General features: G+C 69.9%; 62 protein-coding genes. 21 read left to right on the forward strand and 41 right to left on the reverse strand.

Features of this window, described 5'->3' with window-relative positions; genetic code table 11:
* A partial coding sequence (locus tag ACFWV8_RS17485) for a hypothetical protein (RefSeq protein ID WP_384202382.1) occupies nt 1-413 on the reverse strand: 413 nt, incomplete at its 3' end.
* 59 nt (nt 414-472) lie between these two features.
* Entirely contained in the window at nt 473-1,882 is a 1,410-nt protein-coding gene (locus ACFWV8_RS17490; protein WP_384202385.1) for a replication-relaxation family protein, read from the reverse strand.
* A 644-nt stretch (nt 1,883-2,526) separates the two neighbouring features.
* Between ACFWV8_RS17490 and ACFWV8_RS17495 the strand changes: the two genes are divergently transcribed.
* From ACFWV8_RS17495 to ACFWV8_RS17510, 4 genes are all read left to right on the forward strand, one after another.
* Complete coding sequence (locus tag ACFWV8_RS17495) at nt 2,527-4,467, forward strand: pentapeptide repeat-containing protein (protein WP_384202388.1); 1,941 nt, start codon at nt 2,527-2,529, stop codon at nt 4,465-4,467.
* Nucleotides 4,468-4,794: 327 nt separating this feature from the next.
* Nucleotides 4,795-5,349: a DUF6233 domain-containing protein gene (locus ACFWV8_RS17500; RefSeq protein WP_384202391.1), complete on the forward strand. Its 555-nt coding sequence runs from the start codon at nt 4,795-4,797 to the stop codon at nt 5,347-5,349.
* Nucleotides 5,350-5,446: 97 nt separating this feature from the next.
* Nucleotides 5,447-5,830, forward strand: a complete 384-nt coding sequence (locus tag ACFWV8_RS17505; RefSeq protein WP_384202394.1) for a hypothetical protein — start codon at nt 5,447-5,449, stop codon at nt 5,828-5,830.
* 117 nt (nt 5,831-5,947) lie between these two features.
* Nucleotides 5,948-6,862, forward strand: coding sequence for a Ku protein (locus ACFWV8_RS17510; protein WP_384202397.1), 915 nt, complete (start codon nt 5,948-5,950; stop codon nt 6,860-6,862).
* A gap of 1,084 nt (nt 6,863-7,946) precedes the next feature.
* Here the strand turns inward: ACFWV8_RS17510 and ACFWV8_RS17515 are convergent.
* Both ACFWV8_RS17515 and mobF read right to left on the reverse strand, forming a co-directional pair.
* Nucleotides 7,947-8,300: a hypothetical protein gene (locus ACFWV8_RS17515; protein ID WP_384202400.1), complete on the reverse strand. Its 354-nt coding sequence runs from the start codon at nt 8,298-8,300 to the stop codon at nt 7,947-7,949.
* On the reverse strand, nt 8,297-10,057 hold the full coding sequence (gene mobF, locus ACFWV8_RS17520; protein ID WP_384202714.1) for a MobF family relaxase: 1,761 nt from the start codon (nt 10,055-10,057) through the stop codon (nt 8,297-8,299). Before mobF ends, ACFWV8_RS17515 begins: the two co-directional genes overlap by 4 nt.
* Nucleotides 10,058-10,274: 217 nt before the next feature.
* Between mobF and ACFWV8_RS17525 the strand changes: the two genes are divergently transcribed.
* The 4 genes from ACFWV8_RS17525 to ACFWV8_RS17540 all read left to right on the forward strand — a co-directional run bounded on the left by ACFWV8_RS17525 (nt 10,275) and on the right by ACFWV8_RS17540 (nt 13,321).
* Nucleotides 10,275-10,472, forward strand: coding sequence for a hypothetical protein (locus ACFWV8_RS17525; RefSeq protein WP_384202403.1), 198 nt, complete (start codon nt 10,275-10,277; stop codon nt 10,470-10,472).
* 219 nt (nt 10,473-10,691) lie between these two features.
* Nucleotides 10,692-10,982 (forward strand): hypothetical protein, encoded by a 291-nt coding sequence (locus ACFWV8_RS17530; protein WP_384202406.1) that lies wholly within the window; start codon nt 10,692-10,694, stop codon nt 10,980-10,982.
* Nucleotides 10,983-11,114: 132 nt separating this feature from the next.
* Entirely contained in the window at nt 11,115-12,263 is a 1,149-nt protein-coding gene (locus ACFWV8_RS17535) for a ParA family protein (protein ID WP_384202409.1), read from the forward strand.
* Nucleotides 12,260-13,321, forward strand: coding sequence for a ParB/RepB/Spo0J family partition protein (locus ACFWV8_RS17540; protein WP_384202412.1), 1,062 nt, complete (start codon nt 12,260-12,262; stop codon nt 13,319-13,321). The genes ACFWV8_RS17535 and ACFWV8_RS17540 overlap by 4 nt, the downstream gene beginning before the upstream one ends.
* Before the next feature lie 333 nt (nt 13,322-13,654).
* Here the strand turns inward: ACFWV8_RS17540 and ACFWV8_RS17545 are convergent, their stop codons facing one another.
* The 35 genes from ACFWV8_RS17545 to ACFWV8_RS17715 all read right to left on the reverse strand — a co-directional run bounded on the left by ACFWV8_RS17545 (nt 13,655) and on the right by ACFWV8_RS17715 (nt 39,181).
* On the reverse strand, nt 13,655-14,662 hold the full coding sequence (locus ACFWV8_RS17545; RefSeq protein WP_384202415.1) for a DUF5131 family protein: 1,008 nt from the start codon (nt 14,660-14,662) through the stop codon (nt 13,655-13,657).
* Nucleotides 14,655-15,026 (reverse strand): hypothetical protein, encoded by a 372-nt coding sequence (locus ACFWV8_RS17550; protein ID WP_384202418.1) that lies wholly within the window; start codon nt 15,024-15,026, stop codon nt 14,655-14,657. The genes ACFWV8_RS17545 and ACFWV8_RS17550 overlap by 8 nt, the downstream gene beginning before the upstream one ends.
* 166 nt (nt 15,027-15,192) lie before the next feature.
* Entirely contained in the window at nt 15,193-15,909 is a 717-nt protein-coding gene (locus tag ACFWV8_RS17555) for a hypothetical protein (RefSeq protein WP_384202421.1), read from the reverse strand.
* 103 nt (nt 15,910-16,012) lie between these two features.
* Entirely contained in the window at nt 16,013-17,137 is a 1,125-nt protein-coding gene (gene dnaN / locus ACFWV8_RS17560) for a DNA polymerase III subunit beta (RefSeq protein ID WP_384202423.1), read from the reverse strand.
* 170 nt (nt 17,138-17,307) lie between these two features.
* A complete protein-coding gene (locus ACFWV8_RS17565; RefSeq protein ID WP_384202426.1) occupies nt 17,308-17,721 on the reverse strand; it encodes a hypothetical protein in 414 nt (137 codons plus the stop codon).
* A gap of 106 nt (nt 17,722-17,827) precedes the next feature.
* Nucleotides 17,828-18,307 (reverse strand): hypothetical protein, encoded by a 480-nt coding sequence (locus tag ACFWV8_RS17570; protein ID WP_384202429.1) that lies wholly within the window; start codon nt 18,305-18,307, stop codon nt 17,828-17,830.
* 5 nt (nt 18,308-18,312) lie between these two features.
* Nucleotides 18,313-18,681: a hypothetical protein gene (locus ACFWV8_RS17575; RefSeq protein ID WP_384202432.1), complete on the reverse strand. Its 369-nt coding sequence runs from the start codon at nt 18,679-18,681 to the stop codon at nt 18,313-18,315.
* A 161-nt stretch (nt 18,682-18,842) separates the two neighbouring features.
* The gene (locus tag ACFWV8_RS17580; RefSeq protein WP_384202435.1) at nt 18,843-19,283 is read right to left on the reverse strand and encodes a hypothetical protein; all 441 of its coding nucleotides are present in this window, start codon (nt 19,281-19,283) and stop codon (nt 18,843-18,845) included.
* Nucleotides 19,280-19,954, reverse strand: a complete 675-nt coding sequence (locus ACFWV8_RS17585) for a GGDEF domain-containing protein (protein WP_384202438.1) — start codon at nt 19,952-19,954, stop codon at nt 19,280-19,282. The genes ACFWV8_RS17580 and ACFWV8_RS17585 overlap by 4 nt, the downstream gene beginning before the upstream one ends.
* An 85-nt stretch (nt 19,955-20,039) precedes the next feature.
* Nucleotides 20,040-20,330: a hypothetical protein gene (locus ACFWV8_RS17590; RefSeq protein ID WP_384202441.1), complete on the reverse strand. Its 291-nt coding sequence runs from the start codon at nt 20,328-20,330 to the stop codon at nt 20,040-20,042.
* A gap of 89 nt (nt 20,331-20,419) precedes the next feature.
* Complete coding sequence (locus ACFWV8_RS17595; protein ID WP_384202444.1) at nt 20,420-22,369, reverse strand: AAA family ATPase; 1,950 nt, start codon at nt 22,367-22,369, stop codon at nt 20,420-20,422.
* Nucleotides 22,366-22,695, reverse strand: coding sequence for a hypothetical protein (locus tag ACFWV8_RS17600; protein WP_384202447.1), 330 nt, complete (start codon nt 22,693-22,695; stop codon nt 22,366-22,368). Before ACFWV8_RS17600 ends, ACFWV8_RS17595 begins: the two co-directional genes overlap by 4 nt.
* 11 nt (nt 22,696-22,706) lie before the next feature.
* Entirely contained in the window at nt 22,707-23,288 is a 582-nt protein-coding gene (locus tag ACFWV8_RS17605; protein WP_384202449.1) for a hypothetical protein, read from the reverse strand.
* Between the two features lie 137 nt (nt 23,289-23,425).
* Complete coding sequence (locus ACFWV8_RS17610) at nt 23,426-23,815, reverse strand: ATPase (protein WP_384202452.1); 390 nt, start codon at nt 23,813-23,815, stop codon at nt 23,426-23,428.
* Nucleotides 23,770-24,318, reverse strand: coding sequence for a hypothetical protein (locus tag ACFWV8_RS17615; RefSeq protein ID WP_384202454.1), 549 nt, complete (start codon nt 24,316-24,318; stop codon nt 23,770-23,772). Before ACFWV8_RS17615 ends, ACFWV8_RS17610 begins: the two co-directional genes overlap by 46 nt.
* Nucleotides 24,319-24,323: 5 nt before the next feature.
* Entirely contained in the window at nt 24,324-24,485 is a 162-nt protein-coding gene (locus tag ACFWV8_RS17620; RefSeq protein WP_384202456.1) for a pRL2-8, read from the reverse strand.
* 163 nt (nt 24,486-24,648) lie between these two features.
* A complete protein-coding gene (locus ACFWV8_RS17625) occupies nt 24,649-24,945 on the reverse strand; it encodes a hypothetical protein (RefSeq protein WP_384202459.1) in 297 nt (98 codons plus the stop codon).
* Entirely contained in the window at nt 24,942-25,364 is a 423-nt protein-coding gene (locus tag ACFWV8_RS17630; RefSeq protein WP_384202461.1) for an NUDIX domain-containing protein, read from the reverse strand. Before ACFWV8_RS17630 ends, ACFWV8_RS17625 begins: the two co-directional genes overlap by 4 nt.
* Nucleotides 25,365-26,117: 753 nt before the next feature.
* On the reverse strand, nt 26,118-26,453 hold the full coding sequence (locus tag ACFWV8_RS17635; protein ID WP_384202464.1) for a hypothetical protein: 336 nt from the start codon (nt 26,451-26,453) through the stop codon (nt 26,118-26,120).
* 131 nt (nt 26,454-26,584) lie between these two features.
* On the reverse strand, nt 26,585-26,794 hold the full coding sequence (locus ACFWV8_RS17640; protein ID WP_384202467.1) for a hypothetical protein: 210 nt from the start codon (nt 26,792-26,794) through the stop codon (nt 26,585-26,587).
* Nucleotides 26,795-26,811: 17 nt separating this feature from the next.
* On the reverse strand, nt 26,812-27,273 hold the full coding sequence (locus tag ACFWV8_RS17645) for a hypothetical protein (RefSeq protein ID WP_384202470.1): 462 nt from the start codon (nt 27,271-27,273) through the stop codon (nt 26,812-26,814).
* On the reverse strand, nt 27,270-29,477 hold the full coding sequence (locus ACFWV8_RS17650) for a hypothetical protein (protein WP_384202473.1): 2,208 nt from the start codon (nt 29,475-29,477) through the stop codon (nt 27,270-27,272). Before ACFWV8_RS17650 ends, ACFWV8_RS17645 begins: the two co-directional genes overlap by 4 nt.
* Nucleotides 29,478-29,492: 15 nt before the next feature.
* Nucleotides 29,493-29,885 carry a hypothetical protein gene (locus ACFWV8_RS17655; protein ID WP_384202476.1) on the reverse strand — a complete coding sequence of 131 codons (393 nt, stop codon included), beginning with the start codon at nt 29,883-29,885 and terminating at the stop codon, nt 29,493-29,495.
* A 17-nt stretch (nt 29,886-29,902) separates the two neighbouring features.
* Nucleotides 29,903-30,373: a hypothetical protein gene (locus ACFWV8_RS17660; protein WP_384202479.1), complete on the reverse strand. Its 471-nt coding sequence runs from the start codon at nt 30,371-30,373 to the stop codon at nt 29,903-29,905.
* 717 nt (nt 30,374-31,090) lie between these two features.
* Nucleotides 31,091-31,309, reverse strand: coding sequence for a hypothetical protein (locus ACFWV8_RS17665; protein ID WP_384202482.1), 219 nt, complete (start codon nt 31,307-31,309; stop codon nt 31,091-31,093).
* A 1-nt stretch (nt 31,310) separates the two neighbouring features.
* The gene (locus ACFWV8_RS17670) at nt 31,311-31,970 is read right to left on the reverse strand and encodes a hypothetical protein (protein WP_384202485.1); all 660 of its coding nucleotides are present in this window, start codon (nt 31,968-31,970) and stop codon (nt 31,311-31,313) included.
* A 193-nt stretch (nt 31,971-32,163) separates the two neighbouring features.
* Nucleotides 32,164-34,722: a hypothetical protein gene (locus ACFWV8_RS17675; RefSeq protein ID WP_384202488.1), complete on the reverse strand. Its 2,559-nt coding sequence runs from the start codon at nt 34,720-34,722 to the stop codon at nt 32,164-32,166.
* Between the two features lie 152 nt (nt 34,723-34,874).
* Nucleotides 34,875-35,459, reverse strand: coding sequence for a hypothetical protein (locus tag ACFWV8_RS17680; RefSeq protein WP_384202491.1), 585 nt, complete (start codon nt 35,457-35,459; stop codon nt 34,875-34,877).
* Nucleotides 35,460-35,563: 104 nt separating this feature from the next.
* Entirely contained in the window at nt 35,564-35,752 is a 189-nt protein-coding gene (locus tag ACFWV8_RS17685; protein WP_384202717.1) for a DUF5999 family protein, read from the reverse strand.
* A 205-nt stretch (nt 35,753-35,957) separates the two neighbouring features.
* Nucleotides 35,958-36,257, reverse strand: coding sequence for a WhiB family transcriptional regulator (locus ACFWV8_RS17690; protein ID WP_384202494.1), 300 nt, complete (start codon nt 36,255-36,257; stop codon nt 35,958-35,960).
* Nucleotides 36,258-36,402: 145 nt separating this feature from the next.
* Nucleotides 36,403-36,591 carry a hypothetical protein gene (locus tag ACFWV8_RS17695; RefSeq protein WP_384202497.1) on the reverse strand — a complete coding sequence of 63 codons (189 nt, stop codon included), beginning with the start codon at nt 36,589-36,591 and terminating at the stop codon, nt 36,403-36,405.
* Between the two features lie 500 nt (nt 36,592-37,091).
* Nucleotides 37,092-37,430, reverse strand: a complete 339-nt coding sequence (locus tag ACFWV8_RS17700) for a hypothetical protein (protein ID WP_384202500.1) — start codon at nt 37,428-37,430, stop codon at nt 37,092-37,094.
* Between the two features lie 168 nt (nt 37,431-37,598).
* Nucleotides 37,599-37,760: a hypothetical protein gene (locus ACFWV8_RS17705; RefSeq protein ID WP_384202503.1), complete on the reverse strand. Its 162-nt coding sequence runs from the start codon at nt 37,758-37,760 to the stop codon at nt 37,599-37,601.
* Between the two features lie 101 nt (nt 37,761-37,861).
* A complete protein-coding gene (locus ACFWV8_RS17710; RefSeq protein ID WP_384202506.1) occupies nt 37,862-38,215 on the reverse strand; it encodes a hypothetical protein in 354 nt (117 codons plus the stop codon).
* Nucleotides 38,216-38,335: 120 nt separating this feature from the next.
* A complete protein-coding gene (locus ACFWV8_RS17715; protein WP_384202509.1) occupies nt 38,336-39,181 on the reverse strand; it encodes a hypothetical protein in 846 nt (281 codons plus the stop codon).
* Nucleotides 39,182-39,683: 502 nt separating this feature from the next.
* On the opposite strand from ACFWV8_RS17715, the gene ACFWV8_RS17720 reads away from it, so the two are divergent.
* The 8 genes from ACFWV8_RS17720 (at nt 39,684) to ACFWV8_RS17755 (ending at nt 47,513) form a co-directional block, all read left to right on the forward strand.
* Nucleotides 39,684-40,472, forward strand: a complete 789-nt coding sequence (locus tag ACFWV8_RS17720; protein WP_384202512.1) for a GntR family transcriptional regulator — start codon at nt 39,684-39,686, stop codon at nt 40,470-40,472.
* A gap of 40 nt (nt 40,473-40,512) precedes the next feature.
* The gene (locus tag ACFWV8_RS17725) at nt 40,513-41,058 is read left to right on the forward strand and encodes a UTRA domain-containing protein (RefSeq protein ID WP_384202514.1); all 546 of its coding nucleotides are present in this window, start codon (nt 40,513-40,515) and stop codon (nt 41,056-41,058) included.
* Between the two features lie 95 nt (nt 41,059-41,153).
* Nucleotides 41,154-41,924: a GntR family transcriptional regulator gene (locus tag ACFWV8_RS17730; protein ID WP_384202516.1), complete on the forward strand. Its 771-nt coding sequence runs from the start codon at nt 41,154-41,156 to the stop codon at nt 41,922-41,924.
* On the forward strand, nt 41,921-42,469 hold the full coding sequence (locus ACFWV8_RS17735; RefSeq protein WP_384202519.1) for a GNAT family N-acetyltransferase: 549 nt from the start codon (nt 41,921-41,923) through the stop codon (nt 42,467-42,469). Before ACFWV8_RS17730 ends, ACFWV8_RS17735 begins: the two co-directional genes overlap by 4 nt.
* A 1,125-nt stretch (nt 42,470-43,594) precedes the next feature.
* Nucleotides 43,595-45,091 carry a transcriptional regulator gene (locus ACFWV8_RS17740; protein ID WP_384202522.1) on the forward strand — a complete coding sequence of 499 codons (1,497 nt, stop codon included), beginning with the start codon at nt 43,595-43,597 and terminating at the stop codon, nt 45,089-45,091.
* A gap of 9 nt (nt 45,092-45,100) precedes the next feature.
* Nucleotides 45,101-46,024: a DciA family protein gene (locus tag ACFWV8_RS17745; RefSeq protein ID WP_384202525.1), complete on the forward strand. Its 924-nt coding sequence runs from the start codon at nt 45,101-45,103 to the stop codon at nt 46,022-46,024.
* 261 nt (nt 46,025-46,285) lie between these two features.
* Nucleotides 46,286-47,044 (forward strand): DUF5131 family protein, encoded by a 759-nt coding sequence (locus ACFWV8_RS17750; RefSeq protein ID WP_384202528.1) that lies wholly within the window; start codon nt 46,286-46,288, stop codon nt 47,042-47,044.
* A complete protein-coding gene (locus tag ACFWV8_RS17755) occupies nt 47,037-47,513 on the forward strand; it encodes a hypothetical protein (RefSeq protein WP_384202530.1) in 477 nt (158 codons plus the stop codon). The genes ACFWV8_RS17750 and ACFWV8_RS17755 overlap by 8 nt, the downstream gene beginning before the upstream one ends.
* 49 nt (nt 47,514-47,562) lie before the next feature.
* Here ACFWV8_RS17755 and tcmP read toward each other — a convergent pair whose 3' ends face one another.
* Entirely contained in the window at nt 47,563-48,741 is a 1,179-nt protein-coding gene (gene tcmP, locus ACFWV8_RS17760) for a three-Cys-motif partner protein TcmP (RefSeq protein ID WP_384202533.1), read from the reverse strand.
* Nucleotides 48,742-49,009: 268 nt separating this feature from the next.
* Between tcmP and ACFWV8_RS17765 the strand changes: the two genes are divergently transcribed.
* The 3 genes from ACFWV8_RS17765 (at nt 49,010) to ACFWV8_RS17775 (ending at nt 51,734) form a co-directional block, all read left to right on the forward strand.
* Nucleotides 49,010-49,636 (forward strand): hypothetical protein, encoded by a 627-nt coding sequence (locus ACFWV8_RS17765; RefSeq protein ID WP_384202536.1) that lies wholly within the window; start codon nt 49,010-49,012, stop codon nt 49,634-49,636.
* A 634-nt stretch (nt 49,637-50,270) separates the two neighbouring features.
* Complete coding sequence (locus ACFWV8_RS17770; RefSeq protein ID WP_384202539.1) at nt 50,271-50,480, forward strand: hypothetical protein; 210 nt, start codon at nt 50,271-50,273, stop codon at nt 50,478-50,480.
* 87 nt (nt 50,481-50,567) lie between these two features.
* On the forward strand, nt 50,568-51,734 hold the full coding sequence (locus ACFWV8_RS17775) for a protein kinase (protein ID WP_384202542.1): 1,167 nt from the start codon (nt 50,568-50,570) through the stop codon (nt 51,732-51,734).
* A gap of 200 nt (nt 51,735-51,934) precedes the next feature.
* Here the strand turns inward: ACFWV8_RS17775 and ACFWV8_RS17780 are convergent, their stop codons facing one another.
* Nucleotides 51,935-52,603, reverse strand: a complete 669-nt coding sequence (locus ACFWV8_RS17780) for an SGNH/GDSL hydrolase family protein (protein ID WP_384202545.1) — start codon at nt 52,601-52,603, stop codon at nt 51,935-51,937.
* A gap of 255 nt (nt 52,604-52,858) precedes the next feature.
* On the opposite strand from ACFWV8_RS17780, the gene ACFWV8_RS17785 reads away from it, so the two are divergent.
* Nucleotides 52,859-53,719, forward strand: a complete 861-nt coding sequence (locus ACFWV8_RS17785) for an alpha/beta fold hydrolase (RefSeq protein ID WP_384202720.1) — start codon at nt 52,859-52,861, stop codon at nt 53,717-53,719.
* Nucleotides 53,720-53,797: 78 nt separating this feature from the next.
* Entirely contained in the window at nt 53,798-54,394 is a 597-nt protein-coding gene (locus tag ACFWV8_RS17790; protein ID WP_384202547.1) for a hypothetical protein, read from the forward strand.
* The last annotated feature ends 86 nt before the right edge of the window (nt 54,395-54,480 follow it).

Genomic DNA, 54,480 nt, shown 5'->3' on the forward strand with positions numbered 1-54,480 from the left:
CCTGAAGCAACGCCGACGACGGACGCAAAGAGGTCCTGCTTGAAGGCGATGACGCCGGGAACCTCAAAGTCGGCCAAGGGACTCCGATACGCACCAGCGGCGCGGAGAACCGACGCGCCTGAAGCAACGCCGACGACGGACGCAAAGAGGTCCTGCTTGAAGGCGATGACGCCGGGAACCTCAAAGTCGGCCAAGGGACTCCGATACGCACCGGCCGCGCGGAGAACCGACGCGCCTGAAGCAACGCCGATTCCAGCGTTGAGCGCCCACACGTTCTGAGACGCCTGTTGACCAAGTGCTCCCGCCCCTATCGCCTTCCGGACGGTGTCCATGATCGATTCTGATACCGGCAGAGTGTTGATGAACGTGACCGGCTTCTTCTTCGCGTTTCCCATCTCCAGAGGGTCGCTCACGGAGTCGAGGTGCGCAGCTAGTTTGATCGCTTGTCATATCGGCCGTATGTCGCGGTGAGTCAGGGGTGAGGGCGCCAGGGGAACGGGAACCGGCGTGCTTTCCGGTGGGCTTCGGCTTCCTGGTCCGCCTGCCGGTGGAGCTCCTCCAGGGCGCGGGCCTCTTCGGAGTCCACTTCCCGGGCCCGCTGCTGTTCGTGTTCAAGTTCGTCGGCCGTGACGGCCTGGCGTTTGCATGCAGCGCACAGGTGCGGATAGTCGTCCTTGCCCCAGCCGGTGAGTTCGCTCTCGTGCCAGCGTTCGTCGGTGAACGCGACCTCGCAGTCGGCGCAGGAGGGCCGTCGTGCCTCGCGCCCAGCTGTCCTCTGCGCTTCTGCCCGTGCTTCGGCCGCGCGGGCGCGGGCCACGGCAGCTTCCCTGCGGGGGTTGCCGATCGCGTCCGTCAGGCTCTGGAAGTCGGGCCGGCCGATCCGCTGGAAGGCGAGTCCGGCCGGGCCGTGCTCGCGCAGCAGGTTCAGTCCGGTGGCGACGATCGGGATGGACCCGTCGTAGGTGTGGTGGCCGGCCCGGTGGGCCTGGCCCTGCCAGATATGGCTGGTGAGTTCGGCGACCTTGCGCATGACGAGGTCGGGGTTGCGTTTGCCGATGCGGTTGAACACCAGCAGGACCGGCGGGTGCGGCTCCTCGTCTCCGTGCCAGTGCTCCGGTGTCCACCAGCGGGTGCGCCACATCGGCCGCTGGTGTCCGTCGGTGTCCTTGACCGTGCGCTGGAAGAACCTTTGGTAGCCGTGGAACTTGGCGGCGATCTTCTGCGGGCTCTCGTGGCAGTTGTCGACCTCGATGAACAGCAGCGGTATCCCGTCCTCCGGGGCGGTGAGCACGATGTCGGCGTGAACTGCGGCCCGCCCTGGGGTGGTCCACGTCCCGGCGAAGGGCAGCACCACCTCGGTCGCGAACGAGTCGATCGTGCCCACACCCGCCGGTGCCTCCACGGCGGCCTGGGCGGCGGCACGCGCTTCGGCCGGCTCATCGGTGAGCAGGGCCAGGTCCGGCTTCGGCCGCAGCAGCGCGATCACCGTCTCATTCACCGACATCGGGTGCGCGGCCCCGGTGGCGCCCGCGCCGCGCGCGGCAGAGCCCATCTCCCGCTCGGGGCGTCCGAGGGCGTAGGCGGCGGCCTCGAGGCCCTTGGCGGTGAGGTTGCGCAGCGTCTCGCCGGTACTGGTTTTCCCGCCGTCCTCCGCCAGGCCGTGCGCGCGCAGATCCGACAGCGCCCCGCCGTGCGACGCGGTACGGGCCGTCTTCCGCTCCGAGGGCGTGTCCTTGTCGGTGTGACGGTAAGTCAGATGCGGCGAGCAGATCCGCTGGATCTGATCCGCAGTGGCGACCTTCAGCACACCGAGCACGCGCAGCACATCACCGCGCAGCTTGTTCGACGATCCGGCCTCATTCTCCTTGCGCCTGCCCGCCATCAGCCCCGCCCCTCTCGCTTACGGCCGCCCAAGCCCGGACAGCCGCGCCCCGCCGGGTCGTTGAACCCGATGTTCTCTTCCGCCACTAACAATCTGCCGCTCACCTTTTCCTCTCCATAGAGGAGATAAGAGAGTTGTGACGGCCCCGACCACGGGCAGAAACAGGCTTTAACCAGGGGTTTTGTCATGCTGGGGCGGCCGGGCACCCAAGTGGGTCCCCAAGGAGCCCCCCAAGCGCCCACAACAGGAACCCAAGCCGGCCCCGTGCGGCCACTGGTGCGGCGGGCGGCAGGACGTGTGGCCGTCATCGTCGTCTCCCTTCGACGGTCCCCGCCCTTGTGGAGGGGAGTGCGAAGAGAAGGCTGGCTGTCGCCCCCTTGGCCGCGATCTGACTGCGCCCCGCATCGGACGCGGTCAAGGAGAAACGTGAGGGCTCGGGCGGCTTCTGGGTGTGACTGAGCGCTCTATCTGGCGGGACTCGCCAATTGGAGCGCTCACTTCGCGGGTGTCGGACCGCACGGAAGATTCAGTGGCGCATGATCCATTGCAGTCGGCACATTCACTGCCGCAGCGAAAATCTCAGGGCGGCTGTCTGGGGAGGCCGGGTCTGCAACCACCCGGCTGTGCTCGATCGTCCTTGGGGTATGCCACCTCCGAGCGCGGAACCGTCCCCGACTCCGCCTGACTGGCCGCACTGTGGGCAGGGCACCGGTGCGGATGACTCCGTCGGCTGCCGTGGCATCCACGTACCCGGCCACACCGCGTGCCTCGCCCATCTGGCCGACATCGATCGCGACGTCCACCTTGCCGGTCTGACCCCCGGCACCGACATCGACCACCGCGGCACTACGTTCACCACGTCCCTTCTCACCGCCCTCTTCAATGCCCTCCGTGAGGGCACCACCGGACACCCCCGCCTAGGAAAGGCCGACTTCCAGTCGGCGACCTTCCAGGGCAACGCCGACTTCAGGGGGGCGACCTTCCAGAGCTACGCCAAGTTCAGGTCGGCGGTCTTCCAAGGCACTGCCGTCTTCGGGTCAGCGATCTTCGAGGGAGACGCCCGGTTCGAGTCGGCGATCTTTCAGCGCGCCGCCGAGTTCAGGGGCGCAACCTTCGTAGGTCCCGCCGGGTTCAGGTCGGCGGCCTTCAGGGGTGACGCTTGGTTCAAGTCAGCGACCTTCGAGAACGCAGCCTGGTTCAGGTCGGCGACCTTCGAGGGAGACGCCAGATTCAGGTCAGCTACTTTCGAGGGAGACGCTTGGTTCAGGTCGGCGATCTTCGAGGGCAAGACAAGGTTTGAGAGCGCGACCTTCCAGGGCCGCACCGGATTCGAAGCAGCGACCTTCGAGGGCGACGCCGAATTCCGGTTAGCTACCTTCGAGCAGCATGCCGGGTTCAGGTCGACAACCTTCCAAAATGTCATCGAGTTCGAGGCGACCAGCTTCCAGGGGGATGCCGGGTTCGAGGAGGCGATCTTCGAACGGTCGGCCCGCCTTGGGCCGTTGGTGTGTTCTGGGCGAGTGGCACTGTCGGGGGCGGTGTTCAGGGGCCCGGTAACCCTCGCGTTCGCTACGCGCCGTTTGGAATGCCGGCGGACCCGCTGGTCTTCAACGGCTGAGCTGCGTCTGCGCTACGCCACAGTTGACCTCGCCCACGCTGTTTTCGAGTACCCCCTCACGGTGGCCGCGGAGGCTGCGCCTTTCGTGCGCTCCAACGGACAGCAGGTGAGCGAGCAGGCTTTGATCGGCGTGGTCGACGCCAGAGTGCGGATCGCCTCGCTGCGTGGGGTGGACGCGGCCCATCTGGTCCTCGCCGACGTCGATCTGTCTGGATGCCTGTTCACCGGGACCGTGCACCTGGACCAGATACGGCTGGAGGGCGCGTGCGTCTTCAACACGGTCCCGCCCGCAATGCATTGGCGGGGCTGGCGCCCGATCCGGTTCACCCAACGCCGCACCCTCGCCGAAGAACACCACTGGCGCGCGAGCCAACCAGGGGCCGTCCCCGGCTGGAACGTGGCCGTGCTCGGCGCCGGGCGCGTCGGGCCGTTGCAACTGGCGCCGGTGTACCGCGCGCTTCGCAAAGCCTTCGAGGACGGCAAGCACGAGCCCGGGGCAGCCGATTTCTACTACGGGGAGATGGAGATGCGCCGCCACGCCGACGACATCCCCCGAAGCGAGCGGAGTCTTCTGACTGCCTACTGGGCGCTTTCCGGCTACGGCATGCGCGCTTCCCGGGCGCTGGCCTGGCTCGCTGCCGCCATGCTCGCCACCATCGTCCTGCTGATGGGCTTCGGACTCCCCCAAAATGCCGCGAAACAGGAAGCTACCCGCACTGTCCCGTCCGGCGGAGGCAAGGTCACCTTCGAGATCGACAAGACCGATCCCCAGAACCCCACGGGGAATAGGTTCACCGGCTTGCGCTTCGAGAAGGCCCTGAACATAACGCTCACCTCGGTGGTGTTCCGCTCCTCCGGCCAGGACCTGACCACCACCGGCACCTACATTGAGATGGTGTCCCGCGTGACCGAGCCCGTCCTCCTGGGCCTGGCGATCCTTGCCGTCCGCAGCCGCGTCAAACGCTGACCCAGCGCGCCTACAGCCAGGGACCGCACAACAACGCCGGAGCCACCGAAAGCTAAAGCGACCGGTGCGCCCGCTGACCACGCCTGGGGAATCCGCCGTCCAGACGCCAGCCGGACGACACACCCTCAGGACCAACCCCCACCGCGAACCCGTCCGAGTAGAGGAGCAACTGCGGGCACCGTTGCCGTTACCCTGCCGCCAACTGCACCACTAGCGCCCGCCAACTAACGCGCTCACCCGCTAAATGGAGCGCTCAGTCTCACTGGGGTGTCACCAGACTCTCGGACACCCTTTGTTTAAATCGAACGCATGTCCGATGATGGAGGGATGGCTCAGTCGTCGCGCGGACAGGACGCGCACCGCGACACTCCCGCCGGCGCTCTGCCGCAGGTGCGGGTGCTGCTTCCGGACGGCCGTGTCACCGGGCGTCTGGTCCGCCGCTGGCAGGCCGGTGACGGCACCTGGGTCTACCGGGTGGCACTCCGCGGCTGGAGCTCTCGTGCCGCCAGCACCGGTCAGGACCTGGGCGAGGATCTCATCGAGATCGAGGTACCCGGCGAGTACGTGCGGCCCGTACCCGGCGCCTCCTACGACGCGGTGCCAGCCCTGCGCGCGACCGGAGCTCCCGCCCCGCAGCCCGACGCCGAGCCTTCCGCCGGCAGCCCGGAAGCGTGGATCGGCGAGCGCCTCCGGGCCGCACCGGGCGACCCGGACGGACGAGGGCCGGGAGTACGTTTCCATGCCCCCGGCTGCTGGGCCATCAAAGGTCCTACGGGCGGCACCCTCACCGCAGCACAGGCACGCCACATGGTCCGAACCGATCCCATCGCCCAAGCCTGCGACGTGTGCGGCGCACACAAGGCGCTGGCCGACGGCGAGTAGCTGCCCGCCCCGCAGGGGCGGGCAGCACCGGCCGTGTGCGCAGCGGCTCCGTGTGTCGCACACCTTCTTTCATTCGAACGCGCATACCATTTCGGTCGTGGCTGCCTACGACTTCCCCGACGACCTCCGTGACGCACAGCTGCGTCTCCACCAGACCCGCGCCGCCTACCGCGCGTTGTGCCAGTCCCTCCCCTGGTCCGTTGACCCGGCGCCCGGCTGGGAGGGAGACAAGCAGCCCTACACCGACTACCGCACCGGAAAGCCCGACAGCCCCGGATACACCGGACAGCAGAAGGCGGACGAGGCCCGGCTACGCGGCGAGGTCCTGGCGCTCTCCACCACCGTCTCCGCACACCCGTACTGGAAGACGCTGGAGACCGGCACCGTCGTCGAGGCCCGGATGGCGCTCAAGCACATCCACGACCCGGGCCCGTCGCTCGCCGATACGGACATGGACGAAGAAGCACTGCGCAGCGCCTGACGACCGGTCCATTTCCGGCTCGTGGTGCGTGGCGAGCGGGACGGGGTGAGGATCGGGGTACGCCCGTCCTGTTCTCCCTTCCGGCGGCCCGGCCGTCGTCCGGTCCTGGAGGTTCGCATGCCGTCTGCCATCTGGTCCGGCGCCATCAGCTTCGGCCTGGTCACCATTTCTGTGCGGCTGGTGGCTGCCTCGGAGGACCGTGACGTGCACTTCCGACGGGTCCATCTTGCGGATATGGGCCTGGTCCGGAACCGGAAGGTGTGCGAGCTGGACGGGCAGGAGGTCACGTCGTCGGAGATCGGCAAGGGCTTCGAACTGGCCAAGGACGACGTCGTGCCGATCACCGACGACGAGCTGGCGGACATGCCGTTGCCCACCGCAAAAGCAATCGACGTGGTTGCGTTCGTGCCGCGCGAGGAGATCGACCCGGTGCGGCTCGGTCAGTCGTACTACCTGGAGGCGGCCGGCGAAGTCGCGGCGAAGCCGTACACGCTTCTGAGAAGAGCGCTGGAGCGCTCGGACAAGGTCGCCATCGCCAAGTACGCGCTCCGGGGGCGGGAGCGGCTCGGGGTCCTGTCGATCCGGGAGCGCGCGCTCACGTTGCACCAAATGCACTGGCCCGATGAGATCCGTGACCCGTCAGAGCTGGTACCCAAGGCGGTCGACCTGGACGAGGACGAAGTCGAACGCGCCCTGCTGCTCATCGAGAGCATGGAACTGGCCGACCTGAACCAGTTCCATGACGAGTACCGGGAAGCGCTCGAAGCCCTGATCGAGGCGAAAGCCGAGGGCAAGACCCCGGCCGTCCCGAAGACCGAGCCGAAGCCAGGCCGCGTGGTGGACCTGATGTCCGCGTTGGAGCAGTCCGTCCAGCAAGCCAGGGAATCCCGCGGCGAGACCGGCGAGGACGCCACCGTCCACGCCATGCCGACCCGCAAGAAGACCACCGCGAAGAAGACGGCGAAGAAGGCCCCTGCCAAGAAGACGTCGGCGAAGAAGTCGTCGTCCGGCCGCAAGCCCCGCACGGCGTAACAACTCGCTGACGACGTTTCAGTCCAGGGCGCCGTCTTCCCTCTGGTCGGTCCGGCGCCGGGCCGATGCGCCCGTAGGGGGGCGATCTCCGCTGACCACCACCACGGCGAACGCGACGTACGCGACTGTGGGACGCCCTGGCAGGCCTCTGTGCGGGGCGTGTCCGGGCTCCGGGCTGGGCAAGCCTGCCGCACGATGAGCTTGCCCAGGGTCCCCTTGGGCTTGCCCGGCACGCGTGACCGGTCACATGTCCGCGGTCGTGACCGGTGACCGGCTGTGGGACCGATCCGGTCGCACCCATCGGCCAAACCGCACGTCCACGGTGTGACCGATCCGTGCAACCCCGGGCGTCCGGATCGGTCGGCCGGTCCGCGGTCGACTCCGCCTGCCAGGCGGAACTCCTGCGCCCCCACCCGCGCAGTGCCCGGGTGCCGGCTACTGGGTGGTGCGGTCGGGATCGGGAAGCTCCGGCGGGAAGTGCCGCTCCAGGATCTCTCCGCCCAACGGTGCAGAACGACGAAGCCGGTGGTGTCGGCCTGCGCCTGGACCAGCTCGCTCAGGGCATCGACGAAGGGCTGGGTCAGCGGCGGGCGTGACGTCCACGGGGCGCTGGCGTGGCGGCGGCTTCCTCCGGACCGGGGCCAGCAGGTGTGCCGCCCTGGGCCTGGTCTCCGGTCCGCGTCTGTCGTCCGGAACCGATGACGCCCCGGGCACGCAGCTGCTGCACCGACTCCATGCCGCCTGGCCGGTAGAACGAGACGGCATCAAGGTCAGCCTCTGTCGCGCTGACCCGCCGCACTGGCTCTCCCTGGGGTTGAGGTTCGGAGGGAGCCTGATTCTGAGGGCCGCGGCCAAGAGGCCGACGCGAGACGGTCATGACCCATGATCGTACGGAATAAGATCTCACGCGAACTCCACGCCCGGCAGCCGGACTTCACCCTCGTGACCGTGCCAGCCGCCCCACCTCTCAGCGCCCAGCACCATCTGCTCGCGATCCGCGTCGTCCGTCCTCGCCGTACCAGGCAGAATGCCACCCCCACCACACTGTCCGCGATTCGCGGACAGTGGACGATCCTCAACGTCGTCACCACAGCCAGGCGTTGGAGTGCCGCACCCGGGACAGGGCGCGGGCATCGCGGCGCGCGGCCGCGCTGCTGATCCGGCTCTGCCGGGAGCGGGGCCGGCGCGACTCCCTGGCCGCGAGGCGGCGCTTGGCGGCGTCCTGGAGCCGCTCCCGCTGATCGCGCAGCTCCTTCTTCTTGTCCGCTTTCGACTTCGGTGTCCGGGGCCGCTTCCAGATCGGCTGCCAGCCCGCGGGCTCATCGGGCTCGGGCTCCTGGTCCTCATCGTGCGCGGCGGCTATCTCCTCACTGGCCGCGCGGGCTCGGGCGAGGGCGTCCTTCAACCCCGGGATCTCGGGATCCTCCGGTGTGGTCATGCGACTCCTCCAGCGGGTGTGGGGTCAGGCGTCTGCTGCACGCCGGGCGGCGGGGTGTGTGACGGTGCGGGTGCCGCCGGGGCGGGCCGCGGCCGGACGACACGGGCTGCGGCGCGCTCCCGGACGCCGTCCTGGAGCCTGACGGCCATCTGGGCCGCGGCCTCGATCGTGACGCGGGTCTGCTCCAGCGCGGCAACATCGGTCCCCTGCTGCTGCTCCTGGGCGCGGCCGGCCTTCCGGTCTGTACGCGAGAGCCGCGGGCCGGACCTCCAGGTGCCGGGCACGGCGACGGTGTGCGGGCGGGCACGGGAGCCCAGGCGCTCCGCACGGCGCGCCGCGTGAACCCGGGCCTTCAACGCGCCGGCGGCGAGCCGTGCCCGCGCGTAGGGAGGAAGCGTCCGGTGGCGGGTCAGCGGGCGCAGCACGGCCTGGTGGTCGGTGTCGCGCGGGTACAGGGCGTGCAGATCGGCGGTCATCTTCCAGCCCCGGCCGACGGGGCGGGTGTAGTCGTCGACGACGGTCTGCACGATCGTCTCGTCCAGGCCCGGCTGGTGGGGTCGGCCGCGCAGGACGTAGGAGAGGTAGCGGCGCGCTTCGGCGAGCAGATGGTGGCGCTTGAACGTCCCGCGCATCACGTACACCACGGCGACGACGTCGACGGCGGCCAGGGCGACGTCGACCACCGGCCGCACTCGCGCCCACACCGCGGCGGCCGCCGCTCGCGCCCGTTGCGCCAGCCGGTCGATGACGTCGGCGCCGACCGAGGCGATGGCCGACTCCCGCCATTGCTCGCGCAGCTTGGACAGCGGCCGCGGCTCCTTGCGCTTGGGCGGGCGCGTGCGGTCGGCGGCCCGGCAGGCCAGCCCGTAGGCGGCCCGCTCTCCCGGCGTGTGCCCGTGCTCTTCCACGTACTCGGCGGTGAGGACGAACAGTGCCTCCTCGATCTGCTGGCGGCGTGTGGACTGCCAGCAGATGAGCCGCTGATCTATGCCCGCGATCTCCATGACGGGGCGGCGGCCGGGTGTCACCTCGCGTGGCTCCCACGCCCACCCGAGCCGGGCGGACACCTCCTCCATGAAGAACAGGAGGTACAGGGTGTCGGCGGCGACGATGTTCTCCAGCATCGAGTCCGCCGACAGGTTCCCCCACTTTCCGTCCGGCCGCCGGGCGCGGATCGACACCATGCCGTGGTCATGGAGCAGGGGCTGTCCGGCTCTCGACTCGTAGTGCCGGAACACCGCGACGATCAGCCCGTCCCGGATCGGCTTGCGGTGCTTGCCGCCGCTTCCCCAGCGGATCTGTGCGACCGAGTCCTCCAGCCACGCCAGCGCCTTGTCCCGGGCGATGTCCTGGCACAGCTCCAGCACCAGGCGGTGCTCGTCATCCATGAGCGCCCACGAGATCTGCGCGGTCGACGGCGCCCGGAACACCAAGTCCAGGGCCAGCCACGGCGAGCGCTCCTTGGCGTCCTCGGTCTCCGGAGACTGGTTGTGCTCGATGGGCCTGCCCAGCACGGTCGCCCGCCGGGCCTTCGCCGGGCTCTTGCCCTGCGCCAGGAGCTCGCTCTCGATCCGGTCGGCGTCCGGGTGCCGGCCTTCTCCCAGGAGCAGCTCAGCCTGCCGCTCGGTCACCACGTCCCCGGCGGCAAGGCCGACCGCGGCAAGTCCCCGCCCCTTCCAGACGCCGGGCGGAACACCGGCCTCGTCCTGGGCGGCGCGCAGCGCCTTGCCCGCAGGGCGGTGGCCGTCGCCGACCATCACGCTGCGGAAGTAGTACCGCCACCCACCCGGGCCGACCTTCTTCGCGCTGAGCATCGGGCCATAGAACACCGCCCATGACCTGCACAGAAGCATGATCCGGGGCGCTTCCCGCCGGGCGGGAGGCCATCACCAGATTCCTTGCCGCAGCGCCCGCCAGGCGGGCCATCACACCAGCCCGAGACGGTAGGCCGCCGGTCTGTGCACAGTCCGCCGCATGTTGAACGAACTGATCTACACAGACCCGTGTCCGCTGTGCTCGCGCCCGATGCGGCCCGAATTCCGCAGCATCGGCCGCTCCGCCCAACAGGACCACCCGGCCCGCACCGACTTCCTCCGGTATCACTGCGACGTCTGCGAGGCCGCCCGCCCCCAGGAGTTCTTCGACGCGATGCGCGCCCTCTACGAGAGCTGACCGTGCCGTGCGAATGCTGCGCGCCAACCACACGAGCACCACCCGCCACGAAAACGTCCGCCAACCGACTCCACCGTCACTGAGCGCACACCAGCGCACCACATCCCCGACCACCCACCACCGCTGAGAGCACCGCGTCACCGACGCCCTTCAACACGACCAGCCATTTCCGCCCCCGGCCACCGGCCGGGGGCGACGTGCGTCCTGGAGGAGTTCGCCGTGCCCACGTATGAGGCTCTGCCCCGCTTCACCACCGACCTGGACCGCCTCACCTCCGAACAGCGCCGCCGCTTCCGCCAGACCGTGGCGGCCTTCGTCGACGACCTGCGCACCGGACGCTTCCGCGCCGGCCTACGCGTGAAAGGCGTCCGGCGCGCGCCCGGCGTCTACGAACTCACCTGGGACGGGAACGGCCGGGCGACTTGGTCCTACGGGCCGGAGATAGTCCGCGGTACGCAGCACATCGTCTGGCGCCGTATCGGTACCCACGACATCCTCACCGGCCCCTGATTCGACCGGTGCGGCGTGCCCCGCTGTACTACGCCCCGTCGCCTCGTGTGTTCTCCCGCTTGATTGCGCGTCAGGCTTTCCCTGCCGCGTGTCGAGTTCCACCCCACAGGCGACCTAGTAATGTTCGGCCGCATGAGCATCCCAAGCCCGCGTGGTGATCGAGAGAAACTAATCACCTCGCTCACACCGAAGTTGCGACGCCATCTGAAGATCCGCGCGTTCGAGCATGGCATGGACATCCAGGACGCGACCGAACGCGCCATCAAGGCCTGGTACTCCGCCTCGGACGTACCGGAGGTGGATACCGACGGGGCGAAGACTTGGGGCACGTTCCTGCCGACTGGAGAACCGGAGGCGTTCAAGGCCGCCTGCGGCGAGCGCGGCGTCACCTACGTACAGGGCCTCGCCCAGGCGTTGACACTCTGGCTCGACAAACACCCCTCCCCCAGCGCCCCGTTGACCGCCCAGCCTGTCCTGCGGGTCATAGTGGCCAATCAGAAGGGCGGGGTCGGCAAGACGTTCATCACCAGCGGCATGGCGCAGGCCCTCGCTGAAAGCGGCCACCGGGTCCTGATCGTGGACTATGACCCGCAGGGCCACCTCACCGCAGAGCTCGGTTTCGAGGACGTCATGTACGAAGAGGACGTCGAGACGCTCCTCATGCACATGGACGGCACCGCCAAGGGCGACATCCACGATCTGCTGGTCGCGCTGGATCAGGAGCGTTTCGGTGAGCGGCTTCATCTGCTGCCGGCGTCGGACGATGCCTTCCTCCGCGATGTCGCCCTGTCGAAGGTGTCGTTCAGCGAGGCCGCCCTCGAGCGGGCCTTGGAGCCGCTGGAGAGCGACTACGACGTCATCCTCATCGACGGCCCTCCCAGCCTCGGCCTGAACATGGACACGGCGCTCTACTACGTACGGCGCCGCGACGGTGAGCTCGCCGACCGCTCGGGTCTCATCACCCCGGTGTGGGCCAACAAGGCGTCTCACCGCGCCTTCCGTCTCCTGAAATCACAGAAAGAAGATCTCTGCGCGAAGGGCCGCATTCAGGTCGACTACCTGGGTCTGGTCGTCAACGCGTACGACAGTCGCCGCGGCAAGCTCGTCAAGGCGAACAAGGACCAGTGGGAGCTCAGCACCTCCCCCGCCGTCCTGGCGGTGATCGGCGACCTGAAGGAAGGCCGCGAGGCCGCAGACGGAGAGATCCCTCTGCTTGAGTACGCACCGGACAGCGAGCACGCGCACGCGATGCGCGACCTGGCGAAGGAACTTGCGGTATGAGCGAGACCAAGAAGCCCCAGCGCGTCACCCGCGGCTTCAACATGAACGACGACGGGCAGAGCGGCGAAAAACCCCAACCGCGCCGTATCCGTACACGACAGCAGATCATCAACGGCGAGGGAAAGCGCCCGCCGGCCGCGGTCGCACTGAAGCACCTGGCGCACAACCCGTTCAACCCCCGCGAGGAACTCACCGATGTGGCGGAGACGGCCACCTCGTTGAAGGAACGCGGGCAGCTCCAGCCCGTCGCCGTTGTGCGCCGCGCAGCCTTCCTGGCCGTGCACCCGAGCCAGGCAGCGGAGATCGGTGAAGCCGAGTACGTCGTCATCGACGGCAACCGGCGCCTGGCTGCCGCCACCGAGGCGGGCCTGGCGGAACTGAGGATCGACGTCAACGACGATCTCGCGGCCAGCGCTGAGGACATGCTGGAATCAGCTCTCATCGCGAACATCCACCGCGTGGACGTCCCCCCGATCGATCAGGCACGGGCGCTCCAGGACCTCGTCGGCGTTCACGGATCACAAGGGAAGGTGGCCAAGCGGCTCGGGAAGACACCGGCCTGGGTTTCGCAGCGGCTCGCGCTCCTGGAGCTCACTCCCGAACTGCAGGAGAAGGTCGAGACGGGCGAGCTGAAAGTGGAGCCGGCCCGCCGTATCGGCCGCATGCCCAAGGCTCAGCAGGCCGCTGAAGCCGAGAAAACCGTTAACGCCGTTAATACCCCCCGCAAGCGGACCGCGCGCGCGCCGCAGCAGACCCCTACCGTTAACGCCGTTAATACCTCCGCTGCACCGGAGGCCTCTCCCGAGCCGATCACTCCGGTTCCCGAACCCCGTACCGAAGCGGGTTCGAACCCCGTGGACAAGATGCCGTGGCACGACGGCGCTGCCGCGATGGACATCGCTTACGCGTATCTGACGAAGCACGAGCAGCGGCACCAGGCCCTGGCCCGGTACATCGCGCTCGCCGGAGGAGCGGAGGGGTTCGCCGCCGATCTTGTGGCGAGCAGCGGCCCTGAGACTCGGGCTCGGCTGATCGATCTGCTCGGCGAGGCCGACTAGTCATCTACTGTGCCGATATCAGGCGGTGCCTGAGTTCCCACAGCCCTGAAACGAAGAAAGGCCCCGTACCTCCCGGATCACGTCCGGGAGGTACGGGGCCTCGTTATGGGGTGTCGTTCTCAGGCTGGCGGGTGAGGCCGCAGAAAGGCCGAACAACGGTGCTGCCGTCGGCGCGGCGTATGGCGACGTTGCGTGGTCCGGCAGACGGGCGACGACCGGGCCACTGGAAGTGGAGCCAGTCGCCGGTGATGTTCGGGGCGTGGCGGGCGCAGAACGGGGTGATCACGGTGACGGGGTGGCCTCGCTCGAGGTACACCCGGCCGGTCATGCCGCTCACCGGACGGGGGGTGGGACGGCGTCGTGGTGCTGGCCGTCCAGGAGCCTGCCGGCGTTCTTCTTGCCGACGCGGCGCATGCGGACCGCATCGCGCGGGGCGAGGGCTTCCCTTCGGTTCCCGCTGTGGCTCTGGGTGTCGATGAGGGCGACGGCGCCGCGGTCGTGTCCGTGGTCTTCGGGTGCGTGCGCTCCCCATTGCTTGAGGAAGAACGGCACTCCTGCCCATTCGCACTGGTCGCGTAAGGATCGCGCCCACTGGGGGTGCATCGGACGGGCCCCGGGGCCGGATTCGCCGCCAACGATGACCCAGTCGATGCCGTGGAAGCGTCGTTCGCAGCAGCGGCCCGCGCGGACGTAGGAGGCGGTCAGGCCGTGGCCGCGCTCGCTGCCCATGGGTATGACGGCCTGCTTGAGGTCGACTCGCCCCAGCAGCGGCTCGCAGGACAGGAAGCGCACGGCGGCCGGCGTCTCCAGGGGCGCGGGGATGCGGAGGTCCGCCCACTTCTGGTCTTCGACCGAGACGCCCAGCCACACGTTGGGAAGTGGCTTCCCGCCCAGCATCGCGCCGACGGCCAGCCAGTCCTCCTGGCAGCCGATGAAGTGCTCCCTGCCTTGATCAGCAACCAGGTGCCAGAAGGACGGGCGCGACAGCAGCGCCTTCATACGCCCGTGCCTCTTGGTGAGGACCTGGTACGTGTGCTGCGGGGTGAGCGCCATGACGGCGAACACCTGGGCGATGTAGTCGTCGGGGATGTCCGTGTGGAACAGGTCGGACATGCTGTCGAGGAAGATGCGGCGCGGCGTGCGCCAGGTCATCGGCAGCCGCAGGCGCTCCGGCCGGAGGGTGATGTCGAAGCCGTTCTCGAAGTGGTGGCCTGCGGTGCCGCGCCACCGTTCGGCGAAGGTTGCGGCGTAGCAGTTGTCGCAGCCGGGGCTGAGCTTGGTGCAGCCGGTGACCGGGTTCCAGGTGCTGTCGGTCCACTCGATGGTGGTGCTGTCAGCCACGGGCGTCCTCGCCTGCTTGTGCGGGGTGGGTGTAGCGGATGGGCTTGCCGAGACTGCGGGCGTAGTCGATCTCGCTGCGGGTGCTGTCTCCGATGTAGCCGCCGGGGTTGACGATGAGGACCTCGTCGGCCAGGTCGATCTTTCGGCGGTGCAGTTCGTCCAGTTGCTGCTTGAGCCGGTCGGCCCGGTCCGGGTCCTGCCACAGCGGGTGCGGCTGCTTCATGTTGCAGCCGGGGGCGAGGACGATGCGGCCGGCGGCGGTCTCGTAGAGGTTGGCTTCGTCGAGGGCGTCCCAGTGCCGGGTCGACCCGCACAACACGACGATCGGCGGGCGGCTGACGGTGGTGACGGTCTGGCGGGACACAGTGGTCCTTCCGTAGGTGAGTGGCGGGGCGGCCGGGCTCGCAGGCCTGCGGCCGCCCCGGCTTTCCGGGCTTGCCGGGCTTGCCGGGCTTGCCGGGCCTGAGCCTCCTGGGTATTAACGGCGTTAACGGTCGGCGGTGCGGGGGAGCCTGCCGGTGCCTCCTTCGCTAGGTGGTGGGTGTGCTCGCGTCGGAGGCCGCCGACTGGGCAGCCTTCGCCTCGAGTTCGGTGTGGCGTTGCTGGAGCTGGTCGATGGCCGCGTGATCGGTCAGGGCCGTGGTGATCAGGTCGCGCTGGAACTCCATGCCGGCGAAGACGCCGCGGTGGTAGCGGCACTGGTCCTGTGCTTCGCTGCAGGCCGGGCAGTCCTCCCAGTCCAGCGGGTCGTACGGGGCGGTCTCCGGTCCGGGGAGCTCCGAGGCCGTCCGGCGGGCGGCGGGGGAGTGCGGGCTGGTGGTGAACAGGTCCTCGCGCCAGGTGGGCGGCAGCTCGCGGAGGAAGGCGGCCAGGGCGGCCGCGATCTGCGGGTAGTTGTCGTAGAGCGACGCCCAGACCCGCCCGGCCTCGGTTGCCGGGTCGGACTTCGGGGACAGCTCGTAGGCGTCGCGGGCGTAGGTCCGGATCTTCTCGCGGCGCTCCTCCCAGCTGCTGGTGTCGATGCCGGCTTCCACGGCCGCGCCCAGGATCTGGGTGTCGTGGAGGGGTTCCACGCGCATGAGTGACGCGGCGAGGGCTTCGGCTGCGGTGGAGTCGCGGCGGGCGAGCGCGGCCACGGCCTGGTCGGTGACGAAGGCGGTGCGCTGGACCCAGAAGTCGGTGTTGCTGTACGCGGCAGCCAGCATCCGTGTGCGCAGACGGGTGAGTTGGGTAGTGCCGTTCGTCATGAAGAGGTTCTCCCTGTGGGGTGACGGCTTCGGCGGGGCCGGTGGTGGTGCGGAGCGGCCGGAGTCGTGTCACGGCCGCCCCGCAGGCGTGGGGTTGGGTGGTTCAGCCGGTGAGGCGGATCGGCATGAGCAGGTAGCGCAGCGCCTGGTCGTCGTTGCCGTGGCCGCGCAGGACGGCGGGCTTCGTGCTGGTGGTGAAGTGGAAGTCGACGGATTCGGCCGTGAGAGCGTTCAGGCCGTCGAGGAGGAAGGCGGGGTTGAAGGCCACGGTTAGTTCGTCGCCGTCGAGGTTGGTGTCGACGTTGTCGACGGCCTGGGCTTCGTCGCTGGTGCCGGCCTCCAGAACGAGCGTGCCGTCGGCGTCGAAGGTGAGCCTGAGCGGGGAATCCTTGGTGGTGACCAGGGCGACGCGCTGGACGGCGTCCTTGAGCGCGGCGATCTCCACGGTGGCGGTGTGGTTGAACTCGGTGGGGAAAAGGCCCTGGTACTTGGGCAGGTCGCCTTCCAGGCCGCGCAGCGTGGTGGTGCTGTTGTCGGTGCGCAGGGTGAACAGGCCGTTGGATCCGGAGGCGTCGGGGAGGGCGAGGTCGACGGTGGTGTCGTCGGCGACGGCCTTCGCGGCGTCGAGGAACGCCTTGCCGGGGGCGAGCGCGGTGCAGTCGGCCGTGAGGTCGCAGTTCTTCCAGGGCAGAGTGCGCACGGCAAACCGGTATCGGTCGGTGGCGGCCAGGGTGAGCGTGTCGGTCTCCCGGTCGTGGCGCAGTTGAATGCCGGTGAGGACGGGCAGGGAGTCGTCCTTGCCGATCGCGCAGGCGACCTGGGCGACGGCTTCGGCGAAGGCCGGGCCGGGCAGCGTGCCCGAGGTGGGGCCGGCCTCGGGCAGCACTGGGTACTCCTCCAGGGGCAGGGTGGGCAGGGTGAAGCGGGCGGACCCGGCGCGCAACACCAGGCGGGGTCCGGTCAGTTCGAGGTCAACGTCGCTGCGGACGCGGGCGACGATGTCGGCCATCAGCCGGCCGGACACGAGGGCGCGCCCGTTCTCGGCGACGGTGGCGGGGGCAGTGGTGTCGGCCGAGATCTCGTAGTCGAAGCTGCTGACCCGCAGGGTGCCGTCGCCTGCGTCCAGGAGGAGCCCGGCGAGGACGGGGGCGGGCGGTCGGGCGGGGAGGCTGCGGGCGGCGTAGGAGACGGCGGCGGCCAGGTCCTGGTGGTCGATGCGGAGTTTCACGGGGTGTCCTCGTCTGCCGCTGGGCGGCGTCGATGGCGTGACGTCGGTGTGGCTTGGGCGGGTGGCAGCCGGGGCGGCCGGGCTCGTGGCCAGGCGGCCGCCCCGGGCCGGACCGGGATGTAGCGGCCCGCCGAGTGGGGTGGGCCGCTACATGGAGAAGGCTCGGTGGTTCAGGTGGTGGGCTTCATGCGGAGTTCGGCCAGTGCGATGCCGACCGTGGCGCAGGAGCCGGAGCAGAACGTGCGGGGCGGGACGGTGGAGCCCTGGACGTGGATGCGGACCCAGCCGAGGCGCTGGACGGTACGTCCGGCGCATTCCTGTCCGCACCCGTCGGTCGGGCAGTCGCCCGGCGGGAGGATCGGGCGGCCGGGCTGCGATCCGGTGCCGCTGTGCACGAACTGGCCGCCGTGCCACTGCTTCTGCTTCTCGCTGCGCTTGGTGACCGGCTTGCTCTTGCGCTGGTGCTCCCGCACCGCAGCGAGGCAGCCGCATTCCTCGGTCGCCTGGATTTTGCGGTAGGTGTGCTGCCGGTAGCCGCGCATCGAGCCGTGCTCGATTCCGGCTTCCTGTCCGATGACGCTCACCGCGTCCTGCCTTTCGTGGTGGTGATGCGGGGGTGGGTGATGGTGCTCGTGGTGTTGGTCACGAGGTGCGCTCGGCGAGCACACGGGCCCGGTGCCACTGCCGGTGTCATGTCTCGCCAGCGGCCTGGCGCTGCTCGAACGCTTCGAAGAGCTCGCCCAGTTCGCTGGGGTCGGTCGCGATGCCCACCCAGGCGCCGTTCTCGGTCCACACCGGCACGGCCGTGGTGTCGGCGTCGTGCCAGCAGATGTACGGCCCGTACCGCTCCATGACGGCGGTGCCAACGGTCTCCGGGGCGCCCATGAACGGGGCGCTCGCGAGGACTTCGACGGCGGTGACGACCAGCCACATCGGCTCGTCAGGCCTGCGGGGCAGCCGCAAGTGGCCGGTGACGCGCAGATGGTCGCCAGGGACCAGGTCGAGTACGGCGTGTGCCATGACCGGGTCGGTGACACTGCACGGCAAGATCATCTCGTCAGCCATCTCGTCCGTGGGGGAGACGATGACGCGGAAACGGCCCGCGGCCCCGTGCAGGCCGGGCACGGTCTCGTCGTCCAGGTAGCCGTCCAGGACTATCGGATCGGTCATGGCGGTCACCTCCGGCCGGGGGCGTCGGGGCGGGCCCAGCACCACTGGTCCAGCGCGTAGGCGTTCAGGGCGTACAGCGGGATCGTGTGCCGCTGCCCGTGCTCGTCCTCCACGCGCAGCCGGTCGCTGTCCCGCCGGATGATGAGGAGCAGTCCGGGGGCAGGGTCGGTGCTCTCGGGGCGCAGGGCCCATGCCTGGCCGGGCTCGGCGAGCAGGAACGGATCGCCCGCCAGGACGCCCTCACAGACGAGCCGGTACGCGACAGATTCCGGGAGCAGGTCCTGGACCATGAGGTCGCGGACCAGGCTGTTGATGAACTGGGCGGCGTGCTCGGGGCCTATGAGGCGGTCCAGGGGGACTACGGAGGGCTGCATGGTGAAGGGCTCCTTGAACATGCGAAAGTGAGAGAGCCCCGGGGGTGTCCGGCTGGCGACATGGCCAGTGACGGAGCGGACTGCCCCGGGGCGTTGCCGTGCCCGGTGCCGCCCCGGTCGTAGGGCGGTCGTCCCGAAGGCACGTGGGAGTCAGGTGCGGGTCACGGCCGGAGGCCGGGCAGCTGCTGGAGGACCTGGTCCACGAGATGCTGCGACGGCTTCCAGGCCGACAGGGCGCCGATCGCGGGGACGGGCAGAGGCAGTTCGCGGACGTCGTCGAGGACCAGGTGGTGGACCTCGCGCTGCGCCCACGGGCTGGTGCACTGCTCGGGCCCGCGGTCCGGGTGGCAGTCGACCAGGCGGGCGACGCCGATGACCGCTCCGAGGTGGAGATCGCGGCCTCGGAGCGCGGTTGCGACCAGAGGGTCGCGCAGCGCCAGCCGGTCCAGCTGCTTGCCGCTGTGCAGGAGGACCCAGCCGCGCCAGGGCCAGGCGACGGGCCTGTTCTCCACGCGTTTGTCGGCGAGGATGCAGGTGGCCCAGGGCTGGCGGATGGTGATGCCACGGATCCAGTCGCCCTCGGGCAGCGTCACGGCGCTCATGCGGCCCGCCCCCACACCGCCGTGCCCGGCCTGCCCTCCCGGCGGCCGTTGACGGACGGCACCGTGCGGTGCTGCGCCGTCGCGAGGACCGCACGGCCCGTGTGCTTGCCGTCGTACAGGGCGGCGTCGGCGGCCCTCTGCAACGCGGTCAGGTCGCGGGTGGCGAGGACGCCGGTGGCCGCGGCGCCGACCGAGGCGGCGACGTCGACGGTGCGGCCGTCCTCGAGGACGACGGGGGTGTGCAGCATCCGGACCAGCTGCGCGAGGCGCTGCTCCAGGCGCGCGGCGGTCACCTGGACGACGACGGCGAACTCATCGCCTCCGAGGCGGCCGACGGACGCCCGCGGGCCCGCCCACGCGGTGAGCCTCGCGCCGAACGCGGCGAGGACCGCGTCCCCAGCCGCATGACCGAACCGGTCGTTGATCTCCTTGAACCTGTCGGCGTCGACCATGACCACGGCCAGGTCGTCGCGGCGGGCCAGGAGCCGGCGGGCGCGGGCGGTGTAGGCGTCGCGGAGCAACAGCCCGGTCAGCGGGTCCTTCTCCTTGGCGGCGATCTGCTTGTACAGGGTGACGGCGTGGACCGCCCAGCCGGTCAGCGGAACGGCTGCGGCGGTGATCAGGAGGGTGCGCGGGCCAAACCGGCCCGTTGTGTGCAGGACGGAGTCCATACTGAGGATCTCCCTCTCGTCTTGTACGGGATGGATGGACCCGGGGCGGCCGTCGGCCGGCAAGCAGGGCGGCTGCCCCGGGGCGTCACTTCTTCGTCTGGGCGAGCGAGTCGCTGACGTTGTCGTACTCGCCGCTTCCCGGCTCGTGCAGAATGCGGCCACCAGTACCGGGCAGGCGCGTCAGCGGGTGCGGGCGCAGGTCGTTTCCGAACCGGTCCGTCATCAGGTTCTGGAGCTGGTCCAGTTGGCCAGCGAACTCGGCACGCTCATTCGGCGGCATTTCGGAGACGATGCGTTCGGCCTCCTCCTGGTCATCGTTGAGAATCGCGTACAGGGCAGCGGTCTCCGCGAAGGCGGTGACTGCGGGTCCACGCATGAGGTTTCTCCAGTGGGTTGGTGTCTGACGGGACACCGCGACCGCCCCGGCCTCCGTCGTGCGGGAGACCGGGGCGGCACGGAGAGGCGTCAGGCGAGAGCCGGAGCAGGGGTGTCGAGTCGGGAACCGAGCAGCAGCGCCCGGACCGACTTCTCGTAGTCGCCGTTGCGGACCCGGTCGTGCATGAGCTGACCGGCGGCCAGGCAGCGGGCCCGCAGACGGATCGCGGCCAAGGCCTCGGTGTCGGCGCCTGCGCTGGTCGCCGCCTGCGTGGCGGCAGTGTCGGCGAGCTGGTTGGCCGCCTGGAGGGCGGCCTCGCGCCGGGAGTACTGCGCCCGGTAGTACGCCCACCAGTCCAGAGCGTGGGTGTTGTTCACCCGCTTCTCCCACGCCGTGTACGTGCGGCGGGTGCCCTCGGGGTCGGCGGCCCACTGCGCGGCCCACTGCCGGGCGAGGTCAGGCAGCTGGGCGAGGACCGCCAGGACCTGCACGCCGCGGTGCCCGAACGCACGCCACGCCTCGGTCTCCTCCACGACGCGGATCTGCTGGGACATCAGCCAGTACGGGTAGTTGTCGCCACCCCAGTTGCCGGTCTCCCCGAGCGGCTCCACGATCCACAGCCGCACCGGCCAGCCCTCCTCGATGCGCTCCAGGATCTCGCCGGGCCGGGTGTACATGTGGAAGTACGAGAACGGCTTGTCGGTGTACCACTTCTGGCCTGGGCTGGGGTGGTCGACGACCTGGCCGACGCGGTCGGCGAGGTTGACGGTCGGGACGGTCTCGCCGTGCTCGCGGGCGTACCGGGCGAGGTACTCGTCGGTGGGCGGGACGGTGCCGTCGGGCCGGGTCGCCATGTAGTGGACGGTGGGCCGGGCGCTGCGTGCCATGAGGAACTTCCTTTTCAGTAGTCGAGCCGGATGGTGATCGGGGTGCGCGGGTCGCCCGCGCGGGTGTGGACGGTGCGGCGGTGCGTGGCGAGGTCGGCGGCACCGCCCTGGATCGGGTGGGGCCCGTCGGCGGCGCGGCTCACTCGCGGACCGCGTCCGCGTACTGCTCTTCCAGGGGGGGGGGCGACCCTCGGGGTCGTCGTCCTCATCGTCGTACTGGATGTCGGCGGCCTCCTGGTCGACGTCGTCGAGGCCACCGTGGACGGTGCAGACCGCGTCCGGGTGCGACCCGGTGGTGCTGGTGTGCGTGTTCAGCAGGTCGGTGACCGAGAAGACCGGCTGCCACGCGGGGGCATCGCAGTCGTCGTCGTACGGGCAGGCAACCAGCAGGTCGAACCCGAGGTCGCCTTCGCCGTCGACGTCGGTGCGCAGGGCGAGGACCATGCGGTCGGGCCCGAGGCGGATGTCACCGACGCGGTCGCCGCCGGCGAGCGGGGAGTTGTCGCGCCACTGCCACAGCGGCATCATGTCCGCGCCGAAGAAGCGGCGGACCAGGAGCAGGTCGCCCAGGCCGTCGCCGCCGTCCCAGCCGAGATCCGCGCGGCGGTTGTCGCTGGCGCGCTGGAGCAGCGGCTGAAGGCGGTGGATGTTGTCGGCGAAGACGACGTGGTCGAAGCCTTCGCCACGCAGGCCGGGGAAGGCGGCGACGGCTTCGGCGTGCTGGCGGCGTACGACGCTCTCGGGCACGGCGCGTCCCGGGCCCCGGTCGGCCTGGCGGTCGACGCACACCTCGGCCGGGGTGGAGACCAGCAACGCGACGGTGGGCACGCCGTAGGAGCGGGCGACCTGCAGAAGGCCGGCCCTCACACGTGCCTCGGTGGAAGTGGCGTCGATGACGGTCGTCAACTTCCGGGCGAGGCGGGCCTCCAGCACGGTGTGCAGAACGTTGACCGCTGACAGGGTGGCCGACTGGTCCCCGGCACAGTCGGAGACCATCGCCCTGAACCGGTCGAGCTCCAGAACCTGCGTGGTGGGCCAGGTGCTCGCCCAGGTCGACTTGCCACTCCCCGCCGCCCCGATCAGGACGATCAGCGCCGGGTCGGGGATGGTCGTGTCGAGGGGCTGCATGGTGCCTTCGAAGGTGGTCTTCACGGGCGTTCTCCTTGCGGGTGGAGGGTGCAGGTGGCCAGGTGCAGACGCATCCCGGCGGAGTCGGCGACGAAGGCCGCGGCCTCTTCGATCGCGCAGGCGGCGAACTCGGCGTCCTCGCCGTCCAGCGGCGTGAGCGCGGCGGCGCGCGAAGCCTTGGTGAGCAGTTGGTTGAGCGAGCCGAGGATTCCGCCCTCGGGGTCGGCCTCGTCGAACAGCTCGCGCAGCGTCTCGGCGAGGAACTCGGCGTCGAGGGGACCGCCGAGTTCGTCCTCGATCTGCTGGAGGGCGTGCTTGGCGGTGCCGGCGGAGGTCCGGACGCGGTCCATGCAGGTGCGGGTCACCGGCGGGCGCCGGGGCGGGTGGTGAGCCAGACGGTGACGGCGGCGGCGCCGACGCCGATCGCGCGGTGCAGTGCCGCGTCCAGCTCCATCCACGCACTGCCCGGCCCGGTGAGCTCGGAGGTGGCCTTGCCGTCGTCGTCGACGCGGGTGGCCTTGCAGTGCTCGATGTAGCCAGTCTTCTTGGTCTTCTTCGCCAGCCACAGCAGAGCGGCGCCGCGGTCGATCGCGGCGTGTGTCCCGGCGTTGATGGCCGCGCCGGCGAGCAGCGCGGCCGGTGTGACGCGGTAGCCGAACGCGCGGGTGATCGCGACGGTCGCCCCAAGCTGCACGGCGGTGTACGAGGCAACGTGGCAGGCCACGGCACGCCTGCCGAGCGTGGTGGTGGCCATGGTCGGGCGGGTGGAGTCCGGGGCGGCGGGGGAGCCGTCGGCGTGGACCAGGTCCTCGCCGTACAGCCGCTTCCGCGAGGCCGTCTTGCTGCCCTGAACCCAGTGATCACAAGCAGGGTGGAGCTCACCGAAGGTGGCCAGCAGGGTGCCGAACAGGGCGAGACGCTCGGTGGTGAGGTGACGGGGCATGCTGAAGGTCTCCTGATCTCGATTCGGGTGAAGGGAGCGGGGCGGTCGGCCTCATGTGCCGATGCTGCGGCCGCGCCTGGATATGTCGTCGGCCCCGGCCATCTGGCCGGGGCCGCGCTGTGTGGCAGATGTTTTCGTCAGCGGTCGACGACGGGGCGGTGCAGGTCGCGGTGGGTGACGGTGCTGCTGACGCCGTGCTCGCGCAGCGCGTCGGCGAGGTCGAGAGCGACGCTGCCCGCGCGGTGCCGGCCTCCGGCGCATCCCGTGGCGACCGTGACCGGGTGCCGGTGGGCGCTAGGGCCGGACCGGTAGGCGAGGACGGCGCCGGTGAGCATCGCGACCAGGTCGGTGATGCCCGGGGTGTTGCGCACTGCCGTACGGACGGCGTGCCGGTGGTGGCCTTTCGTTGTGTGTCGGAACGGCGGTTTGCCGTGGGCCTCCTGCTCCGGGAAGGCCGACGGGAGGAAACGCGGCCCGCACGTCAGCTCCCGTCGGTGCTGTTCGTCCAGCCGTGCCCGTTCGTGCACGTGAAGGTGTGGTTGGACAGCAGTTGGAAGTCGCCGCGGTCCTCCCAGGCGTGCGTGCCCTCCACCGGGGGCTCACCGCACCGCCAGCACGCCTCCCGGCCCGCCAGCTCGTACGACGCCAGTGGCCGAGGCTCGGTCGACCGCGACACCCGCGGCGGCACCGAGCGAGTCGGTTTCCGGGCCAGGAGCGCGGCCACGTGATCCACCGGGGCCGGAGGCGAGTACACCGTGTCCGGTGCGGCCCATCTCCTGATCCGGCCCGACCAGCGCCACATCCATCCGCCGCACAGCGGAGCTGAGGCGGCACAGACTCCGAGGCCGACCACCAGTGCCATGGCGGCGGCCATCCACAGCGGCAGATCCATCGCGCCGTACGCGACGATGCTGAACACCACCGCGCACACCCACGCGATCACCACGTCGGCGTTGAACACGACGATCGCCAGGGCTAACGCGACCGCCCGCTGGGCCTCGCCCAGCAACCGTCCCTTCTCTCGCGTCACCCCGCTCACCTGACGATCATGTTGCCGTGGCCGTTGACCATGTGGTCCACGCACGGCTTGCAGTCCTGACGGGGACCAAGGCCCTTGTGCACCGAGCGGTCGTAGGCGTGGCGCCAGCACTGCTGGCACTGACCCCTGGGCGGATTGTTCGCGCGGTCTCTTGCCATGACGGCTCCTTCCTTCACGAGCCCGGGACGGTCCCGAACCCTCTTGCCGGCGCCCACATCGAGGCGGCGTGTACGTGTTCGGGGTGGGTGGTTCTTCGCGGTTGCTGGGGGCGCCCCGTGGTGCCTTCGCCCCCGGCCGGTCTTCGGCCGGGGGCGGCGGTGTTCAGAACGGCGGCTCGTCGTAGATACGGGTCTGGATCGGCAGGAGCTGGACGCGTAGCTCGCGCCGGTCGGACCAGCAGCCGCACGCCTCCATCTCCGGGAAGGCGCCGCCGGTCCACCAGCTGCCCGCGCCCCGGCAGTCGGGGCAGGAGCGGCGGGCGACCGGCGAGAGGTTGATGCGGTGGCGGTCGGCGTAGAGCTTGAGGTGGCTGGCCTTGAGCACGGCGGCGGCCGTCGCTGCGGCGAGTGGGACGGCGGCGGCGAGTAGCAGGGCAGCACGCAGGTGGCGGGCGGTCACGTCAGCAGGCCTGGGCGGCCGCAAGGATCTGAGCGTGGGTCGAACGCGAGGTCGGGGAGTGCGCTCAAGGGCCACCAGCGGGCGGCGGTGGCATCGTCCCCTGCCGTCGGCGGGACGGGCGCGGGCAGGGTGGCCGTGTAGGCGACGCTGACGTACCGGCCGCGCGGGTCACGGCCGGGGGCGTCGAAGGCACCCACCTGCCGCAGGGCGGCGACCGGGATGGCAATGCCGGCCTCCTCCTCCAACTCGCGCGCGGCGGCGGCCAGGCTGGTCTCCCCGCCGTCAACGTGACCTCCCGGCAAAGCCCAGGAGTTCTTGTAAGGGGCCCAGCCCCGCTCGATCAGCAGGACGCGGCCAGCAGCGAGCAGGACGACGTCCGCGGTGTAGCGAATCGTCTCGTCGGTGGTGGTGTTGGTCATGGACTGGTTTCCTCTTCGTGTCAGGCGGCCAGCAGGTGCTTGGCCAGGGGAGTGATGTAGGTGGCGGGGTCGGCGGGCGTGCCGTCGAAGCACTCCACGCAGCTTCTTGGAGAGGCAGAAAAAGAACCGCCTTCGCAGTCCCCGCAGGTCTGGCGAGCTGCCATGGCCCGGTCCAGGGCCCATTCCTGGGCGCGTCGGGACGCGCTTGGGCTTCGCCAGGTCGACCCGGAGCAGGAAGCCACGGGTGGGGTGGTTGCACGACCACTGCGGCCGGTACGAGCACCACTTGCAGCGCAGGATGGCGACCGGACCGTCGTTGCCGCCGGGGCTGAGGCCCATGTCCCTCAGCTGGCGTCGCGTGACGAGTCCTTCGGGGACTGCGCCGCGATCGAACTCCGGCAGGAACGCCTCCGAGCGGGGCACGCGCTTGATCTCGCGGCGCCGCTTCCTGCGCCTCCTGGGCATCAGCGGCTCCAGGCACCGGGCAGACGGTCGGGGCGGTGCGGGTAGCGGGGGCCGGGGCGCTGCGGGCGGGGCCGGCCGATGCGGCGGCGCGGGCGAGGGGTGAGCACGAGTTGTCCTCCAGCAGGTGTGATGGCGGGCAGTGCTGCGCCCCGTCGACGGACGGTTCCGTCTACGGGGCGTGAGGTGAAGGTGGTGGCCGGTCGGCCTGTCCGGTCACCGGGACCGGCCGCCTCCGAAGTACGGGGGCGGTCCGGTGCCGGTGGCCAGGCGGGGCGGTCGGTGCCGTAGTCAGAGGGCGGCGGTGACGAGAAGGAGGGCGAGGGCGGCCGTCCCTCCGAGCAGGAGGGTGGCGCCGGCGCTGGCCCACCAGTAGTGGCCCATGGTCTTGATGTCGCGGAGGTCGCTGAGCGCGTCCGCGATGCGGGCGTGGAGCGCGGCCAGTGGGGGCAGGGCGGCGTACCAGCGGCCCAGGCGGTCTATCTGGCCGGCCATTTCGTCGTCGGGGAAGTGCCCGCCGTGGAGGGTCTGGCGGTGGGCCTCGCCCACGGCGGCCACGGCCTCGATCGCGTGGACGACGGGGCTGGAGGTGCGGCAGACGGTGCAGCGGTAGCGGTATCGGCGCACGGTGGTCGGTCTCCCGAGGGGTGGGTGGTGTTCGGGCAGGGAACAGCGACGCCCCGCCCGGAAGGGGTCCGGGCGGGGCGCGATGTCGAGCTGGCTGGGTCGGTTCTCCGCATTGTGGGCGGAGGAGGCGGTCAGGTGTTGATCTGCCTGCGGACGTCTGCGACACGGCGGAGGATCTCGTGGGCCATGTCGGTGATCGTCTGGAGCTGCCTGTCGATGTCGGCCGGGTCCGACCCGGTGAACGAGAACGAGCGGCCGTCGTCGCGGTCCGGCTGCGTGCCGGTGAAGGCGAACGACCGGTCGTCACGGTCCGGCTCGGGGTTGGTGAACGAGAACGACACGGGCAGCTCCAACCGGGTCAGATGTTCATGTGGTGGGCGCGCCGGATGGCGGCCTCCCACACGCTACGCACCTGCGCTCCGGTGTGGGAGTCGTTCCAGGAGGGGATCGACTCCCACTTCTTGCCGTGCTGACGACGGGCCTCGTCCAGGAGGAGATTCCCAGCCTCGCAGTAGGCAGCGTTGCGGGCGCCGGCCGCGGCGCGCAGCGCGCCGATGGAGCAGCGGGCGCCCTCGTGGTGGATGAGGGTGCGCCTGGCCCAGCCGTGGGTGTCGAGGAAGGCGAGCGCGTCGGTGAGGGTCTTCTCCACCGGGCCGGTCAGGCGCACCGGCGGGGCGGCGGCGAGGTTGGAGGGAACGGGAGCAGGAGCCGCGGGAGCCGCGGGGGCGGCGGGTTCCGGGGTCGGGTCGAGGAGCTGGAATGCCTTCGCGTACAAGTCGGCGTCGATAGGAGTGAAGTCGGCTTCGGTACGGGTGTTCATGCTGCCCTCCACAGGCCGTTCTCGTTGGTGACCTCGTCCCGCTTCTTCAGCTCGGACAGGCGCGGCTTGATGTTCTTGGCGGATGTGCCCAGCTTTCGGGCGATGGTTTCGGCGGTCATCGGAATGGACTGCTCCCGCAGGAGCTCGAGGATGCGCGGCTTGATCAGCTCCTGTCCGTCAGTCGCCCCTGCGGCTACGCCAGGACCGCCGGGCCTGCTGGGGCCGGCGGTCGTGTGGGGCCCGCCGGCGTTGTGGTGGGGCGCCTCCTGCGACGCACCCTCGGCTGCGGCAAGGAGGTCGGCAAGGCTGCCGATCAGGTTCTTGCCGCGCTTGTCGACCATGAGGGTCTGGGAGATCGCGTCGCGCTCCCGCCAGGCGTCGCAGTCCTCGATCCCGACCGGCGGCCCGCCTCCGGCGAGGGAGACGGGCGGCACGTCCAGGTGCAGGGAGCGGAACTGGACGGCCTGGGAGCCGGGGGTGAGGAGGTAGCCCAGGCCGAAGGTGCCGTCCTCGGGGGCGGCAGCGGCCTCGGTGGCCAGGCCGCTCATGTCCCGGTCGGCGACCTTGGCGTACTGGCCCGGCCACTGCGAGGGGATCATCGACAGGTCGAGGCCCTCCGCGCCCTCCACCGCGTTCGCGCCGACCAGGGAACCCTGGCCACGCGCGCAGCGCAGGAACACCGCGCCGCCGCCGATCAGGAGCTGGGAGCGGATGACGGTGGAGTTGCCGAGGTCTTCGGCCAGCGGGGTCTGGGTGGCCAGGACCACGCCGATGCCCCGCTTGAGGGAGCGGCGGGTCAGCTGCTCTACGATCGCCTTCGCCTCCAGGTGGTACGGGGAGGAGGCCGACAGCAGCATGTGGGCCTCGTCGATGACGACCAGGACCAGCGGGTCGGTGAAGGGGAAGGCGGGGGAGCGGTAGCGGGCCTCGCGGTCGAGCATCATCGCGTAGGCCAGGCGCAGCGCGCCCATCGCCTCGTCCAGGCCGTCCCCGAGGTATGCGGACAGCGGGGCCCCGGCGATGGTCCCGGCCTGCGGGGAGGCGAGGATCACCGCGATGCCGGAGCGGTGGGCGGAGAGCAGGATCTGCTCCAGCAGTCCGGACTTGCCCGACCGCGACCCGCCGACGAGGTAGAGGTGGCGGGCGCCGGAGCCGGGCTGCGCCAGTGGCAGAAGGGCGGCCCGGCCGTCGACGTAGGTGCCGGCGCGGACGTAGCCGCGGGAGTCCATCGACAACTCGCCCACGACCGAGGAGAGCATCGTGCCGTGCATCAGGGCGTGTTCCCTCATCACCCGGATACCCATCTGCGAGGGCTTGTCGCCGGGGGCGAGGGCGATCTGGATCGTCTCCAGGTCCAAATTGCCTGCGAGGTCCTGGAGGTTGACGGTCCCGATCGCCCTGCGGTCGCGGGTGGCGATCCCCTCCCAGTCCAGCGGCCCGTCGTAGCGGGTGAGGGTCAGGGTGGTGCCGGGCATCGCACCTTCCGGCACACCGACGTACGCGGCCCACATCTCCTCGGGAGCCGTCGGGGTGCCGGCCACGATCTGCGGCTGCGCCGTCGGCACCTTCAGGTGGACGGTGACGGGCAGGGCGTTGGGCGCGTAGTGCTTGGGGTCTCCCAGCTCGATCTGGGAGACGGGGATCTGGTAGACGGCGGCGATGTCGGCGGCCTTCACCCGCACCTGCTGCCCCTGGGGAAGGGTGATGATCCCGGTGAACGCGACGTGGTCGTCGTCGGCCTCGAGGGCGAGGTGCTCCAGGTTGGCCCCGGCCTGGATGAGCTTGCGGTCCTCGGTCTGGGTGGGGCCGGAGATGAACTCCTTCCACCAGGCGGTGATGAGCTGTGCCTGCGACGTCAGCCCGGCCGCCGCAGCCGTGCCCGTGGTCGCGGGTGTGAGGGCGGGGGTGTGGCCGGCGATGTTGCGGTGGTGGGCCAGGGCGGCGGCCCCGGCCGGAGCCGCGAGCCCGAGGGCGAACAGCGGGTTCCCGCCCGCGGCGAGGACCTCGTGCGCGGCGATGCCGCACCCGGTGGCCGTGAACCCGCACGCGATCAGAGACCGCAGAACGGGGGCGGAGGTGTTGATGGCCCACGCCCCTGCTCCGGCCGCCGCGGCGGCGAGGGCGGACCAGGGGCCGGCCACGAGAGGCACCACCGCGAGCGCGGCGGGTGCGTACTGGATGAACTGTGCTCGGGTCGGCCCCACGGTCCTGATCTCCTGTCAGCTCTGGGTGTAGAAGGCGGCTTCGGCCATGTCGACGGGGGAGGTATCGACCGCGTCGGCGATCCCTCCGTGGTCGTTCTCGGTGGTGCTCTTCGCGTCGTCGGCGGCTGCGGAGGCGCTGTCGGCGGCGGAGGTGTAGGCGCCGGCCGCGTCCTTGACGCCGGTCATGGTCAGCGCGGCGTCGGCGAACTCGGCGGTGGTCGCGTCGTCGACGGCCAGCGCCTTCATCGTTTCGGAGGCGTCCAGCATCTGCTCGGCGGCGTCGTCGACATCGGAGGCGAGCGTGGTGACGGTCTGGGCGTGCGCGTGGACCTTGTGCGTGAGCCAGGCCAGCTTGGTGCGCAGGGCCGCGTAGGTCGCGGCGTCCTTCAGGCTCTCGGTGACGCTCATGTAGGGCCTCTCCTCTTCTATCGGGCGTTGTAGAAGTCGCGCTCGGCGGGCTTGGTCAGGGGGGAGTCGGCGACAGCCCGAAAGATCGGCCCGTGGCGGAGCTCCGCGTTCGCGGACGCGGTGCGGCAGGCTTCCTCGCCGCCCTGGATTTTGTCGTGGAGCTCCTTGGCGGCGGCAGCCTGGAGGTCGAGCTGCTCCTTGAGCACCTCGCACTTGCCGATCAGGTTCGCGCCGACGCCCTTCGCGGTGATCTCGGCGATGAGCGTGTCGCAGTCCGAGGCCAGCTCCGTGGCCTCGTCGGTGAGGTCCAGGCAGGTCTCGGTGCTGGACTGGCACAGGGTGGCCGAGCCCTCGGCGAGGTCGATGACCTGGGTGAGGTTCATGACCTCACCGCCGCTGTAGGTGCGGGACTTACCTGCGGCGGTCGTGACGTGGATGCCCTTGTCGTCGACGGTCGCGGAGTGCGGTACGGGCGGGTTGGGCTGCATCGCGGGGTCCTTCCGGATGTGGTCGGGCAGCGGGACGGTGCGGGGCGGCGGGACGGTGCCCGCCGGGGGAACTGCAGACCCCGGCGGCGCTCCCGCTGTCGGCGGCGGTGGGGCCGTCGGCGGGGGTGGGGCCGTCGGCGGCGGGGTCGTCGTCGGCGGGGGTGCGGACGGGGGTGGGGGAGCCGTCGGCGGGGCCGGGGGGGTGCTGGGCTTGGGCGGCGCGGTGGCCGCAGAAGGCCCCGGAGTGGGCCCGGCGGAGGTCGAACCGGAGGGCCCTGGAGTGGGCCCGGCTGAGGTGGAACCGGAAGGCTTACCGCTCGGCTTTTTGAGGTAGGCCGAACGCCAGCCGTCCCGCAGGCCACCGGCCCAATGAGCACCCGCCAGCAGCCCGTAATGAGTTTTTGCCGCCACGTTGTACGGGGCGTTTCTGAATGTGTCCGGAGCCCGGGTCGGCTCCCATTTCTCTTTCGGCTTGGCGGGGGGTTTCTTGATTCCCGCCTGCTCGTATTTCCCGTGTGTTTTTTCCACGCCGAACAGGTAGCTGATGGCGAGGAGTACGAGAAGTTCCACGACCCTCCCTTCTGTGACTCTTTGTGGTCTCGGGTGGTTACGGGTTACCGGTTACAGGCCCGTGGGACACCGGTTCGCGCCGCCTGGCGGGCGGTTCTGGGGGTCTCCTGGGGCTGTAACCGGTAACCCGTAACCGCTGACGTGTACTCAGCGTGACGATGAGCTGATGTTGTTCACGGTCGTGTTCGCCGTGTTGAACACCGACTCCAGCGTGGTCCGGATCTGCTCACTGAACGGCGTGTACGGCAGGAAGATCCCGGAGACGATCAGCATCACGCAGATCACCATCTGCTTTCCCTTCGTCTTCTTGAAGGTGAAGAACAGGGCCCAGCAGAACAGGGCCAGGGCGAAAAACTGGAGCGTCATTTCATGCACCCTTCTCGAAGGTAAATCCCTTGTTGTTCACAGTGGCGACCGCACCCGAACCGGAGGGCACGGAAAGCTTCTTGTAGGCGATGAATCCGCCGCCCCCGATGAGCGCCACCCACAGCCACGGGCTGGAGGTGATGCCGCCGGCGCCGGAGCCGGAATCGGCGGATTCCTGGGACTTGGAAGCCGCACCGCCGAGGGTCGGGGCGTCGCAGGTGGGGATCCTCGCGACGTCGTACGAGGCCGCCTTGGCGACCGCCGCCGCGCGGAGCTTCATGCACTCGCGGTAGACGGTCATCTCCCGCTCGTACGTGACCTTGGCCGTGGCCTCCTCGGTCTGCGCCCGCTGCTTGTCGGCCTCCGCTTCGACCAGGGCGTTCGCGGCCTTCTCCTGGGCACGCGCACGCTCCTGGGCGGCCTGCTCGGCCTGCAAGCTGGTGATGGCGACGGCCGTTCCGCACACGGCGACGACGGCGATCGTGCCGCACACGGCGAGCGCCGCGGTGTTGCGGCGCATCCCGCCGACCGCGGCGGACAACCGTGAGGTCGCGGGCTTCTCCGGCTTCTCCGGCGCCTGGGGGGCCTGGTTGGCCTGGGGTGTCTGGGGTGTCTGGGGGTCCATGCGGCTGAACTCCTTGTCCCAGTCGATTCCGGACATAGGGGCTGTCTCCTCCTCGAGGCTGTGATCGCGGCCGCTCAAGCCCGCGCCTGGCAGGCCAGGGACGAGGTTCAGCGCGCGGGATGTGGGGGTGAGCGGCCTGCCGGCCGTGGCCGTCACCGGACCGCGCTCGGTGGGCGAGCGCGGTCCGGTGGCGACTATGAGCGGCAGGACGGTTGTGCGGGCGGTCCGGTCAGCGGACCGTGTGCTGCTTGAGAGCGACCGCGATCTGTCCGGCGCGGTCCGTGGCGATGGAGCCGCCCTCGGTCCGGACCGCCTTGGCGATGTTGGTCCGGTTCAGCGGCTCGTTCGCGGTCCGGAGCCGGTCCAGCGCGGTCCGCTCCAGGTCCGTGAGCGTGATGACCGTGAGGTCCGGACCGCCGTCCTCGCCACGGTCCGGACCGGAGACACCTTTCGGGGCTTCCTGGTCGGCCGGTCCGGTGCGGTCCGGCTCCTGCGGTCCCGGAGCGGCGTCGGCGGTCCGGACCGTCACTCCGCGCGCAGCTGCCGCGCTCTGGGTGGCGGGCACGGTCCGAGGTCCACGGTCCGGACCGGGTCCGGTCAGCAGGTCAGCGCCCTGCGGTCCGGCCGGACCGGCCTCCAGGGCGCGCGCCGGTCCGCCGGTCCGGTCCGTAGCCCCGGCGGTCCGGACCGGACCGTGGACCGCGTTCCGGTCGCCCGGACCGGACCGGACCGGATACCCACCGTGCTGGACCGGGCGGACCGGAACCAGGCTGTCCAGCGGTCCGGGCCGGTCCGTGCGGGTCAGGGTGAGGATGGTGGGAATGGCTGCCGGTCCGTGGTCGTCGACCGCGAGGCGGGGAACGACGACCCGGTGCCGGGCCAGACCGGTCCGGGCCGCCTTGCGGTCCGCGAGTTCCGCGCCCGCTGCGGTCCAGGCCCGGTCCAGCGTGGTCAGGCGCGGGTCCGTGATCGCGAGCGACCATGCGGTGAAGGAGTGGACCGGGTAACGGAACCAGCGGACCGCCCCGATCGACGGGCGGGCCTTGGCGACCTTGCCGTCCTCACGGAGCTTGCGGCGGTGGATCAGTGAGGCGTACAGCTCCCACAGCACCATCCCCACGATGCTCATGGCGGCGAAAGCCACCGCCTTCGGGGTGAAGTGCCAGTAGGTGATCTGCTCCGTCCAGATCTCCTTCTTCGCGTCCCAGACCCGGCTGCCGGCCACAGGCTGCCCGGAGGCGTGCCAGAAGTTCATGACCGCCGCCCCGAGGGCGAAGATCCAAGTGCTGACGCGGTAGAGGGTTCCGGCGTCGCCGCCCTGGCGGGCCTGGTGGTACATCCAGCCCACGAACGCCGTGCTGAGTTCCCACGCGGCGGCGAACAGGATCGTGAAGGGGACGACCCAGCCGAGGATGTCCTCAGCGAACCCGGCCTGGCCCGTCCACGCGACGGCCATCGGGGCGGTGATCGGACCGATCACCATCAACCGCTCCGCGTTGACCTTCACGAGCTGCTTCACGCGGTCGGACACGGCCGGCTTCCCGGCGCGGTCCGCGGCCCGCAGCTCCCGGGCCTTCGCCTTGCGGGCCTCCTTCGCGTCCCGGCGCTCCCCTTTGGCCTGGAGCTTGAGGCGCTTGCGTTCCAGGGCCCGCTCGGTGCGGTCGGTGGCGCGCTTCATCCGGGCGGCGGCTTCGGCCACCATGTCGTCGGCGGCCTTCAGCGTGACGTCCGCGTCCGCTTCCCTCAGCCGGGCCTGCGCCAGAGCCTGCTCGGCTTCCTTCAGTTCCGCGTCCCGCTTGGTGCGGGCGGCGGCCAGGATCCGGTCGGCCTCCTCGCGGGCGGTGCGGGTCAGGCGGTCTGCGTCCTCGGTCGCCGTCGCCCGCAGCCGGCCGATGTCCTCCTTGGCCAGCGTGCGCGTACGGGCCGCATCCGCACGGGACGCCTCCCGCTCGCGGGCGGCATCCTCACGCAGCTCGGCAGCCGCCTTCTCCGCCCCGGCCCGCACCTGCACGGCCTGGCCGTCCGCGCTCTCGCGCAGCCGGTCTGCCTCGCCCCGCGCCCGCTCCAGCACCTGTTCGGCGTCGCTGGTCGCGCGGGTGCGGGTCTCCGCCGCGGTGCGCTCCGCAGCCGCGAGCAGCTCGGTGCGCGCACTCTCCGCGTCGGCGAGGGCCTGCGCGGCCTCGGTGCGGACCTGCTCCGCCTGGACGGCCGCCGTGGTGGTGACCTCCTGCGCCTGGCGGCGCGCGTCGGCGAGCAGCTGCTCCGCCGTCACGTCGGCGTCGGCGAGGACCTGGTCGGCCTCGCCGTTCGCCGTCGCCGTGACGGTGTCGGCCTGGCGGCGCGCGTCGGCGAGCAGCTGCTCCGCCGTCACGTCGGCGTCGGCGAGGACCTGATCGGCGTCGGCGGCCGCCGTGGTGGCCTCCGTACGGACCCGGTCGGCGTCCGCCGTGGCGACGGCCAGGAGGCGGGACTGCTCCGCAGTGGCGGCCTCGGTGATCGAGGCCGCCTCGGTGCGGGCACCGTCCAGCAGCTCGGTGGCACGCGTCTCGCCGTCGGCGAGGATCCGCGCGACGTCGTCGACGGCCAGGTCCCGGAGGTCGGCGGCGCGGTCGGCGGCGTCGGCCACGACCGGGTCAGCCTCCAGGTGCACCAGCGGCACGGTGGTCTCGGGGGCGGCCTGGGTGGGAATGGAGGCCGGCGCAGCGGGCGCCTTGGCGCGCCCGGCGTTACGGGGTTTCGTGGTCTGCGCGGGCTGGCGCCTGCGGCGGGTGGCGGGTTTGGTGGCCACGGGGTGTCCTCTCTTCCGGGCGCCTCCGTACAGAAGGGGCACCGTGGATCTGCGGCGGTGGGTAGGGTCGTGACCCGGCCCTCTGGGGCCCCGGCAGCGTGAATGCCGGGGACCCGGAGGGCCGTTGTGCTGGGTGGTCAGCGCCGGGCGGGTCAGGCAGCCGCCGATTCCTGGCCGCCGGCGGGCCCGTGGATGCGGGCGAACCGGGCGCTCGCGGTCAGCAGGGCGGTGACGTCCGCGTGGGTGCGGTGCTTCCGCTCCGACCACGGCGTGGCACGGGCCGAATCCGATCCGGTGTGAGCCTGGATCACGGAGTTCATGACCTCGGAAGCGACGCAGACGGTGTCGGGGTCGCCGTGTTCGCCGCCCGCACCGACGTGGCCCAGGGCGGTGGTCAGGGTCCGCTGCGGGCCGGTGCCGCTCTCCTCGCGGACGAAACGCAGAAGGGAGCGGACCATCTCCTTGACCGTCATGGAGTCGTCGTCGGCGGCGAGGTTCGCGCCGGCCGACCAGTCCTTGCTGTAGTCGTAGGCGCGGACCCAGCCGTCCTTGTCGAGCAGGGCGATGGTGGCCTCCAGGTGGCGGGCCACGGACTCGCCGGAGGACTCCTCGCCGGACGGGCCGATCCACACCGGCCGGTAGGCGTCGGCGGCGAGTTCGGCCGCCTTGGTCAGCGTCTCGTCGCTGAAGACCGCAGTAATGGCGGGCGTGGTGGGGGAGGTCGTGTTCTCGGGCATCTGTCACTCCTGGTGGATCACTCGGTCCGGACTTTCCGGCTCCCAGTCACCGCCCGACCCGGCCACCAGTGTTCGGCGGTCGGTGCGGGCGGATCAGGCAGCCGTCAGACCGTGGCGAGGGGCCGGTGCGGGGCGATGATCCGGCCGTCGGGCAGGAGCTCCCCGGTGTCCTCAAACACCAGTACGGCGTTGCAGAGCAAGTTCCAGCCCTGCTCCGGGTGAGCGGCCACGACCTGCGCCGCCTCCGCGTCGGAGCTGTCGGCCGCCGGGCACGTCGGCGTGTGCGTGCACAGCGAGCCCGGCAGCGGGGAGGCGCCGGTGTGGGTCGTCGCGATGTCGAGCTGGTGGCTGCTTTCCATGGGGCTCTCCTGCGGGGGAGGAAGGCGATCCCGGGATTGTCCCGGGCTGGAGACGTGCGAAAAGGAAGGCCGCCCGTCGTACGGACAGCCGCTATCCGGCGGTACTGCGGGGCGGGCCGGAAGTTGCCCGCCGCTCCCGTCAGGCGGTGCGCCGGCGGGCGGCGCGGCGCTTGAGGGAGCGGCGCTCCTTCTCGGACAGCCCGCCGAACACGCCGTAGTTCTCGCCGCGCTCCAGGGCGCCCTGGAGGCAGGACTCCATCACCGGGCAGCGGCGGCAGACAGCCTTGGCCTCCTCCTCCTGGAGGAGCGACGGACCGGCGTCGCCGATCGGGAAGAACAGCTCGGGGTCCTCGTCGGCGCAGAGCGCGCGGGGGCTCTCGATGATCTCCGTGGTGTCGGCGCCGTAGTAGGGGGTGCGTACGATGGAGCCACGGTTCATCAGGGCCAGTGCAAAAGACAGCCCCGGGGCGGCCACCCTGGGGCTGTTGCGTTTCTACGGCGGCCGGACGGCCGGAGCGTGGTATTTCCCGGCGCTCTCCGCCGGCCCCGCCCGGAGAGGCACGGGGACGACGGGCAGTGCCGGGTCAGCGCTGCTGTTTCAACTGGCGGGCCCGGTAGGCGTCCTGGAGTCGGACGAAGCGCTCGTGGATCGGCGCTCCCTCCTCGCACGGCTGGAGGGTCTGGCAGGCCGTGCAGCCGTCGGCGTGCTCGGTCGACGCGGTGAACGCCTTCATGTAGCGGACGTACAGGTCGTCCGTCTTGCGGGCGCTCACCGGCGGTTGAACTTGTTGAGGATGTTGGTGACGTCGCGTCGCCGTACCGACGGCGTCGGGGTGGGCTTGGGCGCGGGCTTCGGCTCACTCATCGGAGAACCTCCGGGGCGTTGCGGGGCGATGGATGTCGTGGACGCGGTGCCCGGCCTGGTACGCCATGGCGGCCGCCGTGGCAGCGGCGGCCAGGAGTACGCGAGTGTCGGGATGGCGCAGTCCGCGAGCACGGGCCGCCCGCGCCGCGTGGTGCTGTGCGGCGCAGGCGGCCCGTATGAGAGACGGAATGTCGGGCACGGTCACCTGGCGGTCAGCAATATCCGCAGGAGACGTGGCCGTCCGGGTTGAGGCAGCCGCAGTTGGGACACGCCCACGTGGCCAGCGCCTGCAACCGACGAAGCAGATGGTTCATCGGCGGTTGTTCTCCGATCGCTCGTTCTGCTCCTTGTTCTTCCGCGAGAGCTCCTCGCGCTCCGCCTCGGTCAGGCGGCTGGTGACGACGGCCTTCACTTGCCGCCTCCCGTCCGGACGCGGCGCAGCGCCTCGTCCATGTCCGGGTCGGAGTCGGTCCCGAGCGCTGCGAAGACCTCGTCGACCGCGTCCTTGAGCGTCTTGCCCGGGTCCCGCTTCGGCAGCGGCGGCAGGTCCGGAGCGGGCTCCGGGTCGGCCACCGCGACCAGGCGGTTGTCCGTCTCGCCCCGCTCGAACCACCCAGCCCGGACCTGGCGGGGACGAGCCGGGGCGGGCGGGGCTTCGGCGGGCCGGTCGTGCCGGGGCTCCGGCTCACCGGACGCACCAGGGGTGATGACGGCCCGAATCGGCCGTGCGATCATCAGGCTTCGCACAGGGTGTTCCTTTCAGGGTTCCTGTGTCGCGCCGCCCGGGTCTTGCCACCCGGGCGGCGCATTCGCGTGTGGAGCAGGGCTTCCCGCCGCCCACGGACACCGGACCGGCCCGTGAGAAGGGACGGTTCGGCGTGCCGTGCGGCAGCGGGGCGAGGTCGTACGGTCGGGCTAGGCATCAGCCGTCAGCCGGAGCAGCCGGGCGAGCCGGATGCCGATCCGGCGGCCGGACGGGCAACGCGGCGGGCGGCGCGGGGGATCGGCAGCCGGGACAGCCGGCCCGGTGTACTGCGGAGCGACGGCGACCAGGCCGGGCTCGCATGTGCACGTCATCAGAGAACCTCCTTCCAGGAATCGAGCGGGGCGGGCTTCCTGTCAGCCCTCCGCCGCCGCCGGACCAATGGCCGGCGGCGACGGAGTACACAGGACGCCGGTCAGGCCGCCACGATCATCGGCTCGACGTCAGCGAAGACGACGACGCGAGGCATCGGGGCCGGGGGCAGGAGCCGTACGGCGGGCAGGCCCATGCCGGACGGGACCTCACGACGGCGGTGCTCAACCTGCTCGCGCTGCTGGACCGCCCGGTCGGCGAGCCGCTGAAGGGCCGGCCACGCCTGGTCCTTCGCGGGAAGGACGTCCAACTCGGCTACCGAGAGCCAGACTTCCTGGGTGACGTCGTCGACGTCGGCGATCGGATCACCGGCCCCGAGGGCATCCAGGCGTGCCGCGACACGAGCGGCGAGCCGTGCGGAGTGGCGGGTGTAGAGGTCGGCCAGCGTGGTGCGCATGAGGAGTCCTTCCGGGGGCGGGAGTTGGTGGTGGGCGTGGCTGCGTACGAGCAGGCCACGGCCCCGGCCGCCCCCTCTTGAAGCGGGGCAGCCGGGGCCGTGGTCGTTCGTCGTGCAGTCCTACCGGGTGAGCTGTTCTTCCTGCGTCGCCAGGAGAGTGATCGCGCTCATCAGGTCGGCGCGCTCCCAGTCGGTGAGCTGCGGGGCGTCGGGCTTGCGCGGGTTGAGCGTCTGGATCAGCGCGGCCAGGGTGTTGCGGACGCGCCGGAGGTCGGCGTCGGCGACCGTCTCCGAGGCGTTCTGCCACTGCTGCTCGTGCAGCAGGCGCAGGCCCCACACGCGGCGGTCGTTCCAGTCCTCGCGGTCTATCTGCGCCTTGCGGCGGGCGGGGGCGAGGCGCTTGGTGTGTGCGGCGAGCTGGGCGAGGCGGCGGCCGTCCGTGCACCGGGAGGTGAGGTCGGCGGCGCGCAGGATGTTGCCCTTGTCGTCCTTGATGGAGCAGGTGGAGCAGCCGCGGACGTGGGCTTCGTCCAGCTTGCGGGCCGTCTTGTCGTCGACGGTGCCGCCGACGATCTGCATGACGGCGGGGGTCGAACCGGTCTTCGGCTTGCGGATCACGCGGGTGGAGCGTCGTCCGTCGGTCTGGGTCAGGCCCTCTTCCAGTCGCTGGAACCACTGGTCGACGGTGAGGTTGACGGTGACCAGGCGGTGGCTGCCGGGGCAGCGGATCGGGTCTTCGGTGCCGGCCTTCTCCGTGTGGTGGGGGACCAGCTTGGGCCGCGCACTGTGCGGCGTGCTGATCGGCACCCAGGTGCGGCAGGTGGGGCAGACCAGCGTGGAGTAGGCAAGGTCGACCTCGTGCGGCTTGAGGCTGGAGACGACCAGCGGGGGGAGGGGGCTGAGGGCGCGGGACCGGGCCCGGCGCGGACGCTTCTGAGCGGTGAGGTCACGGGTTCGCGTAAGCATGAGGGCTCCTTCGTACGGAGGGGCAGGGGTGCGTCGCAGGTGCTCTCTCCGCCCTTCAGGCCGCACGGCGAGCCGGCGTCCTGAAGGACAGACAACGCATCAGCGCTGCGGGGTGGTACTCGCCGCAGATCATGGGCGGAGGAGTTAGAGGTGCCTCGGGCTCCGGCCACCGAGGTGGCTAGGGCTTTGGACTCCGGCCACCGAGGTGGCGATCTGCTGCGTGGTGCGGGAGGGGCCCTAGAGCCCCGCAGCAACCGGGCTTGTTCTCCCGGCCGTTGCAACTTCCTATCGGAAGCTGATGCAGACGTTAGCCCCGTACAGGCTCCGCCGTCAACAGCTTCCGATAGGAAGTTCGCCAGACTTCGCGGTGACCCTGCGTGCGCGGGCCACCACATCCGACCCGTTGAATAATCCCGGTTTTTTCCTGCAGGTCAAGCGGTCCCGTGCGTTAATACCGGGATTAAGGTTGGATGGGCCGTCAGACCGTAGGAAGGGAGGCGCCATGGCATCGCCACGGTGGAAGAAGCTCGCGGATGAGATCGCGAACGAGATCGCGGAGGGCGTGTACCCGCCCGGCGCGAAGCTGCCGAGGATCGCCGACCTCGTCGCTGCCGGTCGCGGCTCACGGACCACGGTCCAGCGGGCGTACAGCGAACTGACCGAGCAGGGCTTGACCATCGGCGTCCAGAAGTTGGGCACGATCGTGTCGCCGATTCTGGGAAAGATCCATCGGGATGGAACCGGTCGCTACATGCGTGTCGCCCGGGAGCAGAGCGGTGCCCGCGGCGCCTTCGCAGCCGAGATCGAGCGCCTGGGAATGGCCCCGGTCAGCAAGACCGACATCAGCCGCGGCAGCCCGCCGGCCCGCATTGCCGAGCTGCTCGATGTCGATCCCTCAGCCCTGGACACCGTGCTGATCCGGGCGCGAGTCATGTCCGCCAGCGAGATCGTTGTCCAGCTGGCCACGAGTTTCTTCCCGGGCAGCATCGCGTTCGGAACCCAGCTGGAACAGCAGGACACCGGCGCGGGAGGCTCGAAGTCCCGGCTGGAGGAGCTGGGCCACGGTCAGCGGACGATCACGGAGACCATCAACGTCCGCTCGCCCAGTCCGGCGGAGGCCAGCGCGCTGGCCATCCCCATGGAGCGCCAGGTGTACGAGATCACGCACGTGGCCCGCAGCGCGGAGGGGCGGGCCGTCGAGGTTTGCGTGCACGTGGTATCGACGACGCTATGGACGCTGAGCTACACCTGGCCGATCGACCCGCCGGAAGCACCTGTCGATCCGGCGTAACACCCACCCCAATCACCAGACAAAGAACGGATTCATCAACGTGAGCGACAAGATCGTGCGCGACTCCTCGACTCGTTACCTGCGCGCCCGCCGGGAGGAGGGAGCCTCGCGCGGAGCTTTCGACACCGAGATCAGGAAGCTGGGTGGCGTCCCGCGCGTCGAGACGACCGTGGAGCGCGACGCGACCCCGGAGGCCGTCGCCGCGGTCCTCGGTGTGGAGGCCGGCACCGAGGCAGCAACTCGCAAGCGCCGGATGTTCAGCGATGACCGCCTGGTGCAGCTGGCGGACTCCTACATCCCGCTCGATGTCGCCGAAGCCGCCGGGATCGAGCAGCCCGACCCGGGCAAGGGCGGGATCATCTCGCGCATGGCGGAGTCCGGCTTCGAGCAGACCGAAGTCACCGAGGAGATTCAGCAGCACCCGGCGACCGAGGCTGAGGCGACCGCGCTCGGCATCGAGGCTGGCACTCTCCTGCTCCGCATCATCCATGTCGGCCGCACCAGTGAAGGCCGCGCTGTCGAGGTGACCGTGCACACGCTGGCTCCGGACGCCTGGGTGCTGCGCTACAGCGTGCCGACCAGCTGATCGACTGTGCCATTCGGGGCCGTTCGGTCGGTCGCTGATCGATTGGACGGCCCCACCCATTACTTCCTATCGGAAGTTGCGCTAAGGTTCCCGCCATGACTAAGAAGCCGGCTACGGCCAGATCGATCGCGGAAACCTTCCGCGTCCGGATCGCCTCCGGCGCCCTGCAGCCGGGCGACAAGTTGCCCAGCACGAAGCAGATCGCGGCGGAGTTCGGCGCCAGCGAGCTCCTCGTGTACCGGGCCATCACCCAGCTCAAGGAATCGGGCCACGTCGTTGCCCGCCAGGGCGCGGGCGCGTTCGTGCGGGTCTACAACCCGCTGCTCTGGAATCCCGGCGAGTACGAACGCGGGGAGAGAAGCGACGACCCGGTGACCAACACCGACGACTGGAAGGCGCAGGTCCGAGCCCAGGGTAGAGAGCCTGAGCAAGGCACTCCGCAGGTTTCGAGCGAACCGGCGTCGAGGGACATCGCGAACTGGCTCGACTTGGAGCCGGGCTCACCCGTCGTTGCTCGCCGGCGGGTTCGTCTCGTCGACGGCGAACCGTGCCAACTCGCCGATTCATGGTTCCCCGTCGAGATCGCTGAAGGCACTCCCCTCATGGAGGAGCGCGACGTGACCATGAAGGGAGGCATTCTCGCCGCCACAGGGAACCCGCAACACCGCATCCGCGACGAGCTCGACATCAGGATGCCCACGAGTACTGAGATCGAGCGCCTTAATCTGCAAAACCTGCCGGGCACCCCCGTATGTCAGCACGTCCGAATTGGCTATGGAGCCAACGGCATTCCGGTCCGCGTGATGGTCACGATCGCCCCGGGCGACCGCAATCGGATCATCTACGAACTGGAGATCAACCGGTGATTCTGCGCCTCGCCACTACGGCAGACGTCGATGCCTTGATGTCGCTGCGCCTCGAGGCGGAGGGATGGCTCGCTGCTGCCGGGATTGACCAGTGGAGGAACCCCCAGACGCGCGGTCCGGCCTTGGCGAAATGGATGGCCGATATCGAGGCAGGCCGCACCTGGGTCGTCGACGAGAAGGGCGTTCTTGCCACAGTGACACTCGCCCCGGCTGACATGGATTTCTGGCGACCGAGTGACTCTCCCGAAAGCGCCGTCTACGTAGCGAAACTCATCACCGCGCGGGCCGCAAAGGGAAGCAATCTTGGTGGTCGCCTTTTGGATTGGGCTGGCAGCCAGGCACGCGCGCAGGGAAAACCGTGGGTACGCCTGGACTGCTGGCGCGACAACCTGGTGCTGCAACGGTTCTACCTGCGCGAGGGTTTTGAGCACGTCCGCACCGAAGCCCCCGCCCATCGCCTGTCCGGATGGATGGGTCAACGGTCGGCTTCAGTCGTACGTCACGCGAACGCGCTGCTGACCAGCTCATCAGAATTCGCAGGCTGATCCCACCGCAAAGCCACGAGGGCCTGACGCCACCTCAGGAAGGAGCGACCGATGCTCATCCCGTCTGACGAGCAATTCAGTTCGCGCGTCCCGTCTGGCGGGCGCGGCATCCCGGTCCTCTCGGAGTCTGCGCGAATTCGCCCCACAGTTCTATCCGGTTGTGCGGCTAGGCTGTGCGCAGAAGTGATCGACAATGGCGAAAGCCCCCGGGACCGGGCCTGGTCCACTGGGGGCTCTCGAACGGGGCGAAGCTCCGTTTGGGCGAGCACCTTGATGGGAGGTGATCGCGGGGTGAAGGCTACCCGCCAGCGCGGAACTTCACGCGCAGCTGCGCCGTTTCACCATCGCGGTCACGCCTTCGGGTGCGCTTTCCGGCATGCCGACTCCACCTTCGGTTTCGAGGGGGTCGGGATGACCTAGGTCATCGGCCGCGCGCGCCATTCTGCGGACTGACATCCGCTTCGGCCTCGCGCGGCCCTTCGCTCCGACCGGGCTTGACACGCCAGGTCGGCCGCTCAGTCCCGGTTCACACCCGGTTCCGAGCTTCGGCTCATTGAGCCACTTTTTCCCATGCACTACCCCGCCTTGACAAGCGGGCCGGCCCCTTTGACAAGGGCCACGCAACACCTGAGCAAGACCCCGGCCAATGACACGGCCGACGCACTACCCGAGCAACACCCCGGCCGCTGTGACAACGGCCGACGCACTGCCCACCGAACCGCGGGGCCCTGTGACAGGGGCTCTGCGGTTCACCAGAACCGAGACGAGAGGAGAAATCTCTCCCCAGGCCCCAGGTGTGCCCGCTCCTCACGGAGGGGGCGTTGGTGTCTCCCAGTTCGCTCGTCGGCCGTCCCGCGTTGCGGGGTGGTCCGGCGCGCATATGGAAGTTGGTGTCCCCGCCATAGTGCACGACCTCGTGTCCCCTTGTCAGCTCGACCGTGCCCGGTTCGCACCGGTTCGAGCCAGCCTTGCTTCCCGCGTGACGGGATTCGCACACCCTGTTTGCGCAGTTCACGGTATTAGTCACAAAGATTCTCGCGGTTGGGGTGTCACACGGCCCCCGGTCCCCGGCGCCTGTTCCAACAGGGGGATCCGTGTCCTCCTGGCGGTCTCCGGGGGTGCCTGGTGAGCGCGGTGACGGCGCTGGCCGCCGTGATGGTCCCCGCCCCGCGCCCGCCGGTCGACGACGGCGCGGTCGGCGTGCTGCCCCAGCTGTTCGTGCCAGAAGCGTGCCAGTGGCTGTCGACGACGGCGGGCCGGGTGGCGACGGACGGCTACTCCTGGATGCAGGCGGTTCACTGGGTGGCCGGGTCGGGGCTGTACCAGCCGCGGCGTCACCGCTCCACCGGGATCCGGGCGTTCAACGCGACGACGCTGCACATCGCGCAGCTGCTCGCGGAGCTGTCGCCGTGCTTTCCGGGCGTGATCTATCTCCAGCGTCGTACGGGCCTGTGTGAGCGGACGGTGGAGTACCACCTGGCGGCGCTGCGGGAGACAGGTCTGCTCGTCTACATCTCCAAGGGCACGCGGGCGCGGGGCAAGTCGGCGACGGCCAGCGAGTTCGCGCGGATGATCCCGCCGGAGTTCGACCAGGCGCTGGGGATCCGGACGAAGCTGCGTGACGACGCCGCGCCCGCGTACACGCGGGTGATGACGGGGGTCGCGGATGCGGGCCGGGAGCTGATGGCGAAGCTGGGCAAGAAGGCGTCGCGGAAGAAGCGGCGGCCCCGGAAGGCGTCCTCGAAGGCCCCGGTGAAGGGTGTCCGGAAGGCGGCTTCTGGGGCGTCTGGGACGGCTGTTTCAGGTGGGTCGCGTTGCACCCCAATGCAGGTGGGTACATCAAGTTCTACAACTGCGGGTGCTACTACCTCACCCCCTGAGAACAAGCTCGCAAGCGGGGAAGCCACATCCCCCACCCCGAAAAAGCCCAACACGCCGACCGGTGGCCCCCGAAAACTGAACACGATCGGGCGCCGCTACCAGCTGGGCCGTGAACTCACCCAGGAACTGGACTGGCTGCGCGGCTGCTCGGTGCCCCGGATCGCCTGGGTGGCCCGCGATGTGGCCGATGCCGGATGGACCGTTGCGGACGTACGCGGGTGGCTGCACATGCGCGGCGAAGCGGGCCGGGTCCGCCGCGGCTCAGGTCTGCTCGCCGTGCTCCTGGCCGGTGCGGAGAAGATCCTCGACACCCCCGAGAAGCGGGCCTCCGCGATCGAGCAGTGGCGCGGTGCCCAGGAAGCCTCCCGCCGTCACCGCATCCACCAGGTCCGCGCCCGCAACGAGCGCTTCGAGGGCGACTGGACCGCCCCCGCCAGCCACACCGTCCGGCGGCAGGTGGAAGCCGCGTTCGACCAGGTCAGGGAAACGGCCACCGGCGGCCGCCACCAGCACCAGGACCACGTTGCCGACGACCCGGCCGCGGAGCTGGAGCTGAGCGAGCAGGCACTGGCGGACCTGCGCGCCACCGCCGCGGGCGAGCTGATGGGCGGCGAGACGACGCTGATCACCTCGCTGGAGCCGGACATGGCGGTGCGGATCTTCGGCGCCGACCTGGTGCGCCGCGCCAAGCGGCTGGCCAGCGGCGCCCGCAGCACGAACATGACGTACGGACGCCGGTAGGAGGCCCCGATGACCGAGACGAGCGAAACGACCACCCCCACCCAGCAGCCCGACGACGGCAGCCCGGAGATGTCCGGCGTCAACCTCGCACGGGTCGCGCTCCACCAGGCCCTCCAGGACGCCAAGAAGCGCGGCCACAGCGAGGCCCGAGCCCCGCGCCGCAAGCGCAAGGTGAAGCGGGACGGGCGCGAGCCGAACGGGTTCGCCGCCGTGCTCGCCGGGCTGATGGCCAACCGCGCCTGGGAGCTCCCGGCCGCCGGCGGAACCGTACTGGACCGCTGGCCCGACATCGCCGCCACCGTCGCACCGCGACTGCCCGACCACGTCCAGGCCGTCGCCTTCCACCCGGACACCGGCCAGCTGGACCTACGACCCGACTCACCCGCCTACGGCACCCAACTGCGCCTGATCGGCGCGCGGATCGTCATTGCGGCGAACGAGACAACCGGTGCCAGCGCCGTACGCAGCGTCCGGGTCCTGCCCGTTGGCGCCGCGCCCGCGCCGGCCGCGAAGCCCGCTCCCGAAGCTCCGACCGCACCGGGCGATCCTCAGGCGCCGGTGAAGACCCGCGAGACGGCGTCGCCTGGCTTCCACCAGGCGCTCGCCGCCCACCAGTCTGTCGTCCCCGCACAGCGGCTGGACCCGGGGATCGCAGAGGCTGTCGAGCGGCAGACCAGGGCGATGCGCGAGCTCAGCCGCCGCGCCTTCCCCAAGACCGCCGTCGCCGTGGATGATGCGCCGGCCCCGATCGAGGCCACCCGCGCACAGCGCCGCCGCGATGCAGCTGCCACCGAGGCCGCCGCCCTTCGGCGGGCCCGAGCCGAACGCGCCCAGCGCGCCGCAGGAACGGCGGCCTCTACCGCCGCAGCGCAACCCCGTACCCACCTGCCGCAGTCCGCCGCTCAGTTGCCGAACGAGGGCATCGCCTCGTGAATACCGGCGGGATGGGTGCGCGCAGTCCGCCCGGGGCCGGTCCCGACGGGGCGGTCGCGGTGCGTACCGACCCGGGCCCTGACAGCCTCACCGGCTAAGTTTCCAAACGGAGGTTCGAATCATGATGTTACGAAGCGCGATCGAATACGCATGGATACCGGCAACCGGACCCCGGTGTCCCGGCAGTGGCGGCATCGTTAGGCAGCACAGCGCGACCGCTCCGGGCGGCGCAGCCGCGTGCGTGAGTGCAGGAGGAGACCGGTGAGCGACCGCAGCGCTATCGAGTGGACCGAGGCGACGTGGAATCCGACCACCGGCTGCGACCGGGTTTCGGCCGGATGCGACAACTGCTACGCGCTGACTCTCGCGAAGCGGCTGAAGGCCATGGGCGCGGCGAAGTACCAGAACGACGGTGATTCCCGCACTTCCGGGCCGGGTTTCGACGTCACGCTTCACCCGGACGCTCTGGATGTCCCGTACGGGTGGAAGAGCCCGCGCACCGTGTTCGTGAACTCGATGTCCGACCTCTTCCACGCCCGGGTACCGCTCGACTTCGTCCGCCAAGTCTTCGCGGTCATGGCCGACACTCCGCAGCACACCTACCAGATCCTCACCAAGCGAGCGCGACGCCTGCGGCAGATCGCCGACCGGCTGGACTGGCCGCCCAACGTTTGGATGGGCGTCTCGGTGGAGAGCGAGAAGGAACTGCCCCGCGTGGACGACCTGCTCCAAGTACCGGCCGCCGTACGGTTCCTGTCGTGCGAACCGCTGATCGGACCGCTGCCCGGCCTCGATGTCAGCGGCATCGACTGGGTTATCGTCGGGGGCGAGTCCGGCCCGGGCGCCCGCACGATGGACATCGCATGGGCCAGTGAGGTGGTGCACCTCTCCCGCCGGGCCGGCTGTGCCCCCTTCGTCAAGCAGCTCGGCTCCCGCTGGGGCAGGGCACACAAGGACCTCGCTCAGTTCCCGGCGACACTTCAGGTGCGTGAGTACCCGAAGGAGCCCGTCCGTGTCTGATCTCGACCTTGCCTATCTCGCCGGCGTTATCGACAGCGACGGGTACATCACCGTGCACCGTTCGGTGCGGAACGGTAAGGCGTACCACGCCGCGCGCATCGGGATCGCCGGCACCCGGCGTCAGCCACATGACCTCGCGGCTTCGCTGTGGGGTGGAAAAGTCAGCCGCTACGAACCGAAAGATCCACGCCACCGCGTTCAATACCAATGGAGCCGCACGGGTGACAAGGCCGCCGTTGCGATCACGAAGATCCAGCCCTATCTGCGTGTGAAACAGGAACAGGCCCACATTGCGCTCGAGGTGCAGGAGCACGTAATTTTCGGCCGCGGTCCGAACCCCTACCCCTGGATGCCTGCGGACTACGATCCGGAGCCCTTGTTCATCAACCTGCGCGACCAGGTGGTCCGCGTTCTCAACCAGGACCGCCGGGCCGCGTGGGACCAGATGCCGGTCCCCTCAGCCGTCTGATCCACCGTCACCGTGGCGGCGGACGGCTCGCCGCCCCCAGCCGCCACGGTCAGGCAGCGAGTCCCCTGGGGTACACGGTTATCTCGCGGGTTCGCTTCACGCCGACGCCGTCGCTGGGCGTCTTGCCCTGCCTGTGCAGCAGCCGTACGGCCTCGCGCGCTGCCGGCTCGGTCACCTGCCCGTAGAAGTCTCCAAAGATCTCCAGCGTGTGGTCGACCAGCTTGACGGGGCGCCGGGTGCGCAGCAGCAGCTTCTCCAGGTTGTCCGCGATCATCGGCACTGCCCGCGCTTTCACTTCGTTCGGATCGGGGCGTATGGGGAACAGGGTCAGTTTTCCCTCGCTCTCCTCGTTCGTCTCCAACATCTCCCACCACTTGTCCCTCGCCCGGGCGACGGCGTCGCCGAACACCCACAGCCCGTACTGGCTGCGGGTGGCGAACACCAGCCGGTAGACGGGCCGTTTACGCGGTGAGTGCGACACTGGCACCGACTGCACGAGCATGCCCGTACGCGACTGAAGACGGCGGGCGTACTCGGCCGCCACCGCCTCGATCGCGTCCTCCGCCGCGCCTTCCCTGGCGGCTGAGGCGGAAGCGTCGGCGAAGTACTCGCGCCACCAGGTGCCGCCGCACACGTCGTCGAAGCGCTGCAGCGACTTCTCGTTCCCCTTCGGCGAGCGCACGTGACCGCCCAGCCGCCACACAGCCATCATGCTGAAGTTCATCAGCAGCTCGGTCGGCGGCTTCTTCTGCCGACGCTTGTGCGCCAGCACCTCCGTCAGCCGCTCCTGAGGCAGGACCAGCCCGCACGGATCCAGGAAAAGGAAAAGCGGCACCCGTGCCGCGCGTTCGACCACGCTGTCGAGAACACCGTCGACCTCGCCGCGATGGGCACGCGCCAGCACACCATCAGCCGCGTAGTGTTGAATGACCGCACCGAGCCGCTCGAACGACTTGGCCTGCGCCTCCGCGAAGAAGCACTCCAGTGTGAGCCCAGGACCGGACCGGAGGTCAGAAGCGATCTGCAGTGCGATCTCCGCCGACGCCGGATCACCGTTCTCGTAGCGGCCCTCACCCGCGTACCCGTCCAGATACACCACGCGCTTGCCGTGCGCATGAGTACCCGTCATCCCGCCGAACTGCGGCAGGTAGCGCCTGAGTAACTCGTGCTTGAACACACTGGGCAGCGCCTTGTCCCCCCAGTAGCCCCCGCCCGTTCCCGACGACATGACCCACCCCCGGCTCTGGAGTATCCGTCTGATTACAGATGGTGAACCACCGGGCATGGGTGGGCAAGACCGCCGGAACAGCACGCGCCGGGCATCTCGGCGGAATGGTCCTACGCCGACAACACAGGGCGGACCCGGAATGGGCACGAGGGTTTCGACGCCGTCCAGTTCAAGGCCAGGGTCGACTGAACGTATTGCGTGCCAGCTGCCCTCGGTCAGCTGGCTGCCGTTACGGTGACACCCAATATCACATGAGCGAGGAGAGTGCGTGGACGCAGGAGGCGCAACCGCATTTGCCGGTGCCGTCATCAGCGCGGGAGCGGCTGGGATCGCGGTATGGCAGGCCCGGATCGCAAAGCGGCAAGCGCAGTTCGCCGAGGATTCCGCTGCCTCGGCGCAGCGCCAGGCAGCTGCGGCCGAGGAGCAGGTGAAACTTATGGGGATGCAGCTGGCCGGAGAGGAAGCCGACCGCGTCGAGGCACGCCGCCCGCACTTCAAGGTCGAGTCTGGGCACGTGAGCTGGGAAGACGTGAATTTTCCTCAGGGTGAGCTGGTCATCAAACAGGACGGTGGCGTCGCGCTAAGCAGCGTCATGGTCACCCCGTCCGGCAACTACGTTCTCGGGCTGCGAGGTGAGCGCACCTACGGCGAGGGATACGCCCGAGTGCAGAGCCTCGATCTCGGCAGCATGTCGGACGGCGCGGACGCCGAGCTCTACATCAACCTGGAGTACCAGCACATCACACCCCTACGGATTGAACTGGAGCTGAAGTGCTTGGCACGCGAAGGTGGGCACAGATGGACGGAGCACCTCTTCGCGACTCTCGAAGAGCTCCCTGCACCTCCGCGCCCGCTCGACCCGCATGGGCGACGGAGGTTCGGACTCGGCGGCTGAGCCCAATCACAGTGCCAGAGACTGTTCCACTGTTCGCGACAGCCAAGGTCGGGGTGGGTGGAGGGTAGCGAGCTATGAGCGAGCAGCCGGTCTGAGATGAGTGGGCACAGCAGACCTGTAGCCGGGCGCGACCATCGGCCCGCCACCCCATTCGAACGGGCGAACGAAAACGCCGCAGCCTCGCTGACTGCCCTGGAAGATGTGACCAAGCGTCATACCCGGTGTCCGCGGAGGCGCCCTGTCCGCTGTAGCTGTCGAGCTTCCAGGTGACGGGCGCCCAGCACTTCAGGCCGGCTTCGCTGTGGGTGGCCAGGATCAGGTGGTAGCGGGCGCTCTGGCTGCTGACCTTAACTTGCCGCATAGCCCCTCCCCTGACCCCACACCAGTGGACACCCAGCGTCACCGTTGGGGGACTCGTTGTCTATAGCGCCAAGTCGGCCATCTTGATCAAGCATGACCGGACCACTCGGCACACGACGATGGCTGCCCGGTGAACCGATCTGGCCAGCAGGTGACTTTGCGTCAACTCTCCGTAACTCATAGGTATCTCTGGGTGGTTCGGGATACACAAGGGAGCTGAGACGTCCGCCTGCTGGCGGACAAGCTGCTGGCGGCTGTTCTGAGGAGGCGGAGGGTGCTCACGATCAACGTAGCGGTACTCCTCGCCGTGATCGTGATTCTGCGGTTGAGGCGTCGGACCGAAGCCAGAAGCCGGTCCGACGAGAAAATGACCGTGCTGATCGTCCTGATGCTGGGCCTGCTCCTCGCGCCGACACCGTTCGGCCAGGGGCTCCTGGACATCCTGACCCAGCTCGTGAACGGTCTGTCGCAGTCCGGTCAGTGACGCCCGATCACGTTCACCTGCGGCGTAGCGTGACGGTACACGCCTGGTGGACACCGTGCGTCGCGGGTCGCCGCCGGAGGGGGAGTTGTGCAGGCAGGAACCGTGCTGGACGGGCGCTACCGGCTGATCGAGCCCATCGGCGCGGGTGGCTTCGGGCAGGTCTGGAAGGCGCACGATCCCAGGGTCGACCGGCTGGTGGCGGTCAAGGTCCTCACCGGCGGAGGCAGCACGGACGGTGACCGACAGGTGGCCCGGTTCGCCCGCGAGGCCGCGGTCGCCGGCGGCCTTTCCCATCCGCGGATCGTCACCGTGCACGACTTCGGCTCCGCGATGCACAACGGGCGGCTGTACGCGTACCTGGTGATGCAGCTGCTCCCCGGCACGTCCCTCAGCGCCGTCCTGGAAGCCGGACGGCTGCCTCTGCCGAAGGCCCTGTACATGGCGGCCTGCGTCGCCGACGCCTTGGGCGCCGCGCACGAGGCCGGCCTCACCCACCGGGACATCAAGCCGTCCAACATCATGGTCCGGGACAACGGCGAGGCGACGGTCGTCGACTTCGGCATCTCCAAGGGAAGCGACGCCCGGCACGACATCACCACCACCGGCGTCCTGATCGGCACCCCGGCCTACACGGCACCCGAAGCGCTGTCCGGCATCTTCGACTACCGCTCCGACTTGTACTCGCTCGGCTGTGTGCTCTTCGAGACGGTCAGCGGCCGTCGGCCCTTCACCGGCACGTCCTGGCACCTGATCAACCAGCACCTCCACGAACAGCCCGCCCCCCTGCGCACCCTGCGCCCGGACGCCCCTGTGGAATTGGATCGGCTGGTCGACCGGCTCCTGGCCAAGGACCCCGCGCAGCGGCCGGACAGCGCCGATGAGGTCTATGACCTCATCGAAGAGATCAACGACCGCTACTTCGGTGACACCCCGCCGCCCAGCCGCGGGGCCGACGTCACTTCTGAGGTCTCGCTCACCCCGAGCGAAGCCACCGACGGCGCGGTCGTCCCCATGCGTATGACCGCCCACGAGAACTGCCCTGCCTGCGCCACTACCGGCGACGAAACGAGGGTGCTGGACTGCGCCGTCTGCAGAGGGGAGGGCAGGGTCGCCAGCAAGCGGCGCACCTTCTCGGTCCGCATTCCCGCTGGTGTCCGGAACGGGCAGAAGATCCGGCTCAGGGAATTTGGCGCACCGGGGAAGCACGGCGGTGCGCCGGGGGACCTGTACGTCACCGTGCACGTCGACAGCTGAGTTACCCAGCTACCCGCCAACGGTGCCAGTCGTCTCCCCTTGTTCGTTCTTTGCGCGCCGGCGCGTATGAGGAGCCGGGGCTCCCGGCCACCGGGGTGTTGCTTCATTCCTCAGTAAAATCGCGAGTGCCCAGGAGCGGAGCTCCGCATCTGAGGGACCACCCGCTAGCCAGCCCCCGCCTGGGCCCTGCGGCCGATCTGTCATGCGACCAGGCGCAGCCAGGCCGCCGCGAGTGCGGCATGACCGGCCGGCGTCGGGTGCACGCCGTCCGCGCTCCAGTGCTCCGGCCCGGTCGCCGCGGTGAGCTCGGCGAACATGTCGTCGGCGGCGAGCAGATGCGCGCCGTACGTGCGGGCGAGCTTGCGCACGACCTGGATCTTCGGATCCAGGTCGGTGCGCCATTCCTTTCGCTCGTCGTCTCCGATGAGCGCGTAACCGGCCCCAGCCTCGATGACGCCGTGGATCGGCAGAAGGAACGGCTCGATGAGGAGCAGTTCGGTGCCCGCCTCGGCGAGCGGCGCGAGCAGGCGGTCATAGCCCGCTGCGAACTCCTCCGCGGTGATCACGCGCCCCTCCGGGTCCAGCGTGTGCCAGCCCATGTCGTTGACTCCGACGAGGATCGACACCACGTCCGGGCGGGCGTCGAGCACGTCCGTCTGCCAGCGTGCTTCGAGGTCGCTCACCTTGTGGCCGCCTGTCCCTGTGTTCAGCCAGGTCACGGGCCGGTCCGGGTGCCTAAGCCCCCACTCGCCCGCGATGCGTAGCGGGTAGCCGAACCCGAGGCCGTCCTCGCTCTCCAGTCGTTGGCAGTCGGTGATCGAATCGCCAGTGAACATCACGGTGTCGCCCGGTCGGACAGTGATCGTCATGTGCGCTCCTTGAACTCGGCTGAGGAGAGAACCTCCTGAAAGGTGCCAGACCCCACCGACATCGGACCGACAGTCCCCCGATATGCCGCCGACACCACGGCACCCCCGTGTTGCGACCCGCGGCACCCGGCTCCACCAACCGGTACACGAGTCACGGAACGTCACAGATCACCGGTTCTGACACAGCTTCTAAGCTTGTTCTTCAACCTTTGGCGGAGCCTCAGCGACACCGGTAGGTTCTCCGCGGTGACCTTGATGGAGACGCAGGGCCTTGTGTCGATGAGCGACGGGGCGCAGTTACGTTGGATGGCGCTGGGGGACACGACTCGGCAGCCGCCCGTGGTCATGCTCCATGGCGGTCCGGGGCTGCCGGATTACCTGTGCGATGTCGCGCCCATGGTCGCGGACCTCGCGCCCGTGTACCGGTACGACCAGCGTGGCACCGGCCAATCCCCGTGGGAGGGCCGCCATTCCCTCGCCCGGCATGTCGACGACCTCGCCGAGCTGCTCGACGTATGGGAGGTGTCCAGGGCCGTGCTGGTCGGGCACTCCTATGGCACCGACCTGGCGAGCCGGTTCTGCCTGGCGCACTCTGACCGGATTGCCGGAATGCTGCTGATGTGCGGGCCATTCGTCGGTGACTGGCGCACCGGGGACCGAGCGGAGCGTGACCGCCGTATGTCCGCCGCGCAGCAGGAGCGGCTCCGCGCATTGGAGGAGTTGCCGCGCCGTACGGAGGAGGAGGAAGTCGAGCTGCTCACGCTGGCCTGGTTCACCGACCATGCCGATCCCGAACGTGGGTGGCGCTGGGCCGCGCAGGGTGCCCGGCAGCGGCGCCCCATCAACTGGGCTATGAACAGGGAACTTGGCAAGGAAGGACGCGCGGACCCGCTCGATGAGCACCTTGCCGAACTGAGTGCGCGCCTGCCCGCGCGAGCGGAGCTCCTCGGTGGGGTCGCCGATCCCCGACCTCTGTCGGCTCTCGAATCACTCGCGTTCCGGCTCGATCTTCCGCTGACGCGAATCGAGGGCGCTGGACACGAGCCCTGGCTGGAGCAGCCCGACGCCGTGCGTACACACCTTCGGAGATTCGTGCAAGGCGCGGTGGGCACATAGGGCTTCGACCGGTCCACCGGTTGGCCTCATCCCCGGCTGCCAACACCGAGAGCGCCGCGGTTCGGCGATACTCACCACATGGGATACGACGCCTATGGAGCTGTGGTCGCGTGGGATCCGTTGATCGCCCTCACCCGTGAACCCGAGTGGGGGCAGGTGTGGCTGTGGGACGAGACGTACGAGCCGATGGCTCCGTTCCTGTCCGTGGAGGACATGCCCGGCACCAAAGGCCATTGGAACAGCCTCTGGTACTACGGCGACTGCCTGCGCCCACAGCTCACCCCAGAGGCCCGCACACTCACCGATACCGTGCTCGGCACGCTGAACACCGGCTATGTCTTCGACGAAGAGTGGCAACCGAAGCGCCGCGATGACCTGGCGTCAGACGCGGGACCTCACGCTCAGCCGGAGCCGGAGGACTGGCGATACCTGCTGAACTACACCTTGCGCCCCGCCGGTGTGCGCGAGTTGCTCGACGCGGCCCACCGGCTGCCATGGGATCTCCTGGCCCGTCTCGGTGAGGAATGCGACGCGATACCCCTGGAGCAGCGCGAACCACCGCACGGAGCGGTGCTGTGGTTCCACGACTTCCACCAATTCACGCTCTCGCACACCACACTGCTCGAACGGGCCGCCGCCGGCGGCCACGGCGTCGTCACCATAGGCGGCTGGTGACCGAAGACGGCATGCCCATGGCTGATTCCGCACCGACGAAACGCCTGGGTGGCGCCGCCGCAGTGGGCGGAGCGTCTGGCCGGCCT

Origin of the sequence: Streptomyces sp. NPDC058665 (assembly GCF_042714995.1) — a bacterium.
GTDB lineage: Bacteria > Actinomycetota > Actinomycetes > Streptomycetales > Streptomycetaceae > Streptomyces.

What these genes read in the sequence shown, in the direction of transcription:
- mobF (WP_384202714.1), bottom strand. Translation starts at nt 10,057, where the DNA reads ATGGTCGGCGACGGCCACCGCCCTGCGGGCAAGGCGCTGCGCGCCGCC.
- ACFWV8_RS17710 (WP_384202506.1), bottom strand. Translation starts at nt 38,215, where the DNA reads ATGCGCACCACGCTGGCCGACCTCTACACCCGCCACTCCGCACGGCTC.
- ACFWV8_RS17680 (WP_384202491.1), bottom strand. Translation starts at nt 35,459, where the DNA reads ATGCCCGAGAACACGACCTCCCCCACCACGCCCGCCATTACTGCGGTC.
- ACFWV8_RS17620 (WP_384202456.1), bottom strand. Translation starts at nt 24,485, where the DNA reads ATGGCAAGAGACCGCGCGAACAATCCGCCCAGGGGTCAGTGCCAGCAG.
- ACFWV8_RS17500 (WP_384202391.1), top strand. Translation starts at nt 4,795, where the DNA reads ATGGCTCAGTCGTCGCGCGGACAGGACGCGCACCGCGACACTCCCGCC.
- ACFWV8_RS17660 (WP_384202479.1), bottom strand. Translation starts at nt 30,373, where the DNA reads ATGCAGCCCAACCCGCCCGTACCGCACTCCGCGACCGTCGACGACAAG.
- ACFWV8_RS17645 (WP_384202470.1), bottom strand. Translation starts at nt 27,273, where the DNA reads ATGAACACCCGTACCGAAGCCGACTTCACTCCTATCGACGCCGACTTG.
- ACFWV8_RS17535 (WP_384202409.1), top strand. Translation starts at nt 11,115, where the DNA reads ATGAGCATCCCAAGCCCGCGTGGTGATCGAGAGAAACTAATCACCTCG.
- ACFWV8_RS17590 (WP_384202441.1), bottom strand. Translation starts at nt 20,330, where the DNA reads ATGCGTGGACCCGCAGTCACCGCCTTCGCGGAGACCGCTGCCCTGTAC.
- ACFWV8_RS17705 (WP_384202503.1), bottom strand. Translation starts at nt 37,760, where the DNA reads ATGACGTGCACATGCGAGCCCGGCCTGGTCGCCGTCGCTCCGCAGTAC.
- ACFWV8_RS17540 (WP_384202412.1), top strand. Translation starts at nt 12,260, where the DNA reads ATGAGCGAGACCAAGAAGCCCCAGCGCGTCACCCGCGGCTTCAACATG.
- ACFWV8_RS17670 (WP_384202485.1), bottom strand. Translation starts at nt 31,970, where the DNA reads ATGTCCGGAATCGACTGGGACAAGGAGTTCAGCCGCATGGACCCCCAG.
- ACFWV8_RS17630 (WP_384202461.1), bottom strand. Translation starts at nt 25,364, where the DNA reads ATGACCAACACCACCACCGACGAGACGATTCGCTACACCGCGGACGTC.
- tcmP (WP_384202533.1), bottom strand. Translation starts at nt 48,741, where the DNA reads ATGTCGTCGGGAACGGGCGGGGGCTACTGGGGGGACAAGGCGCTGCCC.
- ACFWV8_RS17580 (WP_384202435.1), bottom strand. Translation starts at nt 19,283, where the DNA reads ATGAGCGCCGTGACGCTGCCCGAGGGCGACTGGATCCGTGGCATCACC.
- ACFWV8_RS17605 (WP_384202449.1), bottom strand. Translation starts at nt 23,288, where the DNA reads ATGCCCCGTCACCTCACCACCGAGCGTCTCGCCCTGTTCGGCACCCTG.
- ACFWV8_RS17515 (WP_384202400.1), bottom strand. Translation starts at nt 8,300, where the DNA reads ATGACCACACCGGAGGATCCCGAGATCCCGGGGTTGAAGGACGCCCTC.
- ACFWV8_RS17690 (WP_384202494.1), bottom strand. Translation starts at nt 36,257, where the DNA reads ATGAACCGTGGCTCCATCGTACGCACCCCCTACTACGGCGCCGACACC.
- ACFWV8_RS17720 (WP_384202512.1), top strand. Translation starts at nt 39,684, where the DNA reads ATGGCATCGCCACGGTGGAAGAAGCTCGCGGATGAGATCGCGAACGAG.
- ACFWV8_RS17715 (WP_384202509.1), bottom strand. Translation starts at nt 39,181, where the DNA reads ATGCTTACGCGAACCCGTGACCTCACCGCTCAGAAGCGTCCGCGCCGG.
- ACFWV8_RS17555 (WP_384202421.1), bottom strand. Translation starts at nt 15,909, where the DNA reads ATGACGAACGGCACTACCCAACTCACCCGTCTGCGCACACGGATGCTG.
- ACFWV8_RS17495 (WP_384202388.1), top strand. Translation starts at nt 2,527, where the DNA reads ATGCCACCTCCGAGCGCGGAACCGTCCCCGACTCCGCCTGACTGGCCG.
- ACFWV8_RS17780 (WP_384202545.1), bottom strand. Translation starts at nt 52,603, where the DNA reads ATGACGATCACTGTCCGACCGGGCGACACCGTGATGTTCACTGGCGAT.
- ACFWV8_RS17510 (WP_384202397.1), top strand. Translation starts at nt 5,948, where the DNA reads ATGCCGTCTGCCATCTGGTCCGGCGCCATCAGCTTCGGCCTGGTCACC.
- ACFWV8_RS17745 (WP_384202525.1), top strand. Translation starts at nt 45,101, where the DNA reads ATGACCGAGACGAGCGAAACGACCACCCCCACCCAGCAGCCCGACGAC.
- ACFWV8_RS17655 (WP_384202476.1), bottom strand. Translation starts at nt 29,885, where the DNA reads ATGAGCGTCACCGAGAGCCTGAAGGACGCCGCGACCTACGCGGCCCTG.
- ACFWV8_RS17730 (WP_384202516.1), top strand. Translation starts at nt 41,154, where the DNA reads ATGACTAAGAAGCCGGCTACGGCCAGATCGATCGCGGAAACCTTCCGC.
- ACFWV8_RS17785 (WP_384202720.1), top strand. Translation starts at nt 52,859, where the DNA reads ATGGAGACGCAGGGCCTTGTGTCGATGAGCGACGGGGCGCAGTTACGT.
- ACFWV8_RS17575 (WP_384202432.1), bottom strand. Translation starts at nt 18,681, where the DNA reads ATGCAGCCCTCCGTAGTCCCCCTGGACCGCCTCATAGGCCCCGAGCAC.
- ACFWV8_RS17600 (WP_384202447.1), bottom strand. Translation starts at nt 22,695, where the DNA reads ATGGACCGCGTCCGGACCTCCGCCGGCACCGCCAAGCACGCCCTCCAG.
- ACFWV8_RS17790 (WP_384202547.1), top strand. Translation starts at nt 53,798, where the DNA reads ATGGGATACGACGCCTATGGAGCTGTGGTCGCGTGGGATCCGTTGATC.
- ACFWV8_RS17525 (WP_384202403.1), top strand. Translation starts at nt 10,275, where the DNA reads ATGTTGAACGAACTGATCTACACAGACCCGTGTCCGCTGTGCTCGCGC.
- ACFWV8_RS17585 (WP_384202438.1), bottom strand. Translation starts at nt 19,954, where the DNA reads ATGGACTCCGTCCTGCACACAACGGGCCGGTTTGGCCCGCGCACCCTC.
- ACFWV8_RS17665 (WP_384202482.1), bottom strand. Translation starts at nt 31,309, where the DNA reads ATGACGCTCCAGTTTTTCGCCCTGGCCCTGTTCTGCTGGGCCCTGTTC.
- ACFWV8_RS17490 (WP_384202385.1), bottom strand. Translation starts at nt 1,882, where the DNA reads ATGGCGGGCAGGCGCAAGGAGAATGAGGCCGGATCGTCGAACAAGCTG.
- ACFWV8_RS17570 (WP_384202429.1), bottom strand. Translation starts at nt 18,307, where the DNA reads ATGACCGATCCGATAGTCCTGGACGGCTACCTGGACGACGAGACCGTG.